Origin of the sequence: uncultured Sphingomonas sp., from assembly GCF_936927845.1 — a bacterium.
GTDB lineage: Bacteria > Pseudomonadota > Alphaproteobacteria > Sphingomonadales > Sphingomonadaceae > Sphingomonas.
Window position 1 is genome coordinate 1 of the sequence record NZ_CAKZHV010000002.1, and the last position, 56,559, is coordinate 56,559.

At 64.0% G+C, this 56,559-nt stretch carries 57 protein-coding genes (1 of these 57 only partly in view); 25 read left to right on the top strand and 32 right to left on the bottom strand.

The window, feature by feature from the left end; translation table 11 throughout:
• Positions 1-278, top strand: a 278-nt coding sequence (locus tag Q0579_RS00310; protein WP_298807977.1) for a hypothetical protein, incomplete at its 5' end; no start/stop codon positions are given.
• A gap of 76 nt (positions 279-354) precedes the next feature.
• Positions 355-942, top strand: coding sequence for a hypothetical protein (locus Q0579_RS00315; RefSeq protein WP_298807979.1), 588 nt, complete (start codon positions 355-357; stop codon positions 940-942).
• A gap of 200 nt (positions 943-1,142) precedes the next feature.
• On the opposite strand, the gene Q0579_RS00320 is transcribed toward Q0579_RS00315, so the two are convergent.
• A complete protein-coding gene (locus Q0579_RS00320) occupies positions 1,143-1,361 on the bottom strand; it encodes a hypothetical protein (RefSeq protein WP_298807983.1) in 219 nt (72 codons plus the stop codon).
• Positions 1,362-1,906: 545 nt separating this feature from the next.
• Here Q0579_RS00320 and Q0579_RS00325 point away from each other — a divergent pair.
• From Q0579_RS00325 to Q0579_RS00370, 10 genes are all read left to right on the top strand, one after another.
• Positions 1,907-2,197 (top strand): hypothetical protein, encoded by a 291-nt coding sequence (locus Q0579_RS00325; RefSeq protein ID WP_298807984.1) that lies wholly within the window; start codon positions 1,907-1,909, stop codon positions 2,195-2,197.
• Positions 2,190-4,673 carry a type IV secretion system DNA-binding domain-containing protein gene (locus tag Q0579_RS00330; protein ID WP_298807986.1) on the top strand — a complete coding sequence of 828 codons (2,484 nt, stop codon included), beginning with the start codon at positions 2,190-2,192 and terminating at the stop codon, positions 4,671-4,673. Before Q0579_RS00325 ends, Q0579_RS00330 begins: the two co-directional genes overlap by 8 nt.
• Before the next feature lie 3 nt (positions 4,674-4,676).
• Entirely contained in the window at positions 4,677-7,748 is a 3,072-nt protein-coding gene (gene mobF, locus Q0579_RS00335) for a MobF family relaxase (protein ID WP_298807987.1), read from the top strand.
• Positions 7,745-7,990 (top strand): hypothetical protein, encoded by a 246-nt coding sequence (locus Q0579_RS00340; protein WP_298807988.1) that lies wholly within the window; start codon positions 7,745-7,747, stop codon positions 7,988-7,990. The genes mobF and Q0579_RS00340 overlap by 4 nt, the downstream gene beginning before the upstream one ends.
• Before the next feature lie 309 nt (positions 7,991-8,299).
• Entirely contained in the window at positions 8,300-9,049 is a 750-nt protein-coding gene (locus Q0579_RS00345) for a type IV secretion system DNA-binding domain-containing protein (protein WP_298807990.1), read from the top strand.
• A gap of 981 nt (positions 9,050-10,030) precedes the next feature.
• Positions 10,031-10,282, top strand: a complete 252-nt coding sequence (locus tag Q0579_RS00350; protein WP_298807992.1) for a hypothetical protein — start codon at positions 10,031-10,033, stop codon at positions 10,280-10,282.
• An 83-nt stretch (positions 10,283-10,365) separates the two neighbouring features.
• On the top strand, positions 10,366-10,575 hold the full coding sequence (locus tag Q0579_RS00355) for a hypothetical protein (RefSeq protein WP_298807993.1): 210 nt from the start codon (positions 10,366-10,368) through the stop codon (positions 10,573-10,575).
• A 71-nt stretch (positions 10,576-10,646) separates the two neighbouring features.
• A complete protein-coding gene (locus tag Q0579_RS00360) occupies positions 10,647-10,940 on the top strand; it encodes a hypothetical protein (protein ID WP_298807994.1) in 294 nt (97 codons plus the stop codon).
• Entirely contained in the window at positions 10,933-11,766 is an 834-nt protein-coding gene (locus tag Q0579_RS00365; protein WP_298807996.1) for a CsgG/HfaB family protein, read from the top strand. The genes Q0579_RS00360 and Q0579_RS00365 overlap by 8 nt, the downstream gene beginning before the upstream one ends.
• Positions 11,767-11,779: 13 nt before the next feature.
• Complete coding sequence (locus Q0579_RS00370) at positions 11,780-12,235, top strand: hypothetical protein (RefSeq protein ID WP_298807998.1); 456 nt, start codon at positions 11,780-11,782, stop codon at positions 12,233-12,235.
• A 14-nt stretch (positions 12,236-12,249) separates the two neighbouring features.
• On the opposite strand, the gene ligD is transcribed toward Q0579_RS00370, so the two are convergent.
• The 4 genes from ligD to Q0579_RS00390 all read right to left on the bottom strand — a co-directional run bounded on the left by ligD (position 12,250) and on the right by Q0579_RS00390 (position 19,584).
• Positions 12,250-13,293, bottom strand: coding sequence for a non-homologous end-joining DNA ligase (gene ligD / locus Q0579_RS00375; protein WP_298808000.1), 1,044 nt, complete (start codon positions 13,291-13,293; stop codon positions 12,250-12,252).
• Between the two features lie 636 nt (positions 13,294-13,929).
• Positions 13,930-17,193: an error-prone DNA polymerase gene (locus Q0579_RS00380; protein ID WP_298808003.1), complete on the bottom strand. Its 3,264-nt coding sequence runs from the start codon at positions 17,191-17,193 to the stop codon at positions 13,930-13,932.
• Positions 17,190-18,974 (bottom strand): DNA polymerase Y family protein, encoded by a 1,785-nt coding sequence (locus Q0579_RS00385; RefSeq protein WP_298808005.1) that lies wholly within the window; start codon positions 18,972-18,974, stop codon positions 17,190-17,192. Before Q0579_RS00385 ends, Q0579_RS00380 begins: the two co-directional genes overlap by 4 nt.
• Complete coding sequence (locus Q0579_RS00390; RefSeq protein WP_298808008.1) at positions 18,889-19,584, bottom strand: protein ImuA; 696 nt, start codon at positions 19,582-19,584, stop codon at positions 18,889-18,891. Before Q0579_RS00390 ends, Q0579_RS00385 begins: the two co-directional genes overlap by 86 nt.
• A 234-nt stretch (positions 19,585-19,818) precedes the next feature.
• On the opposite strand from Q0579_RS00390, the gene Q0579_RS00395 reads away from it, so the two are divergent.
• The gene (locus Q0579_RS00395) at positions 19,819-20,265 is read left to right on the top strand and encodes a hypothetical protein (RefSeq protein ID WP_296222754.1); all 447 of its coding nucleotides are present in this window, start codon (positions 19,819-19,821) and stop codon (positions 20,263-20,265) included.
• Here the strand turns inward: Q0579_RS00395 and Q0579_RS00400 are convergent.
• Entirely contained in the window at positions 20,262-20,414 is a 153-nt protein-coding gene (locus tag Q0579_RS00400; RefSeq protein WP_298808010.1) for a hypothetical protein, read from the bottom strand. The two genes, Q0579_RS00395 and Q0579_RS00400, sit on opposite strands and share 4 nt — an antisense overlap.
• Positions 20,415-20,479: 65 nt before the next feature.
• Between Q0579_RS00400 and Q0579_RS00405 the strand changes: the two genes are divergently transcribed.
• From Q0579_RS00405 to Q0579_RS00415, 3 genes are read left to right on the top strand one after another with little or no spacing between them, the layout of a single operon-like run.
• Entirely contained in the window at positions 20,480-20,749 is a 270-nt protein-coding gene (locus Q0579_RS00405) for an HU family DNA-binding protein (protein ID WP_242121833.1), read from the top strand.
• A 48-nt stretch (positions 20,750-20,797) separates the two neighbouring features.
• On the top strand, positions 20,798-21,421 hold the full coding sequence (locus tag Q0579_RS00410) for an SOS response-associated peptidase family protein (protein ID WP_277926009.1): 624 nt from the start codon (positions 20,798-20,800) through the stop codon (positions 21,419-21,421).
• Positions 21,418-21,858 carry a hypothetical protein gene (locus Q0579_RS00415; protein ID WP_296222756.1) on the top strand — a complete coding sequence of 147 codons (441 nt, stop codon included), beginning with the start codon at positions 21,418-21,420 and terminating at the stop codon, positions 21,856-21,858. The genes Q0579_RS00410 and Q0579_RS00415 overlap by 4 nt, the downstream gene beginning before the upstream one ends.
• A 672-nt stretch (positions 21,859-22,530) precedes the next feature.
• Here the strand turns inward: Q0579_RS00415 and Q0579_RS00420 are convergent.
• Both Q0579_RS00420 and Q0579_RS00425 read right to left on the bottom strand, forming a co-directional pair.
• On the bottom strand, positions 22,531-22,689 hold the full coding sequence (locus tag Q0579_RS00420) for a hypothetical protein (protein ID WP_298808016.1): 159 nt from the start codon (positions 22,687-22,689) through the stop codon (positions 22,531-22,533).
• Complete coding sequence (locus Q0579_RS00425; protein ID WP_298808018.1) at positions 22,686-23,054, bottom strand: hypothetical protein; 369 nt, start codon at positions 23,052-23,054, stop codon at positions 22,686-22,688. The genes Q0579_RS00420 and Q0579_RS00425 overlap by 4 nt, the downstream gene beginning before the upstream one ends.
• 100 nt (positions 23,055-23,154) lie before the next feature.
• On the opposite strand from Q0579_RS00425, the gene Q0579_RS00430 reads away from it, so the two are divergent.
• Positions 23,155-23,346 (top strand): hypothetical protein, encoded by a 192-nt coding sequence (locus Q0579_RS00430; RefSeq protein WP_242121838.1) that lies wholly within the window; start codon positions 23,155-23,157, stop codon positions 23,344-23,346.
• A gap of 9 nt (positions 23,347-23,355) precedes the next feature.
• On the opposite strand, the gene Q0579_RS00435 is transcribed toward Q0579_RS00430, so the two are convergent.
• The 20 genes from Q0579_RS00435 to Q0579_RS00530 all read right to left on the bottom strand — a co-directional run bounded on the left by Q0579_RS00435 (position 23,356) and on the right by Q0579_RS00530 (position 42,895).
• Positions 23,356-26,241, bottom strand: a complete 2,886-nt coding sequence (locus tag Q0579_RS00435) for a conjugal transfer protein TraG N-terminal domain-containing protein (protein ID WP_298808021.1) — start codon at positions 26,239-26,241, stop codon at positions 23,356-23,358.
• Positions 26,242-26,258: 17 nt separating this feature from the next.
• A complete protein-coding gene (locus Q0579_RS00440; RefSeq protein ID WP_298808023.1) occupies positions 26,259-27,698 on the bottom strand; it encodes a conjugal transfer protein TraH in 1,440 nt (479 codons plus the stop codon).
• Positions 27,698-28,570, bottom strand: a complete 873-nt coding sequence (traF, locus tag Q0579_RS00445) for a conjugal transfer protein TraF (protein WP_298808024.1) — start codon at positions 28,568-28,570, stop codon at positions 27,698-27,700. Before traF ends, Q0579_RS00440 begins: the two co-directional genes overlap by 1 nt.
• 1 nt (position 28,571) lies before the next feature.
• Positions 28,572-28,934: a hypothetical protein gene (locus tag Q0579_RS00450; protein WP_242121842.1), complete on the bottom strand. Its 363-nt coding sequence runs from the start codon at positions 28,932-28,934 to the stop codon at positions 28,572-28,574.
• Complete coding sequence (gene traN, locus Q0579_RS00455; protein WP_298808026.1) at positions 28,934-30,925, bottom strand: conjugal transfer protein TraN; 1,992 nt, start codon at positions 30,923-30,925, stop codon at positions 28,934-28,936. Before traN ends, Q0579_RS00450 begins: the two co-directional genes overlap by 1 nt.
• A 61-nt stretch (positions 30,926-30,986) precedes the next feature.
• A complete protein-coding gene (trbC, locus tag Q0579_RS00460) occupies positions 30,987-31,730 on the bottom strand; it encodes a type-F conjugative transfer system pilin assembly protein TrbC (protein ID WP_298808029.1) in 744 nt (247 codons plus the stop codon).
• An 8-nt stretch (positions 31,731-31,738) separates the two neighbouring features.
• Positions 31,739-32,752, bottom strand: a complete 1,014-nt coding sequence (traU, locus tag Q0579_RS00465) for a conjugal transfer pilus assembly protein TraU (protein ID WP_298808031.1) — start codon at positions 32,750-32,752, stop codon at positions 31,739-31,741.
• Positions 32,749-33,069 (bottom strand): hypothetical protein, encoded by a 321-nt coding sequence (locus Q0579_RS00470; RefSeq protein WP_298274675.1) that lies wholly within the window; start codon positions 33,067-33,069, stop codon positions 32,749-32,751. Before Q0579_RS00470 ends, traU begins: the two co-directional genes overlap by 4 nt.
• Entirely contained in the window at positions 33,066-33,713 is a 648-nt protein-coding gene (gene traW / locus Q0579_RS00475; protein WP_298274673.1) for a type-F conjugative transfer system protein TraW, read from the bottom strand. The genes Q0579_RS00470 and traW overlap by 4 nt, the downstream gene beginning before the upstream one ends.
• Positions 33,710-34,303, bottom strand: a complete 594-nt coding sequence (locus Q0579_RS00480) for a S26 family signal peptidase (protein WP_298274671.1) — start codon at positions 34,301-34,303, stop codon at positions 33,710-33,712. The genes traW and Q0579_RS00480 overlap by 4 nt, the downstream gene beginning before the upstream one ends.
• Positions 34,287-34,955, bottom strand: coding sequence for a TrbI F-type domain-containing protein (locus Q0579_RS00485; protein WP_298274669.1), 669 nt, complete (start codon positions 34,953-34,955; stop codon positions 34,287-34,289). Before Q0579_RS00485 ends, Q0579_RS00480 begins: the two co-directional genes overlap by 17 nt.
• A complete protein-coding gene (locus tag Q0579_RS00490) occupies positions 34,948-35,340 on the bottom strand; it encodes a hypothetical protein (RefSeq protein WP_298274667.1) in 393 nt (130 codons plus the stop codon). The genes Q0579_RS00485 and Q0579_RS00490 overlap by 8 nt, the downstream gene beginning before the upstream one ends.
• Positions 35,337-37,877: a type IV secretion system protein TraC gene (gene traC, locus Q0579_RS00495; RefSeq protein ID WP_298274665.1), complete on the bottom strand. Its 2,541-nt coding sequence runs from the start codon at positions 37,875-37,877 to the stop codon at positions 35,337-35,339. The genes Q0579_RS00490 and traC overlap by 4 nt, the downstream gene beginning before the upstream one ends.
• A gap of 3 nt (positions 37,878-37,880) precedes the next feature.
• Positions 37,881-38,669, bottom strand: a complete 789-nt coding sequence (locus Q0579_RS00500) for a hypothetical protein (protein ID WP_298274663.1) — start codon at positions 38,667-38,669, stop codon at positions 37,881-37,883.
• A complete protein-coding gene (locus tag Q0579_RS00505) occupies positions 38,666-39,433 on the bottom strand; it encodes a DsbC family protein (RefSeq protein WP_298274661.1) in 768 nt (255 codons plus the stop codon). The genes Q0579_RS00500 and Q0579_RS00505 overlap by 4 nt, the downstream gene beginning before the upstream one ends.
• A gap of 91 nt (positions 39,434-39,524) precedes the next feature.
• Entirely contained in the window at positions 39,525-40,859 is a 1,335-nt protein-coding gene (locus Q0579_RS00510; protein WP_298274659.1) for a TrbI/VirB10 family protein, read from the bottom strand.
• Positions 40,856-41,671 (bottom strand): type-F conjugative transfer system secretin TraK, encoded by an 816-nt coding sequence (locus Q0579_RS00515; RefSeq protein WP_298274657.1) that lies wholly within the window; start codon positions 41,669-41,671, stop codon positions 40,856-40,858. The genes Q0579_RS00510 and Q0579_RS00515 overlap by 4 nt, the downstream gene beginning before the upstream one ends.
• On the bottom strand, positions 41,668-42,252 hold the full coding sequence (locus Q0579_RS00520; protein ID WP_298274655.1) for a type IV conjugative transfer system protein TraE: 585 nt from the start codon (positions 42,250-42,252) through the stop codon (positions 41,668-41,670). Before Q0579_RS00520 ends, Q0579_RS00515 begins: the two co-directional genes overlap by 4 nt.
• 1 nt (position 42,253) lies before the next feature.
• On the bottom strand, positions 42,254-42,538 hold the full coding sequence (gene traL / locus Q0579_RS00525) for a type IV conjugative transfer system protein TraL (RefSeq protein ID WP_298274653.1): 285 nt from the start codon (positions 42,536-42,538) through the stop codon (positions 42,254-42,256).
• Between the two features lie 36 nt (positions 42,539-42,574).
• Positions 42,575-42,895: a TrbC/VirB2 family protein gene (locus Q0579_RS00530; protein WP_298274651.1), complete on the bottom strand. Its 321-nt coding sequence runs from the start codon at positions 42,893-42,895 to the stop codon at positions 42,575-42,577.
• A 344-nt stretch (positions 42,896-43,239) separates the two neighbouring features.
• Here Q0579_RS00530 and Q0579_RS00535 point away from each other — a divergent pair, with 344 nt between their 5' ends.
• From Q0579_RS00535 to Q0579_RS00545, 3 genes are all read left to right on the top strand, one after another.
• Entirely contained in the window at positions 43,240-43,611 is a 372-nt protein-coding gene (locus Q0579_RS00535; RefSeq protein ID WP_298274649.1) for a hypothetical protein, read from the top strand.
• Positions 43,612-43,675: 64 nt separating this feature from the next.
• Positions 43,676-44,149, top strand: coding sequence for a hypothetical protein (locus Q0579_RS00540; protein ID WP_298274647.1), 474 nt, complete (start codon positions 43,676-43,678; stop codon positions 44,147-44,149).
• Positions 44,150-44,193: 44 nt separating this feature from the next.
• A complete protein-coding gene (locus Q0579_RS00545) occupies positions 44,194-44,493 on the top strand; it encodes a hypothetical protein (protein WP_298274645.1) in 300 nt (99 codons plus the stop codon).
• Between the two features lie 13 nt (positions 44,494-44,506).
• Here the strand turns inward: Q0579_RS00545 and Q0579_RS00550 are convergent, their stop codons facing one another.
• The 4 genes from Q0579_RS00550 to Q0579_RS00565 all read right to left on the bottom strand — a co-directional run bounded on the left by Q0579_RS00550 (position 44,507) and on the right by Q0579_RS00565 (position 47,927).
• On the bottom strand, positions 44,507-46,195 hold the full coding sequence (locus Q0579_RS00550; protein ID WP_298274643.1) for a RecQ family ATP-dependent DNA helicase: 1,689 nt from the start codon (positions 46,193-46,195) through the stop codon (positions 44,507-44,509).
• A gap of 34 nt (positions 46,196-46,229) precedes the next feature.
• Positions 46,230-47,168 carry a hypothetical protein gene (locus tag Q0579_RS00555; protein WP_298274641.1) on the bottom strand — a complete coding sequence of 313 codons (939 nt, stop codon included), beginning with the start codon at positions 47,166-47,168 and terminating at the stop codon, positions 46,230-46,232.
• A 157-nt stretch (positions 47,169-47,325) separates the two neighbouring features.
• Complete coding sequence (locus tag Q0579_RS00560; protein ID WP_298274639.1) at positions 47,326-47,571, bottom strand: hypothetical protein; 246 nt, start codon at positions 47,569-47,571, stop codon at positions 47,326-47,328.
• 113 nt (positions 47,572-47,684) lie between these two features.
• Entirely contained in the window at positions 47,685-47,927 is a 243-nt protein-coding gene (locus Q0579_RS00565; RefSeq protein ID WP_298808034.1) for a hypothetical protein, read from the bottom strand.
• A 79-nt stretch (positions 47,928-48,006) separates the two neighbouring features.
• Between Q0579_RS00565 and Q0579_RS00570 the strand changes: the two genes are divergently transcribed.
• The 5 genes in view from Q0579_RS00570 to Q0579_RS00590 are tightly spaced (at most 30 nt apart) and all read left to right on the top strand, a layout consistent with a single transcriptional unit that may run on beyond the window.
• A complete protein-coding gene (locus Q0579_RS00570) occupies positions 48,007-48,891 on the top strand; it encodes a WYL domain-containing protein (RefSeq protein ID WP_298274635.1) in 885 nt (294 codons plus the stop codon).
• 30 nt (positions 48,892-48,921) lie between these two features.
• Positions 48,922-52,440: a helicase-related protein gene (locus Q0579_RS00575; RefSeq protein WP_298274633.1), complete on the top strand. Its 3,519-nt coding sequence runs from the start codon at positions 48,922-48,924 to the stop codon at positions 52,438-52,440.
• Positions 52,437-53,408 carry a hypothetical protein gene (locus Q0579_RS00580; RefSeq protein WP_298274631.1) on the top strand — a complete coding sequence of 324 codons (972 nt, stop codon included), beginning with the start codon at positions 52,437-52,439 and terminating at the stop codon, positions 53,406-53,408. The genes Q0579_RS00575 and Q0579_RS00580 overlap by 4 nt, the downstream gene beginning before the upstream one ends.
• On the top strand, positions 53,405-53,893 hold the full coding sequence (locus Q0579_RS00585; protein ID WP_298274628.1) for a hypothetical protein: 489 nt from the start codon (positions 53,405-53,407) through the stop codon (positions 53,891-53,893). The genes Q0579_RS00580 and Q0579_RS00585 overlap by 4 nt, the downstream gene beginning before the upstream one ends.
• Positions 53,890-56,559, top strand: partial view of a DUF1156 domain-containing protein gene (locus tag Q0579_RS00590; protein ID WP_298274626.1) — the 5' portion only. The gene runs 132 nt beyond the window's last position; 2,670 of the gene's 2,802 nt are visible here — the first part of the coding sequence; it begins with the start codon at positions 53,890-53,892; its stop codon lies off the right edge, out of view. Before Q0579_RS00585 ends, Q0579_RS00590 begins: the two co-directional genes overlap by 4 nt.

Sequence of the window (56,559 nt, forward strand, 5' to 3'; positions counted from 1 at the left end):
GCAACGCCCATCCCGCTGCCGCCAGGCACGGCTCGCTCGCATCGTGGCGACCCCTGCGGGTCGCCCACTCGCTACGCCTCGCTCGTGCCGGCGAGGCGGTCGATAGCGGCCCGCATGGGCTCGCTCGCATCGCGGTCATCCCCTGCGGGATGACCGGCTTGCTACGCCTCGCCCATGCGGCCGGACTGCCGCGCATCGGCACGGCTCGCTCGCGTCGTGGCGACCCCTTCGGGTCCCCCACTCGCTACGCCTCGCACGCGCCGATCGACGCACTCTGACTTCAGGTCGACCCCGGCCCTGACGGGCCGGCCGGGACGACTACGCGCTGCGTACCACCGCGAGAGGACAGGAGGATTGAGCGAGCGTGTCAGACAGGGAGTGCCCAGCATCTCCATCAGCTTCACCGCCTCGGTTTCCGCCCCGGGATTGGCTCCAGCAGTCGCAGTCAGCGTGCGCCATCTCGCCGCCTTCCGGGCGTTCGCGCGCGAGCGCGGCGAACACTTCGCCGACGAGGGTGACGAGTTCCTCGCCTACAACTTCGAGGCCCGCGTCTGCCCTTGGTCCCTCGCCAGCATCTGCGCATTGTTCGACCACGATCCCGGCGTGATCGCGGTGATCGAAGAAGCTCAGTTTCGCGGGCTCAACATCCGATTCTGGCGCGTCGATGCCAAGGGCGACGTGATGATGGGCGTTGCCCGGTCCCTCGACGGGTCAACCTCGATGGACCTCTCCAACGCGAACGCTCACGCCCTGCTCGATGCGTTGGGCGTGGACCGCGACACGTGCGGCAAAATCCCGGTTACCGATCTCCGCTCAATGGTAGCTGATCCGACCGTCCGGGAGCGTATCACGAGGGGCGGGCTCGGCCACTACGCCGACCAGCTCGAAAGACTCGCAACCCTCGACCGCACCGAGGACGAGGTACACGTCATTTGGGGATAATGCCTCCACCCCAAGATGACGGGTCATGGGGAGCATCGGCTTACGCCGGTGCTCCCCTTTTCTCTGCTTGCTGGGTCACCAGTCGAGCAGCTCACCCGCACACTCTCGGATGCGAGAAGGGGAGGGCCTTTCGGGCCGCTCCCCTTTTTTTGCTGGAAGGCCTTCAGGCCCGCGTCGCGCACTCTGGATGATGGCTTCGATCAGGCCGTCAAGCGCTTCTCGGCCTCTTCAATCCCGAGTGTCTTGAGGGCCTTCATGACGGCCTCGAACCGGGCACCATCGGCCTTCAGCAAGCCCGACTGTTCGACCAGCTTGAGGCGCTCGGAGCGCTCCCGTTCGTTGAGCTTCTTTCGACGGTCGGCGAGCCTCTGTTCCTCGGCTTCCAACTGCTGGCGTTCCTGCTCGATACTCAGTGCCATGGCTCGATCGATCCTTGCGTTGATGACGCCTCCATCGACCACGATGCCAGCCCGGGGATGACCCGACAATAGGCTACAGCACGTGACCGGATCGACCGGTCAAGACTGGACCTGGTCCGAGCTTCGCCGGACCAGCGATGGGGGGACGGACCCGGGCTTGCAGCCGGGTCCGTTTGGGGCGGGATCGCTCCGCCATCCTCTCGCCGGAGGTTCTTTGACGGCCTGCGGCGCGGTGCTCTGCCGGTGACCCGACCTCGCTCAATGCTAACCCTACGAACAGGAGCCAGAACGACAGAGACAGTCCCTAGGATTTGCACACCGTATGCGGCGACCGCAGGTGTAAGTGCCTGAAATCGCACGGTGTATCCGGCCGAATACGTGTATCCGGGTGAATACGTGCGGCTTGGGGCGCCCTAAGCCACTGATTCGGCGACGTTTTCCATGTATCCGTCCGGATACCAGATTGCCCTTGCGTCCCACCTAGAAAACGCGGATTATGAGAGTGCGAAATCCCCACCAGCCCTCGCCATCGTCGAGGACTGGACATGATAGATCAGCAACGGATCCTCACCGTGCGCCTCAGCGGCGCCGATTGGGAACTGCTCGGGAAGCTCGCTGACCGACAAGGCTATACCCGGGCTCAGGCGGCACGCTCCGCAATAGCCATGGGCATCAGGTTTGCCGATGCCGGACACACCTTCAACGTGACCCGCGCGGTGCTCCTCCTGGAGTACATGCAGGCGGCCATCGACGTGATCATCACCCGCGATCACGGCGACGTCGTGGCCGAGCTCCTCGAGGCTGCGAAGCAGCGACTGGCGACCTATCATGCGTAAGGGCGACATCCGCTTCAGCGGCCAAGCCGCCACGATCCAGCATCACTCCGCGAGGGGCCGGATCACCCGCAACGCCGACAATTTCACACGCGGTTCGCAGCTCCTCTCACACCAGTATCAGATGACCTGGGCGGGGATCAAAATCCCTCTCTGGATCTGGGTCGGCGCGGCCGTCGTCATCTTCAACATCTTCATCTGGCTTGGCCTCGAAGAGCACGAGTTTCAGCTCGACCTCATGCGGGTCTACTCGACCCTTTGGACGTGGGTCGGAGCCGACAAGTACCACCTCATCAACCTCACTCTTCCGAGCGGGAGGATGGTCCATATCCCGATGGGCTACGTTCCCTATCACCCCGCCGTCGACGCTGCGTGGACGAAGACATGGCGCATCATCTGGGCGACGCTGGTGATCTCCACGATCGTCGCCGCCCCGATCATCATGTGGTTCATCACGTTCGCGAACAAGCGCGGTAGCGACATCCTCAAAGAGCGCCACGAGCGCGGGGCCATGCTGGTCGAACGGCCCATCCTGCTCCGCGAAATCAAGGCTCATAACCAGGACCAGTTCAGCCAGGAATGCCGTTCCGGCAACCCCCCGAGAAACGCGGCATCGGTATCCCAACTAAGCCTCCCGGACCGCGTCGAATTGGGGATCCATACGCCCTACTCGATCGCCGGCATCCCCTATCCGTGGCGGCTCGAGCAGAGCCACACCATGATGATCGGCACGACCGGTACGGGTAAGACAACCCAGCTGCGATCGCTCGTTACCCAGCTTCGCAGGCGGCGCCATCGGGCCGTTATCTTCGACCTCACGGGCGCCTTCATGGAGGCCTTCTACAACCCGGAGACGGATGTCGTCCTGAACCCGATGGACAAGCGCTGCGCCCCTTGGACGCTGTTCGATGAGTGCCGGAACTATGCCGACTTCGTGTCAGCCGCAGCCGCGCTGATCCCCTCCCACCCGGACGATAAGGAACCCTTCTGGCAGAACGCCGCGCGCATGCTCTTCATCGAAATGTGCATCAAGCTTCAGGAGATCGGCGAGACCAACAACGCGGCCATCGCTCACCACCTGATGCAGGCGGACTTGAAGTCGATCCATTCCAAGCTGGAGGACACCGTCGCTGGGCCGCTGACGACCGAGAAAGCGGCCCGAATGGCGGAGTCGATCCGGTCAGTTCTGAACGTCAACGGGCAGGCCCTGCGCTTCATGCCGGACCCGGTTCCGGGCGGTCCGCCCGCGTTCTCAATCCGCGACTGGATCTCGGCCAACCACCGTGATGGGTCGATCATGTTCATCACCGGCAGCTACAACGACCTGGAGCTGACGCGCGGCCTGTTCACGCTCTGGATGGACCTCGCCGTCAACAACCTCATGCGCCTGCCAAAGACCCGCGACCTGCGGACCTGGTATCTGTTCGACGAGGTTCATGCGCTGCATGCCCTGCCGGCGATCGAGCATGGCCTTCAGAGCGCACGGAATTACGGCGGTGCCTTCGTCCTCGGCATCCACTCGTTCGATAAGCTGGTGTCCACCTACGGGCTCCAGAACGCGACGGCGCTCACAGGCCTTGCCCGTACCAAGCTGATCCTCGCCACGGCCGACCGGACCACCGCCGAGAAGTGCTCCGAGTTCATCGGTAGCCGCGAAGTCCGGCAGATGGATGAAGCCTATAGCTACGGCTACAACAATACCCGAGACGCCTCCACGCTGACGCCTCGCAAGGCGATCGAACCGCTGGTCATCCCCGACGACATCAACAACCTCCCGTCGCTTCACGGCTTCGTGAAGTTCCCCGACGGCTTCCCGGCGACCCGGGTCGAGCTCAAGTGGAAGAGCTACCCGGAGGTGGCGGTCGGTTTCGAGCCTCGACCGGAGTTCAAGGCCACGGAATATGTTTCGCCGGAGGACCGGCGTCGCAGAGCCAAACGCGCGGAAGAGGGGGGCGAGGGAGGCACCGAGCATGTGCCCAACCGACCGGTTAATGGCGCGGAGCCGGTGCTTGAGAAGCCCGAGCCACAACGAGGGAAGAGCGAGGCGGAGCAGGCCGCTTCGGCTATCGAGATCAACCAGGGTCAGCCGGTAGTCCTCCAGACGTCGACCGCTCCCGGCGCGTCTGCCGATCAGCCTGTGGTCGCGGACGGAAAGCCCGGCGCGACGCCCTCACAATCGAACAATGCGGCGGCAACCTCACCTGTCGGAATGGGCAGAGTGGACGCGACTATGGGCGGCATGGGGACGTCGACGCTGGGCGCCCGCAGCGGCGCGGACATGGGCGACCAGTCCCGCTCTGAGAGCGCCAGCAAGAGCGTCGCCCGAGCGGGGGACAGCCACAGCCAGGATCGTCAGGAAGACCAGGTCATCCGCGAGCTGCGCGACGGTATCGCGGTGGATCCACGCGCTGAGCATCATCACGGCCATGGTCACGATCACGACCACGGCATCGATGATGGCTACGGCATGGGGGACTGATCCGTGCTGTCCGTCGCCTCGATCAAATCCGCGTCCGGCGCGGCGAATTACTTCGCCAAGGACGACTATTACACCGCCGAGCATTCGTCGGAGGCGACCGCCTGGGAAGGAGTCGGCGCCGCCGAGATCGGACTCAAAGGCGAGGTGACCAAGGAGGCTTTCGAGAAGATCCTCAACGGTGAGATGCCGAGCGGCGAGAAGGTCGGTCAGGTTCAGAACCGGCAGTCGGGTGTCGACCTGACCTTCTCCATGCCGAAGTCAGCCAGCATCCTCGCCTATGTCGCCGGGGACGAGCGAGTGCTCGCGGCGCACATGACCGCGGTCAAGAACACCATGGCCTGGGTCGAGCAGAAGTTCGCCGAAGGCCGCACCTACGAGCGGACCAAGTCCGGCGAGCCCGTGCGGACAGGCAACCTGGTCTACGCGATGTTCCAGCACGACACGAGCCGTGCGCTCGATCCCCAAGGGCACATCCACGTCCTCGTCGCCAACATGACCAAGATGGCGAACGGAGCATGGCAGGCGCTTCACAACGGTCAGCTCTGGAAGAACAACACCACGATCGGAGCCGCCTACCATGCCCAGTTCCGGGCAGAGCTGGCGAAGATCGGCTACGAGACATCCGTAACCGGCAAGCATGGTCAATTCGAGATCAATGGCGTGTCGCGGGAGGCGATCGACACCTTCAGTCAGCGCCGGCAAGAAATCCTCTCGCGTGCCGAGAAGCTGGAAATCACCTCTCCGGAGGGGCTTCGCTCCGTCACCAAGAACTCGCGCGACGCGAAACTGAATGTCGAGGATCGCGGCGCCCTCCGGGCGGAGTGGCGCGAGCGCGCAAGAGCGATCGGCTTCGACGGCAAGGCACTGGTCGCCGCTGCCGAGGCTCGCGCGGGCGGCGCAAGGGAGGAGACACGACCTCAAACGCTCGAGCGCGCACGCGAGACTATCGCCGGCATCGCGAGTGCGCTTGGTGACATGTTTGCCCCCAAGGATCCGCTTATAAGCAGCGGGCTCGAGCGGCTTCGGATTTCGGCCGTCGAGATGCGTGCCCAGCATGCCGTCGCGTCTGCCATCCGGATCCACGCGCAGCGCGAAGCCGCCTTCTCAATACCGGACGTGACCCAGACGGCGCTCAATCTCGGTCTTAAGGGTGTCACAGCCTCCCAAATCGACACACGCGTTTCCCAGCTCATCCGGGACGAGAAGCTGATCCCGGGCAAGAACGACCGGATTGACGGCGTCGTAACTCACGTCACCACGCCCCAGGCCCTCGCTACCGAGCGTGGAATCCTCGCCGACGTCGAGCGAGGCAAGAACACCCTTACGCCGATCGTCTCGGCCGACACGGTGCTCGACCGGATCAATTCGGCTTCGGGGGACATGAAGCTGAACGACGGTCAGATGGCCGCCGCCACGATGATCCTCACGACCAGCGATCGCATCGTCGCGGTTCAGGGTGTGTCCGGTGCCGGCAAGTCGACCATGCTGTCAGCAGTCGCCCGAATTGCCGAGCAGGAAGGTCGAAAGGTCATCGGCCTTGCGATCATGAAGGTGACGGCCGACCGGCTCGGGCAGGAGACCGGCATCGAAAGCCGGACCGTGTCGTCGTTCATCAACAGCTATTCCCGTCCGGCACTAGCAGGACAGGGAGCCGGGTACGAGGCTGCCCGGGCGCAGCTCGCCGGCACCGTGCTGTTCCTCGATGAGGCATCGATGATCGGCAACGATCAGATGAAGCATCTGACCGGCATCGTGAACAGCTTGGGCGGCCAACTGGCAGAGATCGGCGACCGCAAGCAGATTGCCGCAGTCGATGCCGGCAAGGCCTTCTCCGTCATGCAGGAAGGCGGGGTCACCATGGCCCGCATGGACGAGAACCTGCGTCAACGTACCGAGCAGCTGCGAACCGTCGCTGCGCTCTCCAACCGTGGCGCGGTTCGGGAAGCGATGGCGGTGCTCGGCGACAAGGTCATCGCGAACCCCGAGGTCGCGAAGGCAGCGTCCCAATACTGGCTCAAGCTCTCTCCCGAGCAGCGGGAAATCACGGCGATGTTCTCATCCGGCCGGGTCGCGCGCGCCGAAATCAACATCCGCATCCAGGAAGGCCTTGCGGCCGAGGGGACGATCAAGGGCGAGGGTGTCGCCGTCGGCGTCCTCGACAAGGTCAACATCGCACGCGAGCAGCTGCGCTACGCTCAGTTCTACGAGAAGGGCCAGGTTCTCGACCTGCACCGCGCCGTTCGCGAGCTCCGCCTTCCGGCCGGCACGTTCGACGTATTGGGCGTTGACGCCAAGGGCCGGGTCCAGGTCCAGATCGGCAGCAAGGTTCACACCTTCGACCCGCAGCGGCTTTCTCCACTCGACCAGACCGACCCGATCCAGCTCGCCAAGCGCGAGGAGATCAAGCTCCACGAGGGCGACAAGATCCGCTGGACCAAGAACGACAAAGAGCGGGGGCTCAACAACAACGAGATCGCCAAGGTTCTCTCGGCCGACAAGGACGGGATCAAGGTCGAAGGCCTCGACGGCAAAATCCACGAATTGAAGACGGGCGACCCGATGATGGAGCGGATCAGCCTCGCCTATGCGCTGAATGCTCACGCTGCACAGGGCATCTCGATCCCGAACGAAGTCGGCGTGATGAGCCACAAGGAGAGCAACCTCTCCAACCAGCGGCTTTTCAACGTGCTCGTTACCCGCGCGCGGGACGACATGATCCTGTTCACGGACAACAAGGAAAAGCTGACCGACGCCATCGAGCGGAACGAGGGCAACAAGACCTCCTCGCTGGAGACCACCGGCGAACTGCAGGTGGACCCGGGCCGCCATGGCACCAGCGGACCACCCCCGAAAGGCAGCACAGACGCGCCGTTCAACCCGGTGCTTCCGCCCGACCTCGATCGTGGACCCGAGAAGCTGGGCGGCACCGCCTTCGACAAAGCCGGCGAGAACGGCCCTGCAAAGCCGGACCTCCGCAACAACCCGTCGCTCGATCTCACCAGCATCCGCGTGAACGTCGAGCCCAAGGGCCCCGAACTTCCCTTCCCCGAAAAGGACATCGGACTGGAGCTATGACCATGCACGCCACGCCGACCTGGGAGCAGGTCATCACCGCCAAGCACTGGCATCCCTGCGACCTCGAGACGCACACGATCGCGCAATGCCGGACCGACATGCGCCACCAGCACGCGATGACGTGGGGCGCAGACGTGCTGTCGTTCTGCGCGGTGTACGCGGTCCTGTTCTCCATTGTCCGGCCGATCGAGCGGGCGCTCGCCCGTAAGCAGGCGACGCCGACACGGGCGATCCCAGCATGAGCCTCGCCGATCGCCGTTACATGCGAGCGACCGATGGCCGACAGCGCACCACGCGTCTCGACCGTCCTCCGACAGACGCAATCGAGATGGATACGGCGCCCCCGTGGCGGGCTGATAGCGGCCCGCTGAGGCGGCATCAGGGCCTCGCGAAGCGTCCTGTGCCGCGAAGGTCGCCCCGCCGTCTCCTGGCACTCCTGGCGGCTTCGACGGGCCTTCTCACGCTCGGGTGGGCAGTCGCCTGCGGCATCGTCGGCGCCAGTCTCCAGACCGAGGGTGGCACATTCGTCCCGTCAGCAGCGGAGCATTCACATGAGAATTGATTATCCTTTCCGGTTCCGGCGTGCGCCGGAGCCAGTGCGGCCGACCCTGACCATCGTCGGGGAGGAAGCCGACGTCGACAGCGCCCTTCTGGGTGACCTGATCGACGGTGTACGCCGAAGTGGTGGCAACCGCCTGGTCACCGTCGACACCGACAACGGACTGATCGCGGCTCACGCCGACCCTGACCGCGACCAGCTGATCGATCCTGCGCGTGGGAACTGGGACTTTTTCGCCGACCATCCGAGCGAGTATGCCCTCTCGAGCGCCGTCGAGAGTTTTGTGCCGACCACGGACCAGCGGCATGCCGCATGGTTCTATGCCGCCCGGTTCGTGCTTCTCTGGCAAATCCAGGCCCTGGCCGATCAGCCCGGCGCTTCGCTTGCTCAGCTCCGGGAAGCGGTAAGAGGTCTCACGGCCGAACAGATTGCCGTTCAGGCCGGCTACGATCCCAACGGGGAGCAAGCCCGACGTTGGGCAGAGACCGTGCGCGCGACGGTTCTCAACGGGATTGACCGCGTCCGCGCCCGCGATCCGCACATGCCACTCGTGTCGGTCGGCCGATGGTTCAGCGCGCCAGATTCAGCCATCCTGTTCATCCGGGCGGGCGAGCCACTTACGACGGCTCCACGCGAGGTACATGCCGCCCTTGCGTCAATCCGCGACCACGCCATGCTGGCAAGGATCGACGTTGCCGAGGTTACGAGCCGGTGCTCCGGCCGTCGTGTGAGCGTTGCATGAGCGGAAATCACGTCCTCCGCCACGCGGGCGATCTTGAGAGCGCGCGCTTGTCGCGCGACCACGCAGCACGGCTTCGCAGAACGGTTGCAGACCTTCGGCCTCTCGGTGCTGCCTTCCAAAGAGCGGAAGGAAAGGCATACGATCCTGCCGGCACGATTCCGGCTCTTCGTGACACACTTCAGCAGTGGATCGCCTGTCACGAGGAGACTGCCGAAGACTTGGACCGTGTCGCCAACGCTTATGAGGCTAATGCCTCAAGTTCGCCTGACAGGGCTCTCCACCGAAGGAGCCCGCTAGCGCTGGCGCTCGGAGAGACCGCGCACAATGTGATCCTCGCGCTAGGCATCTTCGCGCTCTGCCTGATTGGCTATCGCGCTCTGCAAGCAGGTTGGGCAGCGCTTCACCCTTCAGCTGCTGCAGTCGAACGGCCAGCGACTCCGGAGGTCTCCGATGAGCCTCGATGATCGTGACTACATGCGTGAACGATACCGCAAGCGGCAGGGTCTCGACCCTGGGCAAGTACAGTGGAATGATCAAAAGACGAGGCGTGAGTTCGCTCCCGCTGGATACGAGAAGGCGGTTCCAACCCGTGAGGTGCCCTTAGGGAGTGCCAGCTGGATCGGGAAGAATGCCGGCCTCGAAAACGGAGGAGCTTGGTTCGCCCGAAAGAATAGGGGCCACGATTACCAGCGCGGTCGATGGCGATCGCGTCGCAAGGGTCGTGACCCGATTTCACGCATACTTTTGAGCGTCTCGCTTACGGCCATCCTAGTCTGCGTCGGGATCGGCGGGCGACTTTGGCTTGCGAACCAGATGTCCGCCTTGCTTGTCGGCCGGTTCGGTAGAAGTTTTCCTGCCTCGGGATCAGTCGTTGTGCCCTCCAATCTCGACATGAAGAAGGTGCGGAGTCGCCTCACCTTGCAAGGCAGTCGCGAGAATAGTGTCGTCCAGCTGATCGATGCAGCGACAATGCGGCCTACAATGTCGGTCTATGTTCGCGCCTTCGAGCGCGTGAGCGTCGCTGCTCCAACTGGACAGTACCGCGTCCGCTTCATCCATGGAGCGGAGTGGAAGGATCCCGAAGCCTTCTTCGGAAGGAAAACCGTACAGGACGAGGTGCTGGGTATTTTGCCCTTCACGCCGTCCCTCGGGCACGTTCTCGACCTCGGGCTTGGCCCCGACAGCAATCTCGTCGTTCGCCGTCTGCCCGGTAAACCGGAGCCTCTCCAATGACGGCCCTTCATTCGCGCGGTCACGACCATCGTCACGCTCGATCCCGGGCCGCGCGCCGGGACGGCACAGCCACGGAGAAGTGCATGGGCCAATGGGAGTTCGAAGAAATGGGCGAGTTCGGCTCTGACGCCGACGCCGATCGCTGGGCGAGACGTAACAATCTCGCCCCACAAGACGTCCGTATCACCCGCAAGGGTGACGGCGTGGAGCTCGAGGTCCGGCGCTCGGCCCTCGGGGACAATGGCAGCCGCCACAATGACCGTCGCGACGGCCGTCGCACCGGTTTCTTCTAAGCAGGGAAGGATACACGACCATGATGCTACGACGTTTCGCTGCGCTGGGGGCTGTCGCCCTCGCAATCGGCATGCCCGCAGCGGCCAGCGCCGCTCCCGCCAGCCCCGTTCTTCTCGCCATGGCAAGCTTCGCCGGCGAGACGGGTGGCCCCGACGCTGCCAACCAAGCCAAGCTGAAGAAAGCGCATTACAAATCGCATGCGGCTACGCATGCAAAGGGCGATTGCAAGGATTGCCCCGACTGCGTCGATTGCGCCGACTGCGACGAGGCCAAGCCGGTAGTCACCGCGGCCGAGGAAGCGGCCGGAATCTGCGATCCGACAAAGCACGGCATCGCGAAGAAGGCGGGCAAGGCGGGTGCTTAATCGCGCCACCCTTCTCGCTGTGACGGCCGCGCTTGCGGCCGTCACCCCTTCCACTGTTGCAGCTCAGAAGCTCGGCCAGGGCGGCACCGGCGTCGATGAGGCAACCGACCTGCCGCACTGCAGCGCTCCCCTCGGCGTTGCCGCGCTAGTGGAGCAAAAAACGCCAAGCGCGACGGACAACCTCTCCCCGCAGCTGCAAGCGCTGATGCGCATGGCGGAGATGCAGAATGGTGGCAGCACTGCCAAGGTCGATCCGCTGCCGCTGGTCAAGTTGATGGCAGCACGGTCGGGCTGCTTTTCCGTCGCGGACAGGGGCGCGGCCTTTGACGCCTTGGAGCGCGAGCGCGCGCTCGCCGGCGGAACAGCGCGCCCGGTCACGAAGGCGGATTATCTCCTGCAAGTCCAGGTCGTATATTCCGATGCCAAGTCCCGCGAGTCAGGAGGTGGCGTAGGCGGCGTGTTCGGCGGTGCCGTCGGGCTCAAGTCAAAGACGCTTGAATCTCAGGTGCTGCTCACGCTGGTAAGCGTCGACACGGGCATCCAGGAGGCGGTCGCCAGCGGCTCGGCCCGGAAGAAGGACCTCGGCGTCGTCGGAAGCGGTCTCCTGCTGGGGCTCGGCGTTGGCGCGCTCGGGGGCACCTACGGATCCACGGACATCGGCAAGATCACCTCGCTTGCGATGCTTGATGCCTACCGCAAGCTGATCGCCGATGCGCAGCCGAGGCTACAGGCTCGATTGAAGACACCGCCGCAGGCGCCTCCTGTCGCCGGCGGTGTGGCGACGGCGCCAGCAGGGTCGATCGTCTCTGCAGCTCCCGGCAAATAGGAATGGCTCGGCCGTGAACATGATGGATCGCTTCGGGCTCACCCGGTGCCCATACTGCTCCAACGGCATGTTGCCCTGGACGCCCGGGAAGCGGGTGCATCACTGCGAGCGGTGCCAACGGCCGCTCGCGATCTACCGCAGCCTCTTACGCGGACGTCGGTTCCGCATCATTCCACTCTACGCCGCGGTCCACGCGACCGCGGCCATTCTTGCGCTCCTCGCGATGGCAGTCGTTCTCGCGGCCGGCGACAGTCCACGCCACATCATTGCCGCGATTGCTTTTCCTCTCGCCCTCTTCGGCGCGAGCGACGTCGCCGATGGGTATCTGTCGGTCCGGACGGGGGTGAACCGCACCCTGGGCCGGGTCCGCACTGGGCGAGGCGCGCGGGCGCTCGGGGTAGCGGCGATCCTCTTTGGCCTGGCAGGCTGCCTCGTCGCGGCGATCGGGATTATTGCGTACACCGCCTGACCTTACGCGATGGGTCAGCGCCGGACCCCGCAAAGCTCCGTCACGTCCACCAATGAGGCGTGGCGCACCTTGTCGCTGCCTTTTAGATGACGCACGCGAACCCGCATGAGCGGCTCGATCCAGCGCGCCTTCTTGGAACGCGGCATGCCGGCCAGCGGCCGATCGCGGGTGAGCTGCTCGGCCGCGGCATAGAACACCTCCCGCGTGTCGCTCGGAAGCGTCACAGCGGCCCCGCCAGCATATTCCAGCCCGTCGGCCGTGTCCCGGGCTAGGAGGGCGGAAACCGGCTCTCCAGGCGTTGCCTCGGTGCCAACCACGACGAACTCCTCCTCCGTCCACGCCTTGATCTTGAGCCAACTCTTGGTTCGGCCGCTCTGGTAGCGAGATCCGCGCTTCTTGGAGACGATCCCCTCCAATCCCATCCCGTCAACTGCGTCGAAGAATGCTCGACCTCCGCCGCGCACGTCGGCGCTGAAATGGATCAGGCTCGAGGGGTCGAAGCCTCCAATCAACTCCTCGAGGCGCTCACGCCGCTGCTCGACGGCCAGCGACCTTAGGTTAGTGCCGTCGAGGTGCAGAATGTCGAACGCCATGAAAATCAGACGCTCGGGGGTTCGGCCGATCGCAGACCGGAGAGCGTCAAAGTCACTACGGCCGGCCTCATCCTGGACAATCACCTCGCCATCGATGATCGCCCGTCGGCAGGAGAGAGCGCCGGCAGCGGCGACCAGGGGCGGGTAGCGCTCTGACCAATCATGGCCGTTACGCGTGAAGGCGCGGATCTCCGGCCCATCGATCACCAGTTGGGTCCGATAGCCGTCATACTTGATCTCATGGATCCAATCGTCGCCGTCCGGTGCGATCTCGACCAGCGTCGGAAGCATTGGCTCGACAAAACCAAGGGAAGGGCCGCTGCGAGCTTCCGGTGGCAACGGGTCATGGCCGGGCTCATCATGGTGGAGCACATCGCCAAGATTGTGGCAATCGATCGCCTGGCCGCACTCGGGGCAGGGGATAAAGTGCATCGCTTCCGGCACGTCCGGCGCGACGACGGGCAAGGCGTTCAGCTCTTCCCGGATAGAAGGCGCTCGACTTCGCTTCACCGGCAAGAATCGTTTGCTGCGCGGAGTCGTTCCGAACCTGGGAGCAGACGCTCAGCGCCTGATGATAGGAACCGGCGTAACGGTAGCATGGCCCCTGCGCCGACATGCCGTACAGCGTAGGCGCGTCACTGCACGAGTAAGGGTGTCATCTTCGCCGAAGCGGAGCAGGATCTTTTCTGCCGGCACGTTGATAGCGCGCCCGCAGGCACAGACGATCCGCATATCGGAGCGGTCGGCTGCCCATTCGCTGAGCGTATCATAGGCGAGAGGCTCCCTCGCAGTCACTAAGCCACCCCGCCACTCATCTTGGGGTCACCTCCTCGTACTTACCGGCTCGCCGAAGCTGACGAACGATGCCATTGAACGCTGCCGTAACGCCTTGAGCCCTACCGATTTCGTTCTCCTGGGCGGCAGCATCCCAAAACAGCTCAAGCGGCCATCGCTCGGGACAGTGGGGGAGCAGGCACCGCAGAGCTAGGCGTACCTCAACGCAGTCCAGCTTTGCCTCGGACGCCCGGGCGACGCCAGACCGAAGGATATGCACCGAGAGCGCGATCACGACGCGCTGATGCCGGGGCAGGGGGCTCATGGTCAGTGGAAGTCATGCGACTTGAACCGCACGACGTCCTCGGGGTCTCGACCCTCGGCATGGGGTGGCCAGTAGCAATTACGCGGCTCAGGACTCCATGCCTTGTCCCTCTGGTCGGGCGCACCCGGATGCTGCCCTGCGTCGCCCCGGCCTGTCCGATGCGGGAACGACATGTCACCGACGCGGTGCAGGAGGTCGCCATGGTCGACGATGCGGTCGCAGATGACGTGGATGACCTCGCCTTCCTTCTGCACCCGTCCCTTCAGACCGACCATAGACGCCGACATTACGGTGCGTCGCTGCGCCTCGAAGCGGTCGGGCCACAGGATTCCGTTAGCGATTCCCGTTTCGTCCTCGATAGTTATGAACAACACACCCTTGGCCGAGCCGGGCTTCTGGCGGACCAGAATGATGCCGGCGACCTCAACGTGGCGGCCGTCGCGGACGCTGGCGAGATCCGCGCAGCGCGTCACGCCGCGGCGGGTCAGCTCGTCGCGCACGAACGACAGTGGATGCGCGCGAAGCGACAGCTGCAGGTTGCGGTAATCCTCGATCACCTCGCGGCCGTCGGTAAGCGAGCGAAGCTGCACCTCGGGCTCGATTCCCTCCGCGCTCTGCGTCTCGCCTGCGCGATCGGCCGCGGCGAACAGCGGCAGTGGAGCCTCGCCGAGCCCCCTCACCTTCCAGAGCCCCTGCCGGCGATCGGCGCCGAAGCTGTGGAAGGCGTCGCCGTCCGCCAGCTTCTCGATCGCGGCGCGCTGCGCGCCGGAGCGGCGCCACACGTCCTCGACGCTCTCGTAGGCCGTCGTGCTGCGCGCGGAGACGATCTTTGCGCCGTCCGCGTTCGACAGCCCGCGGATCTGCCTGAGACCGAGCCGCACCGCCAGGTAGCGCCCGCGCGTCGGCTCGAGCGTGCAGTCCCAACGGCTGGCGTTAACGCAAGGAGGCCGCACCTCGACGCCATGCTCGCGCGCGTCGCGGACGATCTGCGCCGGAGCGTAGAAGCCCATCGGCTGCGCGTTCATCAGCGCGGCGCAGAACACGTCGGGATGGTGATGCTTCATCCAGCTGCTCGCGTAGGAGATCTTTGCGAAGCTGGCGGCGTGGCTCTCTGGGAAGCCGTAGGAGCCGAAGCCCTCGAGCTGGCGGAAGGTGCGCTCGGCGAACTCACGCGGGTAGCCGCGCGCAACCATGCCCTCGACCAGCTTCTCGCTGAAGTGGCTGACCCCTCCGGTGAATTTGAAGGTGGCCATGGCGCGGCGCAGCTGGTCCGCCTCGGCCGGCGTAAATCCGGCGCCGACGATCGCCACCTTCATGGCCTGCTCCTGAAACAGCGGCACGCCGAGCGTCTTCTCGAGCACGGCGCGCAGCTCCGGCCGCGGGTACTCCGGCCGCTCCAGCCCCTCACGCCGGCGCAGATACGGGTGGACCATGTCGCCCTGGATTGGGCCCGGGCGCACGATCGCGACCTGGATGACGAGGTCGTAGAAGCGCCGCGGCTTCATGCGCGGCAGCATGCTCATCTGCGCGCGGCTCTCGATCTGGAAGGTGCCGAGCGTGTCCGCCTTCTGGATCATGGCATAGACGTCGGGATCGTCGTCCTGCAGGTCGGCCAGCCCGACGCGGATGCCCTTGTCCTGCTCGAGCAGGTTGAAGGCGCGGTTCATGCAGCCAAGCATCCCCAAGCCGAGGACGTCGACCTTCATGAATTTGAGCGAGTCGATGTCGTCCTTGTCCCACTCGATGATCTGGCGATCTTCCATCGCCGCGGGCTCGATCGGCACCAGGTCGTCGAGGCGGTCGTGCGTCAGCACGAAGCCGCCCGGATGCTGCGACATGTGGCGCGGCACGCCGATCAGTTTGCGCGCGAGGTCGAGCGTCAACCGCAGCCGGCGATCGGCGATGTCGAGGTTCAGCTCTTCAACTTGCTTCTCGCCAACACCCTCGGCCGACCAGCCCCACACAAGGCCGGCGAGCGAGGAGGTCAGATCCTCAGGAAGCCCGAGCGCCTTGCCAACGTCGCGCACCGCGCCCCGCGCGCGGTATCGCGTCACGACCGCAGTCAGCGCGGCGCGGTCACGCCCGTAGGTCTCGTAGATCCACTGGATGATCTCCTCGCGGCGCTCATGCTCGAAGTCGACGTCGATATCGGGCGGCTCGCGCCGTTCGCCCGACACGAAGCGCTCGAAGAGCAGCTCGTGCTTGATCGGGTCGATCGACGTGACGCCGAGGACGAAGCACACGCAGCTGTTGGCGGCCGAGCCGCGTCCCTGGCAGAGGATCCCGCGCCGGCGTGCCTCGCGCACGATCGCGTAGACGGTGAGGAAGTAGGGAGCATAGCCGAGCTCGCCGATCAGCCGCATCTCGTGCGCGATCTGGGTGGTGTAGGCTTCGGGCACGTTGCCGCCGAACATGCGCTCGACCGCCTCGGTCGCCAGCTTCTGCAAGGCCTCCTGCGCGGTCAGCCCCTCGATCAGACGCTCATGCGGGTATTGGTACGCCAGCTCGCCCAGGTCGAAGGTGCAGAGCTTGGCGATGTCGACGCTCGCCTGCAGCGCGTCGGGATAGGCGCGGAAGCGCCGGACCATCTCGTCCGGCGATTTCAGCGCGCGGTCGGCGTTCACCTCGCGGCGGTAGCCGAGCTCGTCGACGGTGCATTTCTCGCGCACCGCGGTCACCACGTCCTGCAGCAGCCGCGCCTCGGGCGCATGGTAGAGCACATCGCCGGTGACGACCGCGCGCACGCCGGCGCCGCCTGCTTGCCGTGCCAGCGCGTCGATGCGGACCGCGTCGCCAGGCCGACGTCGCTGGTAGAGCGCCATGTAGCCGCGGCGTCCGTAGACCGCCTTCAGGTCCTTCAGCGCCGCCAGGTTCTCCTCGTCCGCCTCATGAGGCAGCAGGATGGCGATGACGCCCTCGGACCATGGCTCGAGGTCGTGCCAGTGGAGCAGGCACGCACCCTTCCCTGCGCGCTTCTTGCCGACGGTGAGCAGCCGCGTGATGCGCGACCAGGCGGGACGGTCGGTCGGGTAGAGCAGCAGGCGACGGCCGCAGGACAGATCCACGCGCGTGCCCGCAATCGAGCGTACGCCGGTCGCCTTCTGCGCCTCCCACGCGCGCACGACGCCCCCGACTGTGCCGATGTCGCTGACGCCGATCGCGGGGTAGCCGAGCAGCGCCGCGGCCGCGAACAGCTCCTCAGGGCTGGACGCGCCGCGCAGCAGCGAGAAGTGGGTGAGCACCTGCAGCTCGACATAGTGGGTCATCCGAAGACCCCATGCATCCACCAGCTGAGGTCGCCGGTGTCCTCCTCAAAGCCGTCACCGCGGCGGAATACCCAGTAGCGGCCGCCCGCATCGTCCTCGACGCGGTAATAGTCGCGCACCGCCCACACCTCGGCGTCGCGGCGCCACCACTCGCCATGGACACGCTCGGGACCATCGCCGGCGACGATCTTGTAGGTCTTGCCGCGCCACTCGAAGCGGCGAGGCGGCTGGTCGGGCATCAGCGCGATCACGCGGGCGAGCGGCTCGGGTCGCACGAAAAGGCGGATCGGCCGCGGCCACTGTGGCCAGGGTCCCGGCGTTTCGTTCGGGTCGGAGCGGGCGACGGCTCGCTCCGGCACATGGCTCTCGACTGGCGCCACGCGGAAGACGGCGCGTGGGCCGATCCTACCGGCGATCACGTCGACGAGGCGCCCCGGATCGCGCACCAGCGTCTCGCCGGCGAGCACCGCGCCGAGGTCGACCGCGTCAAGCGGCTCGGTGTGCGGGGCAACGAGCCAGAACTGCTCAAGCCCCATGCCGGGGTCGATCCGCTCGATCTTGAGCTTCAGCAGCCGTAGCAGGTGCGGCACCTCGCGCGTTGGCTGCGACGTGCCGACGGCGATGACCTGCTCGGTGCCGTCGACGCGAAGGCCGGTGAGCCGCAGCGCGCGCGCGCCAAGCCCGCGCTCCTGCAGAACGCCGGCGAGATCGCGCAGGAGGTCACCCATGACCTGCTCGATCGCCTCGGCCGTGCCGATCGGATCGAGCAGCCGGCGCTCTACCAACGGCACCTCGGCGTCCTCGCGCGGGGTGATCGGCTCTGCGACGGCCCCCAGCGCCTGGTCGAGCCGCGTGATCGCCGGCAGGCCAAGCCGGCGCGCGAGCGGCCCGCGCGCGACCGGCAGAAGATCCGCGACCGTCTCGAAGCCGAAGCGCCGCGCGGCGCTGAGCGCGCTCGGAGCGAGGCGCAGCGCCACGATCGGCAGCGGCGCGAGCGCGCTGGCGGTTCCACCCGGCTCGGCGCGGATAAGGTCACCGCGGCCGTACCGTGCGAGCGCGTGCGCGGCGCCCGGCGTGTCCGCGACCGCCACCCGCGCCGTAAAGCCCGCGCGGCGGCAGAAGGCCACCAGACGCCGGCAGAAGCGCTCTTCGCCGCCATGGAGGTGCTCGCAGCCTGCGAGATCGATCCAGAGACCATCGCTTGGGCTGACCGCGGCGATCGGCGACCAGCGGCGTACCGCCAGCAATGCCAGCTTGTCGAGCAGCGCGGCATCGGCCTCCGGCTCGGCCGGGCGAAAGTCGAGATCGGAGACGAGCGCGCGTGCGTGGGTCGCGGCCATCCCGGGATGCACACCGAGCGCGCGCGCACCGTCACACGCGGCAACCACCTCCTCGCGCCGACCGACCTTGCCGATCAGCGCAAGCGGCGCGTGCTCGACAGGCTTGGCAGCAGGTATGCTGACGCGGGGTGTCGGCGTCGTCGCCTTGTAGGGGTGGCTGGCAGCTTCCGAGCGTCGGCCGAGCTCGCGCATGGGCGGCTGCGCGTGCGTCGGCAGCGTCGCAATCTGCGCCTCGACGTCTGCGCGGGTCTGCATCCCCTCACGCGCCCATCGCGCGCCCGGACGCCAGCCGCCGCCACGTGGGACAGAACAGGCACCTGGATCGTCGTCGACGGGTAGCTGGAGCGTCGGCCGATCAGGCAGCCGCGTGGCGAACCGTTCCAGCCGTCTCAGCCGCTCCACGGCCAAGCTCGGCAGGAACAGCGAGACGACCCGTCTCATCGCTGCCCTCCACTATCAAGGAGAATGTTTCGCCGCCTCGCTGGCGAGCAAGCTCCACCGTCCAACGCGACCGCCCTACGCCGGCAACGCTAAGCTGCTCCGAGGGAGCGGCACCTATCCGCCAACGCGTCCAAGCGGCCGACGGATCGCTAAGGGGATCCTGGTCCCGCGACTTGCGGCGCCGGAGCAAAAGAATCGGCATGTCCGCTTCAGCCGCGACCAGCTGCAAACGCCGGGTCGCCACCATCGACACTTTGCTTGCCTCCGCAACGATGGCGGACGGCGTGCCGTCGCGTGCGGCATCCTCGACCACGGCGAGCAGCGCGGCATCATCCTGCGGCTGAGCATAGATGACATTGTCGGCCGAGAGCCCCGCTTGGGCCAGCCCAGGGGCGTACAGATCGGTTCGACAGCTGGCCCAAAGAACAGGCCCGGCAGTCGCCTTGGCCTCCCGTGCTGCTATTCCGGCGAGGAAAAGGGTTGCGGCCGCATCGTCGACCAGCGATGGCGTCAGCCCAGCGGCCTCATGCAGCGCTCCCGCGCGCAGGCCTCCGGCTCCGAGGCGGCTGTCGATGCCGCTGACCCCAAACGGCAGGACACGGAAGTCCATTGCCGGAGTCGCCACTGCGCGGAGTTGGGCCAAGGTATGCGGCAGAGAATCAGCGGCGGGGAACATGGGACTCTAGACTCGACTCGTTCCCTTTATGTTCCGCAAAAGGATGCGGGCGGTCAAGCTCGATCCCGGCCCGTTCGTCGCTTCTGCGCGGAACGGGGGTGCAACAAAGCGCGGACAAAGCCGGAAAAGGTGCTTCCGTTCTTCGCTTCGCTGACTCATAGAATCAGGATGCCGATCCGACCCGAAAACCGCTGGCTTTACCCGATCGATTGGCCGCAGATCTCGGTAGCCGTGCGCTTCCAGAGGGCAGGGGGCAAGTGCGAGCAGTGCGGGCGACCGCATCTCACCCGCGTCGCCCATCTCGGGGATGGTCGCTGGTGGGATGCAGATGCAAAGTGCTGGCGATCCGACCGTGGCAGACGCATTGCTGTCAAGGAGAGCTTCGTCCTGGCGGCTGTCCAGATCACCTATGTCGTGCTCGCGTGTGCCCACCTCGACCATGACCCGGGCAACAGCCATCCCGCCAACCTCAAGGCGCTCTGCCAACGCTGCCACCTGATCCACGACGCCGAGGAACATCGCTGGCAGCGTTGGTGGAACCTGTACCGACTGCGCGCCATCCGCGACCTGTTCGAGGACCCGCGGGTCACGCGTGAGCGGATTAGCCGGCGTTAGAAGTCGACGTTCCGATCGCGCATCTGGTCGGCCGCGAGATCAGCGATCGGCCCCCGCCCGCCAAGCGTCTCAAAGACGTCGACCAGGTCGTGATCGCTCAGCTTTGTGAGCATCATGCGAACGGCGCCGGCGTTCGCCTCGTCCAGCACGGTCATTGTATCGTCGTCCACCATGGCTAAGGTCTCGCCGCCTTTATCAACGGAGTAGACCTAGCATGAACATTGGTGAGCTGGCCAAGGGTGTCGCGGGAGCGACCGGCTCGAGCGAGGCGGACGCAAAGAAGACGATCACGGCAGTGTTCGACCAGATCGCCAACGCGGCCGCGAAGGGTGAAGAAATCTCGATCCCGGGCTTCGGCAAGTTCGCCGTGAAGGATCGTCCGGAGCGTCAGGGGCGCAACCCGGCCACAGGCGCGGCAATGACGATCGCGGCCTCCAAGAAGGTTGCCTTCACGCCGGCAAAAGGCCTGAAGGACAAGCTCTGAGTTTAGGCGCCGGCGATCACCTCGCCGGCGCTCTAAAGGGAGGCGCGGATGTGCAATCGGTACAGGTTGACGGCGAAGCAGGCCGAGGTGGCTGCGACGTTCGGGATCCGCCCGCCCTACGAGCCTGATGAAACCTTCCCGGTCGGCGACATCTTCCCAACCGGGAAGAAGACCCCCTTCTACGGCTCGGTTGTCGTGCAGGACGGCCCCGACCGGCGCTTCGAACGCATGGAGTGGGGTGTGCCGACCCAGGTGCCCAGCAAGCGCGACCCCTCCGTCAAGCTGACCAAGTACGTGACAAACGTGAGGAATTTGCGCTCGCCCTTCTGGGCATCAATGCTGACCACGCCGGCCCGCCGCTGCCTGGTCCCGGTCACCGCCTTCTCCGAATACGGCCTCGCGCCCGGCGAGGACGGCAAAAAGCCGCTGCATTGGTTCGACGTGCCAAGCCGGCCGATTTTCGCGTTCGCGGGCATCTGGCGGCCGACGGAGCGGGGGAACGCCTATGGCTTCCTCACGACCGAGCCGAATGCGATCGTTGCGCCCATCCACCCAAAGGCAATGCCAGTGGTTCTCCACGATGAGGACTACGATCGCTGGCTTTCGGCTCCCTGGGACGACCTCAAGGACCTCGTAGCGCCATATCCTTCGCAGCTGATGCGCGTCGAATGACGGGGCTGAGCAGCGACGCGATCGAGGTCGTCAATCGCAACGCGCTCGTCACCGTTGCGCTGAACCAGGGCTACAACGCCTACCTTCCGGTCTATGACAACGGCATCGACCTGATCCTCCACAACGAAGCGACTGGCGACACCAAGCTGGTCCAGCTGAAAGGACGCTGGACCATCGACAAAAAATACATCGGGCGAGGCATCTGGATCGCTTTTCCGGATGCCGGCGATTGGTATGTCGCTCCCCACGACCTCATGGTCGAATACGGCGCCAAGCACACCGCGACCAAGAGCTGGGCCAAGGGCACCTACAGCAAGGCCCCCCTCAGCAAGGCTGACCGGGCGATCCTAGCGTGCTATCGTTTCGGGAACCCGCAGGCGGTCAACGACGACGCGGCGTCGCTTCATCCCTCGGTCCAGGGTGGTGCTTCAGAGTGATCCCGGCCTGCCTCATTGTCGGCGATAGCATCGGCGTTGGAATGGCGGGTGCGCTTGCGATGCAGGGCATTCACTGCGAGGTACGAGCTCAGGTTGGCGCGACGTCCAAGCGAGTGCTCGACCTTCAGCCAGTGATCGCAGCTACCGGCCACGCGGTCATCGCAGCAGGGTCGAACGACCCTGCCAATCCGGGCTTGGAGCAGAATCTGCGCCGCCTCCGCACAAGGCTTGCAGCCCAACGCGTAACCTGGATCGCCCCATATGATGCACGCGCATCCAGAATCGTCGTGTCGCTCGCGCTCACCTTCGGCGACACAGTCGTACCGCTTTCACTGTATGCGACGCGCGACCGCGTTCACCCCGCCAGCTATGGCCCACTTTCGCGGAGCCTCGCAGGGCCATCTCCGGTGCCGTCAGCGCACGTCGCCCCGTTCAACCCAGCGCTACCCAAACCGGTCCGGCGAGCGGTCGTCATGGCGTTCTAATCCGCCGGGCTTTGCAAAGCTTAAGTGCCGTTTTGCAGAGCTTAGATGTCTATTCGTCGTGTCACCGACGGACTGCATCGCGAATGAACCTTTTCCCGATTGATCGGGAGCGCGGATCGTGCCCACTCAGAATGTGGCCCAGGATCCTCGATCAATCGACACGGCGGTCTCGTTGATGCGAATGGCTTTAGCCCTGCTGGACCGCGCCGACGAGGGTATGGCTGCGCTTCACCTCCAGCACGCCATCGACGTGGCAACAGGCCAGCAGCCGGTCCAGGAAGGCGATGAGATCGACGAGGAACTCATCGAACGTCTGCTCGGCCGAGCCCCAAGCGTTCACGATCAATAGAACTCTCGGCCCCCACGTCTCTCGCGATAGGCCATATCCCATTTCAAGCCGACTTCCGCGCTTACCGGCCGGGCACCCGGAGCAAACTGATCATGGCTATGGTCGACGGCCGGAGCCGATGGCGGCAGGCCGAATGGAGAGATCCTCAGCCGAGTTAAATGCCAAACATAGGCTTTCTCGTGCTCGGTTACCGGCTCAGCCTTGCCCCACGCGACATCCTGAAACTGACGCTGGGCTGCGGACTTCGGCCGGCGCTCACGACGCCGCAGGGCGTCGTAAAATGCTAGGTAGCGGCCGATCAACTCCGCGTATCGCGCATCGACCTCGCCCTGAGCATCGCTGACGCCTGCTGGCCTCATCATCGAGCCCTCACCCCGGAACGGCGAACGATCGCCGCGAGTTCTTCGTTTGCCGACGGTGCCAAAAATCTGCTATCGTAGGAAGCGGAAAGGCAGGTGCGTCGTGGACGAGAGCTTTGGCAGTTACGATTACCTGACCACGGGGATGTACCGTCCTGCAGTGATCGAGGCGCAGAACCCGATTTCCGAGGAGACGGTCTACCCAGCAGTTGGTGGCGCGCCGTCAACGGTGGTCGGCTGGGTTACCAGCATCGGCTTCATCGGCTTCGCTCTCTTCATGATTTTCGGTCACTGAGGGAGTTCATCACTCCCTCGGACCGCGATGCTCTGCGTGCCAGTTCGTATTCGTTCTAGTCCGCTGATCGTCATGTAGCTGCTGGGCGCCAAGAACCGCGCCTTGATAATTTGCATCTTGGCTGGCAGCTTCATCCCTGACTACTCCCGCGCCCTCCGCAATCTCGGCGCGACGGGCGGCGCGGGCGGGTTGCTCACCAGCACGTCCGCCATGCCCGGATACATGCCGGCCGACCCCACCGCTGAGATCCCCCACTGTTACCGGCTTCGGAGCGGTGACGCTGACGATGTCCGGCTCTACCAGCCGCGGAGCAGCGAGCTCACGTGGCTGATCGATGAAGTCGCGCATGGCCGACCGCACGATGGTGTCACGTGCCTCGCGCTGATCGGAGGTCAGATTGGTTCGGTAGATGTCCGGGGCATTCAAGGCAGACATTGAGCCATGCTGCAGCTCGAAATAGCGCGATGCGACGTACTGGCTCATGTCTTCGTTAAGCGTGTAACCGTGCGTCTCTGCATAGTTGGCGGCCTCCTCGAGACGCCGACCACGCTCATCCAGCTTCGCCGCCTCACGGTTGATCCGCTCTGAGTATTCTTTGAAGCTCTCAGAGGTGGTGGTGTCACCCGAGAAGGTTTCGTTGCGGTAGAAGCTCCCGTCACGACGATAGGTTTCATCGGTCACTTGGACGTCACGCCCATTACCGTGCGCGCCATGCACACCGGCCGTGCGTGTCACATCATCCTGGTCGGAACGGGTGTTGGACGTATCGTTCGTGTACTGCGTGCCGTCTGTCATGCTGTAGCCGTAGCCACCCTTGATCCCGGCCTGTGCCGGTGACGACGAGCCACGCCCTTCTGGCTGCTGGCCGCCCTGACCTGGCTGCTGGTTCGCTCCCTGCTGTTGGTTCGGGCCGCCTCGCGAGGCACCCCTCCGGCCACCCCCCAAAGCGGGAAGGGACAAGCCGCCCTCCAAGTTCCAACGGCTCGACTCAACAGCCGCGTAGTTGTCGGCTTGTCCCTCGGACGATCGGACACCTTGACCGATGCGGCGACTTTGGTCGGTGCCATTGTTCACGACCGTGCCATTACGATCATATTGCATGACGGCTGAGCCCGCACCGGTGCCCGAGGAGCCTTCGCCACCGAAAGCCGCTCGAGTTCCCGATGAATGGGAATGCGAGTTACGGTGCCCGGCGCCCCAGGTCTCGCCAACCGAATTGCGCAGCTGGTCGGCCTGGTTGTGATAGGCCGCGGCCGACTGGCGCATCTCCGAAACGGCACCCTCGGTCACTGAGAACTTCTGCGGCAAATTACTGATCGAGCCGGTAGTGTTGTAGACCATCGCGCCGTTCGCCATGAACCCGGTGCTCGAGCCGTCGTCGTTGATGAAGGACTGGCGGGCGAAGCCGCCCGTAATCTGCGGCGCGGTGTCCCATTTGTTCGCCTGAACCATCCCGGAGGTGAGGTTCTGGAACGACGTGTTACCGTAGGAATAGTTGCCCGTTGTGCGCTCGGTCGCCGCCTGCTCCGCCGCGTTCTGCGCCGGCATCAGCATCGATGTGGCCTGGCCCGCGATGGCCATAGCGCCCTTTGCCATTCCAGCCGCGAGGAAGGGCACACTCATCATGAGGAACCCAGCGAGCGTCGAGATATCGACGTTCACACTGTCGATACCGTCACTGACCAGCAGGGTTGGGCCGTTGGGCGCGATTGCATGGTAGGCGCTCGCCGCACGGCTCATGACAAACATGTGCAGGATAACGTACAGCGGTCCCCAGGACGCGAGATAGAAGAACCCGACTGCGTAACCCTTCAGCGTCGAAACCCCAGTTCGCGGAAAGAGGAAGAGCGGGAAGAGGACCGGGAACATTGCATAGAAAACAACGGTGAGGACGATGCCGAGCAAGGGAACCCAGGTCATCGCCTGCTGAGCGATCGAGGTGTAGGTGTTCTTGGCCTGCGCGTCCGCCCGCTGCGAGGCGTAAGCGTCCCATCCCGCGTCGGAGAAGCTCTCGCGGGCCGCTAGGAAGGCGTCGATCGTCGAGACCTGCTTGAGATAGGTGTAGGGATCCGTCGCCGAGCCGTGCATGTGGCCCGCCACGATCGGGAGGTCATCCTTCAGCTTTTGCGCCGCGACAGTGTCGATCAGCTTGGGGTAGGTGCTCTTCGAGAAGGGCAGAATGTCCTTCTCAATCTGAGCGTTGAATTGGGAGTCGAGACGGCTGTACGCCTCGTTGCACGGGATAATCGATGCTTCGGTCGTACCTGGACCGGTCGAGGTGATCCAACGCTGGCTGCGCGCCGGACTCCCCGGCCCGATTGCCGCCCAAACGTTGGTCGACCGGGTCAGGTCGTCCATCGACTTGAAACCGAGCAGCACGTCGTAAAAGGTGCATTGCTTCAGCTGCTCGTCGAGATTGGCGCGGAACACGGCGTCTGTGATCTGGAAGGTTCGAGCCTTCTCAAGCAGACGTGCGCCGTAGATCATGCCGTTGTTCGACAGAGACACTGCGTTCGGCATGACGAACACAGTTTCTGCCGTGCGGGTCATCCAGTCGCCAATCTGGCTGGTGAACGACGCCATCACGCCGAGCCCCAGTGGGACATTGTCGACGGCCGCTGGCGCCAGACCCGGATCGATCCGGTCGGTGACCTTCACCGTCACGGTAGGAACCATCAGCATCATGTAGATGAGCGTCGACTGGATGAACCAGTTCATCCACGCCCGCCAATCGAGGTTGAACGCGACCACGCATAGCGAATAGGCCAAGCCCATCACCATCACGACCTGCAGGAGCGAGCGGTAACCACCGCCCCCGCACCACGCCGCAACCGCGTTGAAGACGTTGACGAGGTACTCGCCTCCGCCAATCGTGAAGACCTCGAGCGTGGGCATCGTACCCGTCCTCTCTTTTACCGGAGGCCCTGAGCCGACAGGCCACGGCCGAACCGGAGCGAGGCGGTCATCTGGGGGCTCATGTTGTTCTTGAGCGTGGCCTCGAGCATCTGCGTGCGCTCGATCACACGATAGGTGTCGTTCAGGTTGGCGCTCATCTGTTGGCTCTTGCGAGCCAGCTCCGTTTTCACGCTGTCGACCTGGGACCGCCAAGTCTTGAACTCGTCCATGTTGACGAACACGGCTCCACTCTGCGCACGCGAGATGACGTCAAGCATGCGGTCGATCTGGGCCATCAGCATGTCGATAGCGACGATCTCGGACAGGCTCGCCCGGTCGGCCGGCGACATGCCGAAATGGGCTGCCTCATCGACCACCAAGATCTTATAAAGCGGAATGCTGGTCATCCCGAGGAGGCTGATCTCCTCGCCCGACAGAGCGGTGTTCGTCCGGATCTTGCCGCTCATGCTGTCGAGCATCTTCACCACGCGCGTGCGGAAGGCCTGGTCGGCCGTTACGCTCAGATCCTTGGTGGTTGGATTGAGACATCCCTTCTCATCCGAAGTGTCACACTGAAGGACTTTGGTGGGCGCGGTCGAGGAGCCATCGAGCAGCGTCTGGTACATGTCCCAGCTGGCGGGCGCTATGAAGTGGAAACCACCCATGCTGTCCGCCTTCTTCGTCGAATCGTAGATGATGGTGCCGACCATCGTCATGAGAAACTCGGCGTATTCCGTTGAGGGCTTGGTCGCGCTTTTCGACATGAGCGCATACCAAGTGTAGTTCTTGCTTTGGACGAGCTCGGCCGCGTCGCCGGCTTTCGCAATCGTGTCCTCACGCTCGCCCTTGTTGGTGCAGCCATGCCGCGCCGCAGCCGCGTCCGAGAAGAACCCCTTGGCACCGCCGACCTGCTGACAGATGGTCGAGCTTGCACCGTCCATCGCCGGCCAAATCGAGCCGATCGCCTGCTGCGCGGCTTCGCAGCTCGACATGTTGAAGGCGTTGAGCTGCTGAACCCGCTGGCTCATGTCCTTCATCACCCCGCCGATCTGCGCGGAGATGCTGTCGATCGCGAGCTGGAAGGCGAAGCCGATCGCGTTGTTGGCGGTCGTCTTCAGCATGGCCACCATCTCATCGGCATTGATAAAGCTGAAGCTGCCGGCGAACAGATCGATGCCGCCGCACCCAGCGCGCGCGCTTGGCAATGCTAGGTTGACCGGGTTGACCGTCTTGGACGGGAACCGGCTCCACAGGCTTCCGCCGGAGTAGTAGCCCGCAGCCTGACCGTTGAAAGCGGTGGGCCCGGTGACATTCGCCGAAGCACCTGCCGAATTGAAGTAGCTGTTCATCTCGGAGCCGACGTCCGCCATCGCTGGCGTGACGACCAGGCCACCAAGCGCCAAGATCATCGTGAGCTGCGCGAAGACGGCCGCGCAAAACCGAAGCAGCGGGCGCATCAGAAGTCACTCCCGGGTTCGACGCTGGTCAGGGTGAAAATACGGTCCATGACTTCGTCCGCGGCCATGACGCCGTAGCCGATCGGCATTGGCCGCTTGGTCTGCGTGTCGAACAGCACCAGCGCGGGCACCTGCTGGCCTTGCATCCCCATCGCACGGTACTGGCCCGTATCGACGGTGAAGTTCGGGAACGCCTTGCTGGGGCCGCCATCGAGCGACACCGCCATGACAGTCAGGCCGAAGCGATCCGACACGCTGCGCATGATCGGCCCGAACACCTCGCAGGCGGCGCAGGCGGACGAGTAGAAGTAGAAGACGCCGTAGCGTTTCGAGATCGACGAGAGGACCCGGTTCTTGTCGGCCGTGCGGCTATCCAGCCAGGTCCGCTTTCCAAGCTGGTTGACGGGGCGCTGCAGCGTGTAGTCGAGTTCGGGATTTTGCCAGATGGTCCGGCGCCACATGTCGGCGAACGACGATGCGCGGTTCAACTGCTCGCGCTGGTACGAGATGTAGGCCGAGATGTTCTCGGTGGTCGGCTCGAGGATCGCGCGGGCCTTCATTTCCTCGAGCTGCTTAGAGATCGCCGCCAAGCGTTCGGAGGAGGACTGCGCCGGCTGCTCGGCCCTCTGCTGAGACGGCTTCGCCTTCGGCTTCTCGCAATAGAACCACTCCCCGAGCCGGCGCTCGCGGCAGTAAAAGTCATCGCCCGCCTGTTCAGCCAACTGCGACGGTTCGGCTTCAGGCGCCGCCTGGTCGCTCTCCGGCGCGTCCGCGCGCGAGACAGAGTCGACGAGTTGAGCATTGGCGGCTGTCGACGGCATGCCAGACGCCGCGAGCGACAGGATCAAGGCGAGGGTCAGCGGCGCGCGCATGTCAGGAGCCTTTCGGTTTCAGGAGGTCGAGGAGGGAGGGATCCTTGAGCGAGATGAGCCGGATCAGGTCGTACCCGAGGATCCGGTAGAGCATCGCGTAGAGGGTAGTGACCGCGTCCTTGGCGCTCACATCCGGCACCAGCAGGTCGCCGGTATGCGCGAGATAGCCGACCCGGCCTAGCCTGCGGATCGCCGGCTCGATGTCGGTCAGCCCCAGGGTCTCACCGAACCACTCTCCCAGCGTCGGCAGGAGAAACGGGGCGGGATGCGGGCCGACCCGGCACAATGCCGTCAGGATCGCAAACTCGACAACCGAGAGGTCGGTCAGCTTGCGTCGCTGGTCGTATCGGACCACGTCAGCCATTACGGCTTCGCCGGCTTGTGCGTGTCATAATAGGCTTTGATCCGCTCCTGGATCTGCTTGGACGTCTCGATCTCGTCGGGGAGCTTCGCCGCGTCCGTGAACTCGGCGTACACCTCCGAGAAATCCATCACGGACAGGTCGAGGTGCGAGAACTCGTCCAGCGTGAAGCCCTTGCAGGTTTCGCTCTTCGGCTTGCCCCACGGCTTGCCGATCTGAGGGCGGCCCTGCTCCTGCAGGATCCGCGACAGCTTGCTTTCGAAGCAGCAATAGGCATCCTTCGACGTCACGCAGATGCCGAGTACCTTGTCGGAACAGTAGGACCCGAGCTTATGGCAAAGGCCCTTGTCGTCCTTTTCATCGAGTTGCTTCTCGGCCGAGCTGCAGAGCCACGGCGTTAGCAGCGGCACGCCCTTGCCCGAGCAGCAGTTCGATGCGCCGAAGATCTTCTTGTTGCAGGTCTCGCGGGTGCCCGAGAACAGCGTCAGCGTGTCTGGGTTGAACTCCGCGTTGGCCTGACCGAGGACGTGCAGCCCAACCACGGCATCCTTGAACTCCGTCGACGCCTCCCGCTCGATTGGCTCGCAATCGCCATTGATGCAGTAGACGTCATCGCCGCAGATGTACTTCTCGGTTCCGTCGCTCGGCTTAGCCGGCAGCGGGCACTTGTAGACCTTGGTCGACACCTTGCAGGGGCCGTCCTGCGGATCGTCCAGGCACTCGTCGCGGACGTAAGTGCATTTGCCGTTGTTCTCGAGGTCCGAGCAGTCCGAGGCCTGGGTGATCCGCTGGCAGATGAACGGACGCGACCACGCCCAGCAGCTCTGGGTGACGGCCACGCCGTCGATGATCCGGGTTTCCGGCCCTTCGGTGCAGACCTCGGGACCTTGCGCCGTGCAGGTCGTGTCAGCGGCCATCGCAGGGCAGGTGCCCTCGTTACGAGTCACGGTGACGCTGTTGGATCCCTCGGTCTTCAACCAGGAGGTGCCGGTCTTGTAATTCACATGTGCCGGTATCTCACCGGCCGGGATCGCGGCCGAGCAGGAGTAAAGCTGGGCGTTGCCGCGCATGCTGCTCAGCCCCTTGCACCACTTGCGGTAGTCTTCGACATTTCCGCCGCCAGCGCCCATTTCGATCTGTGCGTCGCATAGCTGGGTTGCGACCGGTTCTGCACGGCAGAGGCCCGCGCTGACCTTGGCCTGCATCAACGAGTTCTTGGCAAAGCCATTGCCCTCGTTCTTGTCTGGGGCGCCGTAGTAGAAGTAGCGCAGCGTGTTGACGACCACCGGGTCCATGTGCCCGGTGCAGCTCGCCGCCGTCTCGACCACCTGCGCGCCCTTGTTGCAGGTTGCCTCATAGTAGTCGGTCGCGCCCGGGTTCGGCAGCGGCTTGCAGGTTCCGTCCGCCGCTCCGAGGGCCTGACCGGACAGGAAGCTGTTCGGATCCTTTTCGACTTCCTGCGCCCCGGCGATCTCGCCGGGGGCGAGGGTCACCACCTTGCGCGAGGGGTCCGTGACGGTCCGCCATGCTTCGTTTCCGCCGGCAGCCGACGCGCCAGCGGCACTCAGCCCGTCCGGATCGTCCGCATAAACGGTCCCGGGCTGGGTCGCTGCGGTGTATCCGGGAATAGTGCTTCCGAGATCGGTGCCCGTCGGGAGCCCCGCGGCGCTCTGCCGCGCGGGGGTTGCCAGCGCCTTCGCGTCCGCCTTCGCCTTGGCCAGGTCGCCCTTGGGATAGACGAATGGGGTACCCGGGGCCGCCGCGGCCGCGGCCGAGGGCAACCCGGTGCTTGCCGCCTTGGCACTCGGGATCGCGGAAGGGGAGGCGGTTGTGGTGGTAGCGCTCCGTGCTTGAGGGACGGCGGGCGCTTGGGGGGCAGAGGTTGGCGTGGGGCTGGGTGCGGCCTGCGGCTCGCTGAAGTAGTTGTAGTCCTTCAGGTCGTAGTAGCCGCCCTGTGATTGTGCCTGCGATGGTGCTTGCTGTTGCGCATGCAATGCGCCTTGCACTGCGAAGGCGCAGGACAGTACGGCAACAAGGGCGGACCCCCCGCGCATATCAGGGCGCCCGACCCAGATTGGCGAGCGCGGTCTTTGCCATCAGCGCTCCAGGCCCGTTGTCCTGCGCGAACGTCTCCAGCGCGTACCGGACTGTGACGTTGCCGACCATGCGATCAAACGGAGGTGGCTCCGAAACGCAGGTCAGGCCATCGCATGGCGTGAAATCGGTCGACGACACGACGTAGGTCGGCACCGCGGTGACGTTGAAGGCGCGAAAGAGCCGCGGGTCGATCCCGATCGACGCGAACTGCTGCTGCTTGTCGACCACCTTGGAGATCGCGGCGATAAACGCTTTGCCGGAGTTGCCCGGAAATCCGCGGAACACAACCACGCCGCCAGCGGCTGACGTCTCCGCGATGATCTGCTTCAGAGCCTGCTCGGGCATGGAGGTCGAGACGAACACCATGAATTGCGGCGCCGTGCCGCGGTTGTCGCGCATGTTCGACGACGCTGCCTGGATCATCTCGTCGAAGTTGACGGCGCCATCCGGTCCCTTTGGCAGGCTTGCCTTGTCGATCGTGCGGACCTTCTCCAGCGCGACCGACCGAACCGTCTCGGCGTCCTGCCTGAAGGCGTCACCGCGCCGCTGGACTTCGGCCGACAACGCCCGGGCGTCGCCCTCGATGGCGGCCGAGCGCGCGCGGATCGCGTCGAGGTTCAGGCCGTCCACAGTCTGCGCCAGCACGGCGCACCCGGTGCCGAGGGTGGCAAGAGCGGCTGCGGAAAGGAGGAGCTTGCGCATGGTCGACCTCACAGCATGCAGCAGTTGCGCTTGCGCCAGAGCAGGTAGCCGAAGTCCTCGCCCCCGACCGGGTAGGCGCGGCCGGCGTCGGGCGGCAGCGTGGAGGCACCGATCGGGGAACAGGCATATTTGCCGTTCACCGTCGGTGTCGGGTTGGTCATCTGGATGCGATACTGAGACTTCCTCAGGATCGGCATGATGTACTTGTTGCAGAGCGCCTTGGATCCAGCGGTGCCCCAGGCGAGGCCCTGACGGTGCATCTTGAACAGGAGGCGTTCGGCCGCGAGGCGGGACGACTGCACCGGAGAGTTATGGGCCGCGACGTTGCCGTTCATCGGGAACATCGAACCGTTGCACCCGTCGCACCAGAACATTTCGTCGATCGGCAGCTTCGCGGTCGCCGCGGCGCAGTCGCCCGCGCACGCGGCGACGGCGATCGGATTGTTGAAGAGGGCAACCTCCGGGTTGATCACCGTGGTCAAGACGTCGTCGTTCCAGAGCGGATCGATCTCGGTCATGTAGGCGATGTCGAACGAGGTCTGTTCGAAGCAGGCGAAGTCCGTCAGGATCTCCATCCAGTAGAGCAGCGGATAGACGTAATAGTGGGCCTGCCAATTGGCGCTTGCCTGGGTTGCACCGCCCCTGATGAGCGGTCCCGTGTATTGGCCCTGCCCGATGTCGAGCCCCGGGTTGAGACGGAGGCCTCCGAGGTTCGGGAAGCACCAGGGCTTGGTCGTGACGTCCACCATGCGGGCCGGCTCCCAAAAGCCGATCGCGATCCCGATGCGCGGCACCGGCGAACCGCAGGCGCAGACGGGCAGGGCGGGGTTCTTGGTATCGGGGCGGCTCCCCGGCCAAATCGGAAGCCCGCCCACCGACAGTGGAAACAGGCATGACCAGCAGATGTCCGTGATGGGATTCACGAACTTGCCGGTGCAATTCGATGGGACCGCAGCGGCGGGTGACGGGAGCGCCGCCAGCGCGATCACGAAGCCGATCAGGGCGAGGAGCCGGCGGATCATAGCGCGGCTTCCGGAGCGTCGGCGTCACCGCCTGCGTCGAGCTCGCCGCGCTCCCGCACAAGGTGGTCGAGATAGGCGCCGTCCGCCCGGTTTTTGCGGAACACATAGACAGGGATCAGCACGGCCAGCGCAAGGAGAAGCCCGGCGATAGCACCTCCCGCACCCGCGCCGATCTGCGCCCGCATCGGCTTCAGGAGGAGGATCGACAGCGCCAGCGCGACCGCGATCGACAGCACCGCCATGCGGAGCGTGCGCAACCCTGCCGTCTCGGGGGCTGCCATCGGCGTCTTCAGGAAGTCGAGCCAGAACGTGTTCACGAGGCGCCTCCCGGCAGCTCAATCTCACTGACCTTGAGCGCCTCGCCCGCGGGCGTGACGATCGCCGGCACGTGCGCGATGCCGAAGTGCCCGGTCAGCTTGCCTTGCTGGTCGAAGAAGAACCGGCGCTTCTTCTCGCCCATGCGGTCGAAGGGCGAACCGGCTACGAAGATGATCTTGGCGGTTGTCGCGCTCCACCGCTTGGTAGCCCATTCCACTTGGGCGTCGTCGCGACCGTCGATGAAGACCAGATCCGTCTTCATGCTCACGAAGGAAAGTGGGTTCACCTTCTGGCCTGCCTGCGCGATCAGCCGTCCCTTCCGATCGCGGATGTCGCGCTCGAGGACGATGGACGGATCGAAGGTCCAGCTGCGCGCTTCGCGAACGGCACCGATGCCGGCGACGGGAAGCGGGTTGCGGACGCGATCCTCAGCTTTGGCGGCAAGCGCTGCCTGCATCCGGTCTACGCTCCCGTTCGCCTGCATCGCCTTCAGCTTGGCATCGATGGTGGTCAGCAGATCGGGCTCAGCGATCCCCCAGGTCTGACCCATGACGCCATGGTCACGCGCGAGGGCTTCCCGCGCGAAAGGATAGACGGAGGTCGCGGCGAGAAGACCGCCGAGGAGGAGCGCGCGCCGGATCACAGGATGGGTGTCCCGGTGCCGATCAGCTGCTTGCGGCAGGCAAAGCCGATCTCCGCATAGCGGCTGTCGAACCCGTCCGGATGCGGCGACCCTACATAGTAGCAGCCTTCCGGCACCCGGCCGACCGGTCCCGGTGTCAGCGTCTCACCAAAGCGCGACCGCGGCTTCATGTGTGCGACGCGCACCCCGTTCACCAGCACCCACGGTCCGTCATGCCTGACCAGGTCACCCGGCATCCCGATCACGCGCTTTCCGAACGGCCCCGAGTCCGGCCCAAAATGGCGACGGACGAGCGCATTGCTCGGCGGGACGAAAAAGACGTACTTGCCCTTCGCGACCTCTCCGCCCTTCTCGACGAAGAACGCCCAGTTGGGCAGGCTCTCGCTGGCGTTGATCATGAAGGCGTGGGTGTCACGCCAACTCGTGATGCCGTTGTAGCTCGCCATAATGAAGGCCAGCAGCGCGACCGAGCTCCACTGCCGCACGCGCTGCCGGCGCAGCGCGCCTTTCAGCTTAGACGGCGTCGGCGCGCTGTTCGGAGCAACCGAGAAGAGATCGCCCTGCAGGCGGGCATCAATTCGCGACGCCATTGGTGCCTCCGGAGGCCGGGCCCGCGCTGGCGAAGGGAGATGCTGCGGGGGCAGCGGCGAAGGGCGAGGGAGCCGCGCTGGCGAGAGCGCTCGGGTCTGCGGCCGGCGCTGGCGGCAGCGGAGCGGCCGCGCCGACCTGCGGGGCCGCGGCAGGCGCGGGCGCCGCTGCCGGCAGCGGCACCTTGGCGTAGACCGCCTTGCGGACCTGGTCGGTGATGTCCGGAACGTTCTTCGAGAGGACGGCCTCGCCCACCAGCACGGTCGTGCCGTTGGCACCGATCCGTTTCAGTTCTTCCTCGATCGCGGCCATGAAGCGCCCGGTCTGCTGGGTCACCGCTTCAGGCGTTCCGTTGCTGTGGCTCTGCGCTTGAACGTACTCAGTTACGAGCGCCTCGAGGCGGACGCTTGCCATCGGGATCTGCGGGGGCGCTGCGGCAATGTGCTTGGTCACCCAGGCCGCCCAAAGCAGCATCACCACCGCGATCGCGGCGAACGCCCAGGTGATCGGCGGAAGTCCCTCTTTCCGGGCAGGCGCCGGCCGGCTGGCGGCGACGCGCGGCGCACGCGGTGCCGGGGCTGGTGCGGGCGCCTCCGCGATGGGGGCAACGGTCGGAGCGGCGACCGGCGGGGCCTGTTCGAGAACATCAGCCATGGGAAGCGCCTTTCGCGGGAACGAGGATGGTGAGGAGAAGCCGTCCACGGGCGATCGCCACCAGCGCGAAGATGAGCGCTTCGACGACGTGGACCTGGCCCATGAAAGTCGCCCGGCGCAGCCCGTCGGCCGCGACGAAGCGGGTGCCGAGATTGCCGAGATGCGAGAAGAATCCGAGCGACGTGAAGTTGCCGAGCATCAGGAAGAAGAGGACCAGAACGCCCATGCTCGCGAGCGTGGTCATGATGAGCCAGCCGGACAGCCGAAGAGCAACATAGCTGGTGTCGGCAACGGCACGGCCGAGGTCCTGACGCCATTCATATCGCGGGGCTGCGCGCCGGACGGTCCATTTCTCACCGTTAGCGAGGGGCTGGATCACGCTCATTCCGCGGCCTCCGCATACTGCTCTGGGAAGGCGACCCGCTCGATTGCCTCGTCCATCGAGAAGCCCTGCTCGATCAGGTGCTCGATCGAGGCGAAGGTTTGCGGGCTGGACGAGTAGAGGGTTGCCGAATAGCGATCGAGAACAAGCCGGCCGACCGCCTGGCTGTCCGGTCCCTTGATCATGATGTCCGAATACTCGGCGCCGTTTCGCTTCAGGGAGCGCAGCAGGCTCTCGGTATAGGGGTCCATGTCGAACCGCCCGTGCTTCTGGAAATCCGAGATCGTGTCGGGCTTCTGCATCAGGATGACGGACCAGTCGCTGTTCTCCAGCGCGGCGAGGCTGCCCTCCGACTTGTAATAGTCGTTGAGGCTCTGGGTCGCCGTGATGAGCGAGGCGCCGTACTTGCGGCACGTGCGGCTGTAGGTCTCGACGAAGTCAGCCATCGAACCGCCGCGCAGCATCTGCCACGCCTCGTCGATCAGGAGCGCCTTGGGGATCTGGCGATCCATCCGGCGCATGGTCTGCGACGAAAGGAACATGATCGCCGTCAGAACCACGCTCCGCAGCTCCTCGCGGCTCGACAGGTCCGAGAGTTCGAACACTGTCAGCGCATTCGACATGTCCACCGAAGCTTCGCCGAGGAAGAAGCGGCCATAGGTGCCGCCTGCCGAGAACGGGAACATCGCGATCGCGAGGTCGGCGCCTTGCGGCGTACCATCCGCTTTCAGAGCGGCGACGACGTCATCGACGGACCCATTCCTGCCTTTGGCCTCCCAGACGCGATTGACGGCGCTGTCGATCAGTCCCCGTTCGGTGTCGGTCAGCTTGTCGACGTGGCGGCCCATCTGGCCGATGATCGACTTCAGCATGGCCAGAGCGTCGACGAGGTAGTCCTCGTCCTGCGCAACCAACGACTCATCGATCATCGAGAACGGATTGAGCGAGAACCCGTCGCGGAGCCGGAACTCGACGAAATTGCCGCCGAGGCTCTTGGCCATGTGCTCGAACGACCGGCCGTCGTCGATCACGATGATTTTGGCGCCGACGCCGGCGAACGCTGCGCACAGCTCCTGCAGCGCGACCGACTTGCCGCTGCCCGATTTACCGAACACGGCCACGTTGTGGTTGCCGGCCTTGTTCTCGAAGGGCGACCAGAAGAAGGGTTGGCCGCGCCGGCCGACGAACATCAGGTGGGGTAGCGGCCCGCCCAGATACTCGCCTTGGATAGGGAGCATGTTTGCGGCGGTGCTGGTCAGCATCGTCCGCATCCGCTTCATGCGCTTCAGGTCGGCATCAAGCCCGTTGGCCAGCGTCATCGGCAGGCACGACATGAAAGCCATAATCTGCAGGAAGCGCTCATCCAGCAGGTCCCAGCCCGCCGCCTTGTACATCGATTTCAGGGTTCGCTCGTTGGCGTCCCCGGATCCCTTCGGGCTGATGATGCCGACTGCGTAATAGGCCTGCACCAGCTTCTTACCGAGGCGGATCTCCTGGCTCACATGCTCCCACTCGCGGCTCTGACCCTTGAGCTGGGGCAGCAGCCGGGCGGACTTGCTGTCGGCGAGGCTCGAGGTCCGCATGAACTTATAGTTCGCCTTCGACGACGCCGCCTGCTCGTCCTGGTAGCAGAGGCACAGTGAGGTGAGGGTGGGGCACCCCGGCCGCAGCTTGTCGGAGAACATGTCGCCGATCACCTTCTGGACGTCCCATGGCGCCCAGCGGTTCGGGAAATTGCGAACGGAGAAGAAGCGGTAGTCGAACGTGTCGGGTCGGATCTCCTCGTAGCGGGTCTCGCCCGAGAGGTTCGTCACGGCACGCAGCGGTTCGACAGACACCAGCAGCCGATCCGCCTGCACGACGGTCTGGACGTCGCGCCGGACGCACTGGTCGGCGATCGGGTCGTATTCCGAATACTCGGTCGCGTGATCGGTGACGTCGAACGCGGGTGCCGTGATGTCATCGATGAGGCTGATGAGGTCGACGGGACCGAGCCGGCTTGAGGCCATGTTGATCGACTGGAGCGTCGAGACGATGCTGTCGCGGACCGCAGAGAGCTCGGCCGGCGTCGCCTTGCTGTTCGCGATCGAGACAGAGAGGAAAATCCGGTGATTGCGGACGTGGAAGGGCCCGTCCTTCGACATCGTGAACCACGCGCCGGATCGAAGAAACGCCGAGCGATGCTCCGCGATCTTGCGATGCACGCCACCTGCCGCGAAGCGAGGTAGGGCGTAGCGGGCGATGAGACTTCCAACGCGCGGGCTCTGAAACGCCAGTACCTGGACACAGGAACCCGGCGCGATGTTCTCGGACAGCAGCTGCGCGATGATCTCGCCGGTGCGCTCGTCCGCGCCCATCAACGGGGCCACCTCCAGAGCGAACGCAATCGAGTTCGTCTGGAAGAAGATGTCCGTCTTGCGGTCGAAGCTGCGGTACGGCAGCCATTGCGAGAGCATCGGCGCGCCGTGCGAGGGCGTACCCTCGTCCATCCCGCGCTTGTCGCCAAGGAGACGGGCGATGAAGCCGGTTTTGGCGGCCATGGCTTACTTCTCCACGGAGGGGTCGAAGGACGCCGGCCGGTTCGCCGGCACGTTCGACGCGTACCGCTTGCCGGCGTCGTCCTGACGCGAACCGACCTGAGCGGGGGCGAGCGTCGACGTCGGCGTGGGCCGGGAAGCCGCGCCGCTCGCGACCGGTTTGGGCGCGCGCGCCTTCGCGCGAGCGGCCGCAACCGCGGCGATCGTGGGCGTCGAAGCGCTCGTCGCGGGCTGAGCGTCGGGCTCCGCAGCCGAGACTTCCGGTGCGTCGCTCGGGATGGGTGCGCCGAGCTGCGAAAGGATTTCGGGGCTCACATTGAGCGTGCTGGAAGCGGTCAGGCCCGGTCCATGCCCGTTGGTGGCTGCCAGCCACTGCCCATTGTCGACGACCGCTTGGACGACGCTGGTCTCGTGGTAACGACCGGCACCATCGGTATGCGCCGGAAAGACGATGCGGAGCACCTTCTGCGGCGAAATGCCAGCCGGCGCGCCCGTCGTATAGGCGACGCGCTGCGGCACGGCCTGCTGCGCGGGGGCGGTGTAGGGGCCGGCGGGGTGGAAGCTGGTGTCCTGGGTGATTTCCGCCAGTGCTTTGTCATCGATCACCGTCGCAGGGGCGCAGCTGCCACCCTCGGCCGCGCCGCACGAGAAGCTGCCCTTGATGTTGGTCCCGAAGGTCGTGCAGCTGGCCAACATGCCGAGGCTCGCCACCAGGCCGACCGCCGCGAGGCGCCTGCCACGAGGGCGATACTGGGGCACCGGGCACGCCGGCAGGTGGATGACACCTTTCCTCATGACTTGGCTCCCTTCAGCCATTGCGCAAGCAGGGGTTTGGGTTTGAAGCCTTCGAGCACAGCGCCGTCGGAGCGAACGATGACGGGGGTGCCGTTCAGGCCGTGCGCGCGGGCGAATGCTTCGTTCTCATCCAGCCCGCTGGTGTCGCACTTCGGCCCGGGCCTGATCGGGTCCTGCGCATAGGCGGCTCGCACCGCCGCGTGACGGTCCCGCGCGCAGAGCACCTGGTCGGCGATCTCGCGGCTGCCGAGGACCGAAATTGGGCGCTCGACGACGGTAACGTTCATCGTCTCAAGCGTCTGGCTGAGAGCCCGACAATAGCCGCAGTGGAAGTCGGAGAAGACGGTCACCTTCTCCGGCCCGCTGCCCCATACGATCGCGCCCTTGTTCGAAAGGCGAGACAGGTCGAGGCGCTGCGCGACCGCCGGCTGCGTGACCCGCGTGCCCGTCCCTGCAGTGGTCGCCTCGGGCGCGTCGGCCGCGGCGTTCGCCTTCGCGGCACTGCCGACCAGCATGTCGGGGTTGAGCGCGAGGAGACGCGCGGCCGTCAGGTCCTGGCGGGTCTGCATGTCGTACACGCGGCCGATCACCAGATATCGGGCGCTCCGGTCGACGTAGAAGAGGTTCTGCCCTGCAACGACCTCGCAGAGCCCATCGACCTTGGAGCAGTCCACCGACGTCACCTTGGTTTTGGGCAATCTCTCCTTCAGCGCTGCCTCGACCTGGGTAGCGGTCGGCGCGGTCGCGCTGCCCGTCAGCATCATCGCGGCACTCGCGAGGACTGCGAGAAGTGTTCCTTGTGCCATGCCCATTACGCCCTTTGCTCCCGACCCGGTTTCGCCCGATCTGGCCGGCTCAGTTCTGGATGAAGACGCCCTCGAGGAAGACGATCTCGACGTTGATCCCGGTCGGCATCTCGATGACCGGCTGGTATTGCTCGGCTCTCTCGATCAGATATTTGCTGACCATGTCCGCCGACTGGGCGACGCCATTGCCGAAGCCACCCTGCGCCAGCTCGCCCACGTCGAGCTGGCGGCGCTTGCCGTTCACGGTGACGTTGGTGCCGTTTAGGATGGCGTCGGTATTTGCGGAGAAGCCGCGCCCGAACCCGCCCGCGACACCGGCAAGGAAGGCCTGGCCGACAAGACCACCCTCGCGGCTCACGACACGGCCGCGGACACCCGTCTTGCCGGCGAAGGAGATGAAGCCCTTCACGTCGGACACCGCGTAGCGGCCGTTGGCCTGGGGGCAGGTCATCCGCTGCAGCTTCACGTAGACCTTCTCGCTGCTCAGATCGCCGCGAGCGGCGCCGTTGACGAGGCAACCCTGGATGCGCGTCGTGAGGAGCTTGCCGTCACGGTACACCGACCGTGCCGGGCCGGTGATGCGCAGCACGACCGGCAGCGGATCGGTCTGGGACTGGACACCCGCGGACGCGTCGACGCCGACGATGACCTTGGCCTGCGCGATCGAGTTCGGGGGCAGGTAGTTCGGGCTGTCGGTGTAGCTTGTGGTGCCGCCCGAGATCCGGGTCGCCGTACCCGAGGGTCCACCCTCGAAGGACACCAGCTTGATCTGGCGCGACGAGCCGCCCGCGGCCGCAGCTGCGGCTTCGGCGGGTGTCATCGGTGCCGCTCCCGGGGCTCGATAGTTCGCTGCCCCCATCGGCCCATACATCGGCGCGGGGAGAGGCGCGGGGGCCGGTGTCGGGGCGCTGCGCGCCTGCGCCAGCTGCTGGCGGAGTTGGTCGTTCTCCTGCTGATAGGCGCCCATGACACGCTGACCATCGGTCGCCATCGAAGTATTCTGACCCTGCAGCGCGGCGACCTGCTCCTGAAGCTGGCGCATCTGCTGCGCCTGACCGTCGACCGACTTCAGCTGGTTGTTCATCGACTGCATCTGCGCTTCGGAAGCGGCCTGCCACTCCTTCTGCGACATGTTCCGGTTGACGATGTCGTCGGTTGCGATCTTCGTCTCTTTGCCGCCCGCCTCGGTGACCGTGGCAGACTTGCCGTCGTCCATGATGTACCAGGAGCCCAGTACCAGCGCGATCGCTGCGCCGCCCGACATGTAGAGGATCTGCTTCTTCCGAACGGCCTCGTTGCCGTCCATCATGTCGGTGCTTTCGCCGTCCTCGGGCTCCGCATCGAGCTGCTTGGGTTTGCGCTTGAAGATGTCCGCGAGGCTCATGGCCGGACTCCGTTGGCGAGACCGGCGGGCGTGACGATATAGGCGGTGGTCGCCTCGCCGGGCTTGAGTTGAGGGTTGGCGACGCTGACCGCGATCGCGTTCGACGGGGCAATCGTGCCCTCACCAAGGGACACCGGCTGGCGACCCTTATTCTCGATCTTGAGCACCCGGCCGGCGAGAGCAGCGCCGCGATACTCGGTGACCATCTGCACCTTGAGCGTGCCCACCATCACCGGGTCCGTGCCGGCTGGGATGACGTCGAAGCCATCGAGCGAGGACGATTGGTACATGGCTTGGACGAGGGTCGCCGACGCCTCCTGCGGAGACACCGATGCCTTGGCGATCTCCGGGGCGTTCTCGCCGGCGACAATGTCCTTGTTCTCGACGAACACCTGCTGGGCGTCGTCAGCGCCGAGGCGGCAGGCGAACTTGTAGACGTAGCCCTTGGCGGTCGTGCCGAAGAAGGAGACCTTGGACCGCGAGAACCCCTCGGGCACCGAGAGGTAGATGTCGCCACGCGTCGGTTCATTCACGACGGTGAAGTCATCGGCCTCGACGCCAGTGGTCAGCTTCGACACGCTGGCGAAGCGATCGTCCTTGAGGCTGACACGGGTGAGGCCCGTCTTGGAGACCGTGCAGCTGACCTCGCTGTTGTCGCGCGCCAGCACGTGCTCGTCGGCCCACGCCGGAGTCGCGAGCACGATTGCCCCTGCGACAATCATGCCGGCACCGATCCCGCGTGAGAGGTGGCACCAGCGGGACGCGACAGCCGCGCCGCTGGCCATCAATCCATAGGCAAAGAAGGGCGTCATGCGTCGCCTCCGATCGAGGCGCCGCTCGCATCGGCCTTGGTCACCATCCCAAAGCCCTTGAGCTGCAGGGAGAGGCCACGATACGCCCAATAAAAGCGGAAGGTCTTCGGCTCGGCGGTGACCGACTTCGAACCGACGACGGTGTGCAGCGTGCCGGAGACCTCAGACGTGAGCGCCTTAGGATCAACCTTCAGGCTGGCGATCGTAAAATACTGGCTGATGCTCGAGCCGTTCTGCTCGGTCACGATCTTCATCAGGTCGCGCTTGAGCGCGCCGTGCGACTCCGGGGTCGCGATCGCGAGGATCGACTTCATCCAGTAATCGAGATTTTCGGGACTGCGGTTGAGGGTCATCAGCGCGGTGTCGCGCGTGACCATCTCCAGATAGTCCTCCGAGACGCCGCTCGACGAGAGGGTCAGAGGCGTCCGGGCGATAGGCTGGAGAACGATCTCCCGATCGCGCGTGGCGCCGACCAGGAACAGGATCACGACCAGCGCGGCGAGGATCAGCGCGGCCAGCCCGAGGGCATTGCGCTGCTTGATGACCCGCTGCGATTGCGCGAGCCCGACACTATAATCCATCTCAGCCCACCATCACGCGAAGGTGGGAGGGCGGCGTCGCCTTTAGACCTGTGAAACTAGCGGGCAGGTGCCAGTAGGCCATGTGGAGAACCCACGAGGAGGCCTTACCAGCTTTTAATTTGCGAAATCCCCACCAGCCGAATCCTGCAACCAACAACCCGATCACGATGTGCTGTGACAGGATCCCCCAGACGAACGGGATCGTCATCGCGAGGAACTCATCCAGCGTCCAGAAGCCAATCAGCTCCGGGTCATCGAGATGCGAGGGAATGGTATACCGGTCCATAAGCGCGCACCGCCCTCCCAGCGGTTAGTCCAGGCCTCAGATCGTCGCGGTGACGGTCGAGGTGACGATCGGAACGCCGGTGCCGGCGCCGACACCGACCGCGACGGGAACCGCGACCTGGCCGAGGCTGAAGCGACCCGAAGCGAGCGCCACGATGCCGCCTGCGAGGCTCATCACGGTGATGACCTTGCCGCCCGAGCCCTCGAGGAAGTCCGTGAACTTCGTGAGAGCGGTATTGAAGGTTGCGTCGGCGCCGGCGAAGGCGGCCGAGGCGCCCAGCATCATCACGACCGCGATGATCGCCAGGCCCAGAAGGATGCCGTTGGTACGGTCCTTCTGCATCGAAAGTGCCGTCATGCTCTTTCCCCTAACAAGACGAAGCAAAGTGCATCGCCGTCATTAGGGAAATCGAAACCTATCCGCGCCGCAAGTGTTATCTCTACTTGCTCAAATTATTGCACTGTTTCGTGTAACTGGCTTACACTTGTGTGTAGCGTGGTTACACTAAAGTGTAAGTGCCTTACACAACTGTGTAAGCCGATTACACCGTGTGTAATCTGGTTACACCGTCCGGGCCGGCGCGGACCTACTTCGATTCAGATCCAAGGCCCGGCACGAAAATGCACCCCTGGGTCATTTTTTCGTGGCTGACTTTCGGGTCGCTGGAATGGGCGCGGAATGAGGCATAGGATGCCTCTCAGATGTCACAGGTGATCTACACGTTCCGCGTCGGAAAGCGGCTCTTCAAACTGGCCGCGGACGCGATGCGTGCGCATTCGATCGCCGTCGAGCGCTTTGAGCCTATCTCGGCTACGGCCATGAAAGGGCTGGAGCTTTTCCTCGAGGCCTCCAACGCTGACGAGATCGTCGCGAAAGCCAAGGAGTTTGACGAGCCCGGTGACATCCGCATGACACTTCGCGTTCAGCAGTCACAAAAGGAGCTGTTCCAGGCCGCTCGAGTCCGCGCAGGGGCGAGCGAGGGCGAGCCAGCTCCGACGCGATTGACCCTAACCGTGGGACTGCTCAGCGTCTTCCCGAGCGTTACATTCAGATCGGATGTTCATTGTCGTTAATCGGCTCTTGACAGCCTAGGGCTATACCGCCGTATAGTCTTGGCAACACCGGGGGGTTGCTGCGATGCGAGACCTGGAACTGACAGCGGCGCAAGGTCATAGTCGGCTCGACTGCTACCGTCTCCTCATTGTCGAGGCATGGCGGAGGCAGAGGATCACCAACAAGGATATGGCGGCGCGACTCGGTCGCAGCCTGAGCCTGACGAACAAGCTTAAAGCGGGTGCGACCCCGCTGACCGGCCCCCTCATCGATCAGTTTGTGTTGGTCCTCGGGATCGATTCCGTTCGCGCGTTCTTCGCGGTCAATCTCGCTCACAACCACATGAGCTACTTCGACCCCAAGTTCCAATCCGCTTGCTCCACCACGATCTCGTTCTTCGAAAACGTGCTGCACGAGTGCGGGTACAGCGGCTTCGAGGATCTGGCGGTCAGTGGCTCGCTTTCGACCGCTAAGGTCGATCTTGCCGCGCAAGCCGCTGCCGCCAGCCTCGCTGGCTCCTTCCTCCGCACCGGACCAACCGGTCAGGGCGTGTCCTAGCGGTCTAGCTTCCGGTATCGCTGGTCCTGTGGTTACAGCGAGCCATGACACAGGACTCCGAGCAGCCCCCGGCGCTCAAATACAGCACAGCCTCCATGCGTCGCCGAAAGCAGCGGGAGCACGCTGCCGGCTATCGTCGCTCGACCGTGGCACTCTCCCCTGTCTCCCTTGACGTGATCGAGCGCATCCAGGCCAATTTCGGGCTTCCCTCCCGGGAAGCAGCCATCAATGCGGTTCTGGAGATGATCAACAGCGACATGTTTCTTTGGCACGAGTTCATGTCACCTCGCCCCGCTGCAACGCCGGCCATCGACGAAACGGAGCAGGACAACCGAAAGTGCTGATTGGGCCTTACAGCTAGACGCGGGTTTCGACCTGCAGAACCATGCGGATGTACGGAATCACCGAGCCCATCGTCTCCTGCTCGCAGAAGTCGCAGCAATGCGCGCTGCGCTTTGACCGCGACCGCGTTGAGAACAGCCATTCCAGGACCCTCACCGCGAGCGACCGGCGACGCCGGACCTTGCTCCCGAAATAATCGACTAACTGCCGCCGGTAGCAGCTCTCCTCGCGCATCATCGCCGCGACCTGGTCGATCTTGCGCATCCGGTTCTCACGGGCAGCCGGGTCGGGCGCCTCCTGATCCTTCCCCGACAGGTCAGCCATAAATCGCAGACGCTTTACGTCGCGGCCGTCCGGAGCATTGTCGTGCATCACGATCGACACCGACTGGCGGCCGTCACGTCCGGCCCGGCCGAGCTCCTGCATCAAGTCCTCCACCGACGCCGGTGCCTGCCAGTGAATGACAAGGCGCAGGCTGGGAACGTCGATCCCCATACCGAATGCGGACGTCGAGATGATGCGGTCGATGACCGGCTCGCTCTGATTGGTGAAGCGCTTTACCAGCTGCTCGCGCTCAAACGGGCGGCCGAGCCTGGAATGGTAGAGGGGCACGTCCTGACCGAACCCCCGAAGCGCGACCTGCAGATCCTCCCCGACACGAGCCGACGGTACGAACACCATTGCCTTGCCGCCGCTCGGCAGCGGCGTCCTGAGTAGCTCCGCGATTGTGGCTGTGCGGCTGTCCTCCGGCACGACCCAGCGAAGGAGCGTGATGTTCGGCCGGTCGACGCCACTAACGAACACTTCGGCGTCTTCTGCGCCGAGAGAGGCGAGGATCCGCGCTTGCATATCCTGTCCGGCCGTAGCGGTGAATGCCAGCACCGGCGGGTTGCCCAACTGACGCCGGATCTCGCCCAGCCTGCCGTATTCGGGCCGGAAGTCCGCACCCCATTGGTCAACGCAATGAGCCTCGTCCACGACGAGAAAGGCAGGACGTAAAGCCGCGAGCCGCGCCTTCTCGGCCTCGCTCCGAACGAAGAACCTTTCCGGAGCGAGGTGCAGCAGCTTGATGGCGCCCCGGCGCAGCAGAGCATAGCGAAGTCGCTTTTCCTCAGTAGACAGGTCGCTGTTCACGAAGCTGGCGGGCACCTTCTTTCGTAAGAGGGTCGAGACCTGCTCGGACATCAGTGCCTTCAGGGGAGAAACGACGATTGTAGGCCCAGGTTTCAGGATCGCCGGCAGTTGAAAGCACAGCGTCTTGCCCGATCCGGTCGGCCGAACCACGAGGAGCGATTTGCCCTGCAGGGCGGCTTGGACGATCGCGAGCTGCCCTTCGCGGAACCGCTCGACGCCGAACAGACGGAGCGCCGGCCCGAGGTGCTCCATTGCGTCGATATCGTCTCGGCCTCCGAAGAGCCGCGCGATACGAAACGCCCATCGCTCGAATACACGGCGCGCGAGACCGCCGGCGAGCATCGGGTGATGAGCAGCGTGGCAGCCGTCGCAGAGCGTCACCAGGTTGGCGATCTCGTCCGTGCCGCCCATCGACCGTGGCAACAGATGGTGGATGTCCGCGTCTCGGCTCAGGACCTCGATCCCGCAGCTGGTGCAGCGGTAACCGTCCCGCGCGAGTACGATCCTGCGCGTCTCCGCCCAGTCGGGGGCGTCGACGGGCGCTTCAGGTGCGGGCGCGATCGCGGTCACGATGTGCGCGGGCGCCGGACGGCGTGTTCGGACCTCACGCGCGGGTGCAGAAGGCTGCGGGTGGTACGGGCTGACCGGTCTGTTTCTTCACCAGTCGCTTGATCTCCGCGATCGGCGTGGCGATCGGCTTGAGACTCCGGTTGAGAAGCTGGAAGATCGCGACATGAGGGAGGATCAGGACCCTCGCCCTCCCGGCGCTGGTTTCGACACCCCATTCCCCGCCAACATATCCCTCGATCTCAACCTGGCTTCCTCCGATCCAGTGCCTGAACTCCACGCCGGACCCCGGGCGCTCCACCGCGAACCTCAGCGTCTGGAACAGGGGATCGCGCATCTGCGCCTCAGCCGCGAGCCGCTTCCGCTCGGCATTTCGCAGCTGCGCATTCGGATTGCTGGCAACCAGCGTCCGCAGGGCCTGATTGTAGCTCGAGTCCGGCCAGATATCCTCCAGAACCTCGAAGACTGGCCGGCTCTTCAACCATGCTGCGTTGGTCCCCGTGAGCCTCTCCGAAGGACCTGCGTAGAAGCTCTCGTCGAGCGCCTTCATCACTGGGTTCTTCCACCCATCGGACAGGCCTTGCGTGAAGCCTGCCGGATCGTCGCGGCTATATGCCTCGAAGTCTGCGAAGATACCCGCAGCTTCGGAATCGCCCATCGCGACCAAGCCTTGCCTGATGTCGCTCAGGGTGCCTTCGATCAGCCTGCTGTTGTGCCCAAATTGCGCATGGCCACCATTTCTCACCTGGGCGAGGTAGTAGTCGACGCTGTAGCCCATGAGCAGCTCGGGAGGCAGCTCGGCTCGCGTGAATCCGCCGTCGAACAGAAGCTGATTGACGATGTCGACGACCGTCTCCGTCATGTAGGACGGATTGTCGCTCTCCATGATTGACTGTGGCATCGGAACACGTGCCGCGTGGAACGGCTGCTCAGGAACTGCGCGCGTAGAGCGTTTGCCCCATCCGAAGAGCGCCATGGCTCCCCCCTGTGGCTCCGGTGATAGCCGGCGAGCAACATCGACGCCGGTTTACGCCCGCTGATGGTGACAGCGGCGCCGGTTCGCACAAGGGGGAACTTGGAATGGGTACGCGAAAGTCGGCGCCAAGGCTCGCCCTTCGCGCTACCGGCTAAAACTAAGCGGCCTCGGCTTCGCCAATCTTCCGTTCAAGGTGGCCATGCTCATGGTCATGTATCAACTTGGTCAGCGATGGCTCGTCCATCTCGGTCAGCAAGTCGGACAGCTTCTCACTCGGCTCCGCGCCCTGGGCGAATGATGGCCCGTAGATCGTCCGTAATGTCCTTACGAGGGTGTTGCCATGCTTGCGGCTGATCTCACCGTTCTTGTCACGGTGACGTCCATGCAGACCTGGTTGCTCCATCGTGATCTCCCGTCAAAGCGTCTTGGTGGTAAGGTAACGCGGGGAGAAAGGCTCCGGTCCAAGGCAGGCGGCTGCTTCTTCTACGCCGGTCGTGCTAATCGCCAGCCGCCTCTTCAATCGCCGAATGTGTCGGCAATCTCCGGTTTGCGATCGAGTCTCGCTCCGACCAATGGCTTGCGGACGCGGTCTGCGCAGAGATTGGCAGCATAGAACGGGGTGCCCGGCTGCTGACGCCAGGATCCGTCGAGCGGGCTGGCGTTGACGCCGTCGCATCCCGGCTCGTCGGACAGCCGAATGACCCGCACCTTGTGGGTCGCATCGTCGCTAGATACGGTCGCCTGCTCGGGCTTGACCATCTCCTGCAATGCGAATAGAAAGTAGTTGCATCGCTTTTCTCGCCTCATGTAGGTGCGCGGCGGATCGAAGGGGGCGGATGTGTCGGAGGGCGCAACAGGACTGAAGTGGGGCGTTGAGCGACGCCTCGAATTCATCGAATTTCGCCTGTTCTGGGAAGGCGGGGTCAATCGATCCGACATCATCAAGATGTTCGACGTGTCGGTGCCGCAGGCCTCCAAGGATCTGACTCTCTATCAGGAACACGCACCCCAGAACGCGGTCTATGACAAGAGCGCGAAGCGGTACGTCGCAAGCGAGAAGTTCGAGCCCCGCTTCCTAAAACCTGATCCAAGCGGCTACCTTTCCCGGCTCCGTTCCGTGGCAGAAGGGCTGGTTGAGCTGTCGGAATCGTGGATCACGCAGGTTCCCGATACCGACATTGCGCTTACGCCGCGAAGGGACATCGACCCGGACGTACTCAGAGCCGTGTTGAGCTCGGTACGCGATCACAGATCACTGGACGTCCTGTATCAGTCGATGAGCAAAGAACGGCCCGAGCCCGCATGGCGGCGGATCACCCCCCATGCTTTCGGCTATGACGGCTTCCGTTGGCATGTCCGCGCCTATTGTCATGTGACCGACAAGTTCAAAGACTTCTTGCTGCCCCGCATTCTTCACGTCGGAGAGGCGGGAGACGGAGGCGCGGACCCGGCGGCTGATACCTTGTGGCGGGAGCGGTTCGATGTGGTGGTCGGGCCTCACCCGGAGCTGACGGCGAGTCAGAAGGCCGTCGTGGCCAAGGATTTCAGCATGGAGAGCGGATCAGCCGTCCTCACCGTGCGATACGCTATGCTGTTCTACGTCCTGAAGCGATTGGGGCTGCTTGGCGATGCAACAAAGCTGCCCGCGCGCAGCCAGCACATCGTGGTCCTGAATCGGGATGATACCGCGGCTGCGTTGGAGAGGGCGGAGTACGCGGCGTGACGATGCTCATTAAGCCAGCGGGGGGTTGGCATGGCCAAGCTTGAAGAAATCCGGAACGGCGCGTCGGTGCGCGGCATCGCCTCCTCGCAAGCGACCCAGATCCTGTCGGTCGATTGGATTGGCGATCAGGCAATCAACGTCGTCTATCGCGACCTGAACGGTGCTGTCGCGGAGTCCGTGTTGTACCGGGATGACGAGCATCGTCTCCACGTCGAAGTGAACGGCCGGCCCTGGTCGTTCGATGGCGATGGCGCCCTGCTCCGCCTCGTAACCGAGGCAAACCGGATTAAGCTTGCCCACTATTTCGATCCCTATCTCGCGATCCACACGAGCCTGGTTGATCCGCTGCCGCACCAGATTTCGGCCGTTTATGGCGAAATGCTGCCGCGCCAGCCCCTGCGTTTTCTGCTGGCGGACGACCCGGGCGCAGGCAAGACGATCATGTCGGGGTTGCTCATCAAGGAGCTGATCGCTCGCGGAGACCTGGAGCGCTGCCTTGTGGTCGCGCCAGGCAGTCTGGTGGAGCAATGGCAGGACGAGCTTGGCCAGAAGTTCAATCTGGAGTTCGACATCCTGACCCGCGACATGATCGAGACGTCTCGATCCGGCAATCCTTTTGAGGATCGCCATAGGCTGATCGTCCGCCTGGACGTGCTGGCGCGCAATGAAGAGCTGCAAAACAAGCTGGCCAGTGCGCGGGAATGGGATTTGATCATCTGCGATGAAGCCCATCGCATGTCGGCAACCTACTTCGGCGGCGACGTCAAATATACCAAACGCTACCAAGTCGGGCAGAAGCTTGGCGAGGTTTGCCGTCACCTGCTGCTGATGTCGGCAACGCCGCACAACGGCAAGGAAGAGGATTTTCAGCTCTTTATGGCGCTCCTCGATGGGGATCGCTTCGAGGGCCGGTTCCGCGATGGCGTACATTACGCTGACACGGCGGACATGATGCGCCGTCTGACCAAGGAAGAGCTGCTGCGCTTCGATGGTCGCCCGCTCTTTCCGGAACGTCGCGCCTACACCGTCAAATACCAGCTCTCCGAGCAGGAAGCGGCCCTCTACACCGCGGTGACGGAATATGTGCGGACCGAGATGAATCGCGTGCAGCGGTTCGCAGAGACGGATGGCAAAAAGCGGAACAACGTCGGCTTCGCTCTACAAATCCTCCAACGGCGTCTCGCCTCGTCACCAGCGGCGATTTACCAATCGCTGAGGCGGCGCCGCGAACGTCTGGAAAGCGAGCTGGGCGAAGCACGTCTGGCCTCCAAGGGTCGCGGCGCCGGCATTCCGGCTCCCGACGTCAATGCGGATATCCTCAGGAACCTTGAGGAATATGGCCAGGACGAGATCGACGATTTCGAGGATCTGATTGCAACCGGGGCGACGACCGCGGAGACGGTCGAGCAGCTTGCCCTAGAAGTGGAGACACTCAAGGGCCTGGAAACGATGGCGCTGGGCGTCCTGCGCTCGGGTCTGGATGCCAAGTGGTCGCAGCTCAACCGCATCCTCGACGACGATCTGATGGTCGACGCCGATGGCAATCGGCGGAAGCTGATCATCTTCACCGAGCCTAAGGACACACTGCACTACCTTCTGGACAAGGTTTGCGCACGGCTCGGCAACCCCGAAGCTGTTGACGTGATCCACGGGGGTGTCTCGCGGGAGGAGCGGCGCAAAGTCATCGAGCGCTTCATGCAGGACCGCGACATGCTGGTGCTGATCGCCAACGATGCGGCCGGCGAGGGCGTGAACCTCCAGCGTGGCCACCTCATGGTGAATTACGATCTGCCGTGGAATCCGAACAAGATCGAGCAACGGTTCGGGCGTATCCACCGGATCGGCCAGACGGAAGTCTGCCACCTCTGGAACCTCGTTGCGGCCGACACGCGGGAGGGCGAGGTCTACGCCCGCCTTCTGGAAAAGCTCGAAGCTGCGCGCGAAGCGCTCGGTGGCCGCGTCTATGATGTGCTCGGCGAGCTGTTTGAGGGCACAGCGCTGAAGGACCTCCTGTTTCAAGCCATCCAGTACGGCGAGCAAGAGGACGTGAAAGCGCGGCTGTTCCGCCAGGTCGATGGTGCTGTCGATCAGGAACACCTCTTGGAGCTGCTGCAACGTCGCGCCCTTACCAACGACACGATGCCCGAAGCCAAGGTGGAGGAGCTGCGTCTCGAGATGGAGCGCGCTGAGGCGCAGCGCCTCCAGCCACATCATGTTCAAAGCTTTTTCGTGGAGGCCTTCCAGCACCTTGGCGGACAACTGAAGCGCCGCGAAGAAGGTCGTTGGGAAATTACCCACGTGCCTGTTCGCATCCGCGAGCGCGATCGTCAGATCGGGACCGGCGCGCCGATCCAGAAGAAGTACGAGCGCATCTGTTTCGAGAAGAGGCGCATCAACCAACAGCCGGTCGCGACCTTCGTCTGTCCCGGCCATCCCCTGCTTGAGGCTGTGATCAGCGTCATCCGCGAGCAGTACGAGCAGATCATGCGGCAAGGGGCGATCCTGGTCGACGATCTGGATACCGGCACCGCGGTGTCGGCGGTGTTCCTTCTCGAACACAGCATCCAGGATGGTAGGACTACCAGTGCCGGCAAGCCGCACATCGTATCCGAGAAGCTTCAGTTCGCCTCGGTCGATAAGACCGGCCGCACGGTAAACGCGGGCATCGCGCCGCACTTGAACCTTCGGCCGGCAACGCCCGACGAGATTGCCACCGTCCGCCCGTTCCTGGAGGAAGACTGGCTGACGACCGACCTTGAGAAGACGGCCGTTCGGTTCGCTACCGTAGAGCTGGCACAGGCGCACATCGCCGAGGTTCGGGCTCGCCGGCTCCCTGAGATCGAGAAGGTCGAGCGGGAGGTGCGGGCGCGCCTCAAGAAGGAGATCAATTATTGGGACTCCCGAGCCTTCGAACTGAAAGAGGAGGAGAAGGCCGGCAAAAAGACGCGGCTTAGCTGGCAGAATGCACAGCGCCGCGCCGAGGATCTTGCCGAACGCCAGAAGCGTCGCATGGGGCAGTTGGAGCAGGAGCGCTTCATCTCCTCACAACCGCCCCGGGTCCGTGGAGGCATGGTTGTGGTGCCCCGCGGCCTGCTGGATGCACAAGCACGGACGCAGGCCGATCCTCCGAATGGCGCCGTTCAGGGCTTCTCGGCCGATGCCCAAGCACGGCGAGCGATCGAAATCGCGGCAATGGACGCCGTGATCGCTGCCGAGCGCGCGCTAGGAAACGTACCTAGCGATGTATCAGCACAGAAGGTCGGATACGACATCGCGTCCTATGACCCAAGCACCAAGCACCTTCGCTTCATCGAGGTGAAAGGTCGCATTCACGGTGCCGACACCGTGATGATCACGCGCCAGGAGGTGATCACCTCGCTGCACGAGCCCGACAAATACATTCTTGCTGTGGTTCACGTGGAGAACGGCCAGGCAGGTGCGCCTCGCTATGTGCATGGCCCCTTGTCCGACCATGAGCCCGCATTCGAGCATACGGCGATTCAGTTTAACCTGGCCCGGCTTCTGGAACGGGCAGAGGCACCGCGATGATCACCAAGGCTCTCATCATCGCCGACCCGTGGATCGGCTATCTCCTGGACGGGACCAAGACCTGGGAGATGCGCTCCTCAGGTGCCGCGCATCGTGGCTGGTTCGGTTTGATCCGCAAGGGAACGGGCGCAATCTACGGCATCGCGCGTCTGGTCGATGTTGGTCCCCAGCTATCGCCCGAAGAGATGATCGCCACCTACGATCGCCATCGCATCCCTGAGGCGATGATCCGATCTGGCGAGGTCGCGAAGTGGAACATACCTTGGAAGTTGGCGGACGTTCGCCGACTGCCGCGACCTGTCCCCTACACGCACAAGAGCGGGGCCGTGACTTGGGTAGAGCTGGACGGCGTTGCCATCAACGGGATCGCTGCGCAGGTCGGTCACACCACCTCAGCGCCGGCCGCAGTCGCAAAGCCAACGACGATCGGCCGTGCAGCGCCGCTCCCGGGTCGCTCCAGCCGCAGCGATGAGGTCCGCGTGGATGTTGTTCAACGCGGGTCCAAACTGCACATCGATATCGAGTGGGATGACGGTGAGCCGCAGCAGACGGTTTCGCGACCTCCAGCGACGGTGCCTGCCTCGTTGGCTTTGCGCGCTCCCGAATCATCCTCAAGCAAGCCCGCGGATGCGCGCGCGATCGGCGAGGTCGTCATCTCCGAAGGCAACATCGCCAACAACCATATCTACCTGCGAAGCTTCTTCGATCGGTTTCCGGCCGACGTGGTAGGCGGATCAAACAAGGCGAGCATCGCCCGGCGAACGGTGACGATCGAGTGGGGCGGGCCGGAGCCCGTTGTCACCGACCTCGATGGTACGAAAAAACTCTTTCGGGCTCGCTCCTGGATCGGCGCATTCTTTCAGCGCAACCGAGCCGCGCCAGGGGATACTGTGATCGTCGAACAGATCGCTCCCTATCGCTACCGAGTAGCATTGCGGAAGGCCCAGCCTCACGGGAGAGCGGCATGACCCTACAGGATTTCGCCATCCTTGCTCCCGTCCCCCTGGAACACCTTCAGTCGGGCGCTCAGATCGCAGTCGACACCGGCTTTGTGGCTTTCGGCTCCCGCAAGTGGGAACTGTTCCGGAAGATCGATGAGATGCGCGACGGTAAGCCGGTCCCGGTGCTGTTGTACCCTTCCCATGAGGATGTGCCGGCGAAGCTCAGCTTCGTCGTTACCTGGTCCGGATGGTACGTCGGATCAGAGGAAGCCCCGAAGGGCCGGCACTCTGCCGGCATGGCGCACCGTCCACCGACTACCGGGCAATACGAAGGCGACAACCAAGGGCATTGGGCGGTCTTCTGGCATGTTCAACGTCTGCTCGAGCTGCCGCCTGTACACCGTCTTCCGATCTCGTCGATACAAACCATCAAGGGTGGCTGGCGCAAGGATGCGCCGCCACGGGGGCCTGAGTTGGTCGCCACGCCCTCAACCATAGAGTTCGCACAATGAGCACACACCCGTACAAGAAGAAGCTGATTGAAGTCGCGATCCCGCTTGAAGCGATCAATGCGGCATCCGCCCGTGAGAAGTCGATCCGACATGGGCATCCTTCCACACTTCATCTGTGGTGGGCGAGACGGCCTTTAGCTGCCGCCCGCGCTGTCTTGTTTGCGCAGCTCGTCGACGACCCGAGCAGCGACCCTGACCGGTTTCCAACTGAAGATGCGGTAGAGACAGAACGTCAACGGCTCTTCCGCATCATGGAAGACCTTGTCATTTGGGAAAACTCTAACAATCCGGAAGTCCTCGAACGGGCTTGTGCCGAGATCCGTAGATCGTGTGGCGATACGCTCCCGCCAGTTTATGATCCATTCTCAGGTGGGGGAACGATTCCTCTCGAAGCTCAACGACTAGGAATGCCCGCCTATGGGAGTGATCTGAATCCTGTTGCGGTCATCATTGGGAAGGCCATGATCGAGCTGCCCTCCCGCTTCAAGGACCGGCCTCCCGTTCACCCTGGTGCGAAAGAACGCAACCATTACCGCTCAGTCGAGGGCATGGCAGAGGATGTAAGGTTTTATGGGGAATGGATAAGGGAAAGGGCTCTTGAAAGGATTGGAGCGCACTACCCCACTGTCAAGCTGCCGCCGGAACTCGGCGGAGGCGATGCAAACGTCATTGCGTGGATCTGGTCTCGAACTGTACCAAGCCCCGATCCCGCCTTCTCAGACGTGCAGGTCCCGATTGCCTCTAGTTTCCTACTAAGCGCAAAGAAGGGCAAGGAAGCCTGGATTGAGCCCCAGGTCGACAAAATGTCGAAGACTATCTCGTTTAAGGTCAGGCAAGGCGGGTCGAAGGAGGAAATTAGTCGGGCAAAGAGTGGGGTCAAAGTAGGCCGCGGCAATTTCGCCTGCCTGCTCTCTGGAGCAGCTATTGATACCTCATATGTCCGGAAGCAGGCGAAGGCTGGCAAGCTTGGTTCTCAACTTATGGCTATCGTAGCCGAGGGTAAGAGAGGTCGTGTCTTCGTCGCGCCCCAGCCGTCGCATGAAGCCGCGGCACGCGGCGTTGTTCCTGGCTGGCGACCTACGTCTGAGGTTCCAACGCCGTCGCACGACGTAGATCGTCTTCCGATGTACGGAATGCCGCGGTGGGGAGACGCCTATACAGACCGGCAGTTGCTCGCTCTTACTACGCTCTCGGACTTGGTTCAGGAGGCGCGCGCGCTTGTTCTAGAGGACGCCCAGACCGCCGGCTTTCCTAGTGATGATCGCGGCATTGAAGAGGGAGGAAGTGGCTTCCGCGCATATGCTGAGGCTTTGAGCGTTTACTTAGCTTTTGCTGTAGACCGCTCGGCTAATACATTGACAACACTAGCGCGTTGGACTCCCGATCGCGAGCAGACCGTCACGGCGTTTGCGCGGCAGGCTTTGCCGATGACTTGGGACTATCCTGAGGTGAACCCCTTCGGCGGTGGCGCGGGAGACTATCAGGTTTCAATTGCAGGCGTCATTTCAGGAATGACGGGATTGGGATTTGGAAGTCTCGGCAGCTTGATCCAGATGGATGCGCAATCCGTCGACTATCCGACCGGAGCGGTGATTTCTACCGACCCCCCTTATTATGACAATATTTCTTACTCGGATGTATCTGATTATTTTTATGCTTGGCTAAGGCCCACCTTGAAGAGTGTCTTTCCTTCGATGCTCTCCTTGATTGCCACACCGAAGTCAGAGGAGCTTATTGCTGCGCCGCATCGGCATCCCAATAAGGAAAGTGCAGAAGCCTTTTTCCTGAAGGGAATGAGGGCAGCCATTTCGAGGATGGCGGCTGGTACGGACTCGCTATATCCCGCGACTATCTACTACGCGTTTAAGCAAAGCGAAGTTGCCCAGGAGGGGGTGAGCTCGACTGGATGGGCCACCTTCCTTCAGGCGATCATCGAAGCTGGCTACTCTGTAGTTGGGACATGGCCCCTTAGAACGGAAATGTCGAACAGGATGATTGCGTCCGGCACCAACGCTCTTGCCAACTCTGTGGTTTTGGTATGTCGCAAACGCAATGCGGACGCAGGTATTATCAGCCGGGCGGAGTTCATCCGCGCACTAAAGCGCGAGCTACCACCGGCCATTGCCGAACTTCAGGTCGCTAATATCGCTCCCGCCGACATGCCTCAGTCGGCAATTGGTCCTGGAATGGGCGTGTTCTCACGACACAAGGCCGTACTCGAGTCCGACGATAGCCCTATGAGCGTCAAGTCAGCTCTGCAGCTCATCAATCGTGAACTCGACGAGTACCTAGGCGGCATTCAAGGGGAGTTTGATGCCGACACCCGGTTCGCGATCACGTGGTTCGAGCAACATGGTATGGCGAAGAGCGACTACGGCGTTGCAGATAGTTTGGCACGCGCCCGCGGTATTTCGGTCGATAGTGTTAGACATGCAGGCATTGTAGAAAGTGCAGGCGGAAAGGTACGCATCTTAGGCCGCGAGGAACTCGATGACGAATGGGATCCCACCGTCGATGGCCATCTGACGATCTGGGAGTGCCTTCAGCATCTCGTCCGTCGGCATGAGGAGCATGGTATATCTGAGGGCACCGCCACGCTTTTGAAGATGATCGATGAACAGGCAGACGCCGTTAAGGACCTTGCCTACTGCCTTTACGACATCAGC

What these genes read in the sequence shown, in the direction of transcription:
- Q0579_RS00440 (WP_298808023.1), bottom strand. Translation starts at nt 27,698, where the DNA reads ATGCGCCCGCTGCTTCGGTTTTGCGCGGCCGTCTTCGCGCAGCTCACG.
- Q0579_RS00480 (WP_298274671.1), bottom strand. Translation starts at nt 34,303, where the DNA reads ATGGCGTCGCGAATTGATGCCCGCCTGCAGGGCGATCTCTTCTCGGTT.
- Q0579_RS00490 (WP_298274667.1), bottom strand. Translation starts at nt 35,340, where the DNA reads ATGAGCGTGATCCAGCCCCTCGCTAACGGTGAGAAATGGACCGTCCGG.
- Q0579_RS00360 (WP_298807994.1), top strand. Translation starts at nt 10,647, where the DNA reads ATGCCCGCAGCGGCCAGCGCCGCTCCCGCCAGCCCCGTTCTTCTCGCC.
- Q0579_RS00405 (WP_242121833.1), top strand. Translation starts at nt 20,480, where the DNA reads ATGAACATTGGTGAGCTGGCCAAGGGTGTCGCGGGAGCGACCGGCTCG.
- Q0579_RS00540 (WP_298274647.1), top strand. Translation starts at nt 43,676, where the DNA reads ATGCGAGACCTGGAACTGACAGCGGCGCAAGGTCATAGTCGGCTCGAC.
- Q0579_RS00345 (WP_298807990.1), top strand. Translation starts at nt 8,300, where the DNA reads ATGAGAATTGATTATCCTTTCCGGTTCCGGCGTGCGCCGGAGCCAGTG.
- traC (WP_298274665.1), bottom strand. Translation starts at nt 37,877, where the DNA reads ATGGCCGCCAAAACCGGCTTCATCGCCCGTCTCCTTGGCGACAAGCGC.
- traL (WP_298274653.1), bottom strand. Translation starts at nt 42,538, where the DNA reads ATGGACCGGTATACCATTCCCTCGCATCTCGATGACCCGGAGCTGATT.
- Q0579_RS00510 (WP_298274659.1), bottom strand. Translation starts at nt 40,859, where the DNA reads ATGAGCCTCGCGGACATCTTCAAGCGCAAACCCAAGCAGCTCGATGCG.
- Q0579_RS00325 (WP_298807984.1), top strand. Translation starts at nt 1,907, where the DNA reads ATGATAGATCAGCAACGGATCCTCACCGTGCGCCTCAGCGGCGCCGAT.
- Q0579_RS00395 (WP_296222754.1), top strand. Translation starts at nt 19,819, where the DNA reads ATGCCGATCCGACCCGAAAACCGCTGGCTTTACCCGATCGATTGGCCG.
- Q0579_RS00415 (WP_296222756.1), top strand. Translation starts at nt 21,418, where the DNA reads ATGACGGGGCTGAGCAGCGACGCGATCGAGGTCGTCAATCGCAACGCG.
- Q0579_RS00410 (WP_277926009.1), top strand. Translation starts at nt 20,798, where the DNA reads ATGTGCAATCGGTACAGGTTGACGGCGAAGCAGGCCGAGGTGGCTGCG.
- Q0579_RS00565 (WP_298808034.1), bottom strand. Translation starts at nt 47,927, where the DNA reads ATGGTCAAGCCCGAGCAGGCGACCGTATCTAGCGACGATGCGACCCAC.
- Q0579_RS00520 (WP_298274655.1), bottom strand. Translation starts at nt 42,252, where the DNA reads ATGGATTATAGTGTCGGGCTCGCGCAATCGCAGCGGGTCATCAAGCAG.
- Q0579_RS00355 (WP_298807993.1), top strand. Translation starts at nt 10,366, where the DNA reads ATGGGCCAATGGGAGTTCGAAGAAATGGGCGAGTTCGGCTCTGACGCC.
- Q0579_RS00530 (WP_298274651.1), bottom strand. Translation starts at nt 42,895, where the DNA reads ATGACGGCACTTTCGATGCAGAAGGACCGTACCAACGGCATCCTTCTG.
- Q0579_RS00485 (WP_298274669.1), bottom strand. Translation starts at nt 34,955, where the DNA reads ATGGCTGATGTTCTCGAACAGGCCCCGCCGGTCGCCGCTCCGACCGTT.
- trbC (WP_298808029.1), bottom strand. Translation starts at nt 31,730, where the DNA reads ATGCGCAAGCTCCTCCTTTCCGCAGCCGCTCTTGCCACCCTCGGCACC.
- Q0579_RS00560 (WP_298274639.1), bottom strand. Translation starts at nt 47,571, where the DNA reads ATGGAGCAACCAGGTCTGCATGGACGTCACCGTGACAAGAACGGTGAG.
- Q0579_RS00350 (WP_298807992.1), top strand. Translation starts at nt 10,031, where the DNA reads ATGTCGGTCTATGTTCGCGCCTTCGAGCGCGTGAGCGTCGCTGCTCCA.
- Q0579_RS00435 (WP_298808021.1), bottom strand. Translation starts at nt 26,241, where the DNA reads ATGCCCACGCTCGAGGTCTTCACGATTGGCGGAGGCGAGTACCTCGTC.
- Q0579_RS00505 (WP_298274661.1), bottom strand. Translation starts at nt 39,433, where the DNA reads ATGATGCTGACGGGCAGCGCGACCGCGCCGACCGCTACCCAGGTCGAG.
- Q0579_RS00580 (WP_298274631.1), top strand. Translation starts at nt 52,437, where the DNA reads ATGATCACCAAGGCTCTCATCATCGCCGACCCGTGGATCGGCTATCTC.
- Q0579_RS00585 (WP_298274628.1), top strand. Translation starts at nt 53,405, where the DNA reads ATGACCCTACAGGATTTCGCCATCCTTGCTCCCGTCCCCCTGGAACAC.
- Q0579_RS00385 (WP_298808005.1), bottom strand. Translation starts at nt 18,974, where the DNA reads ATGAGACGGGTCGTCTCGCTGTTCCTGCCGAGCTTGGCCGTGGAGCGG.
- traF (WP_298808024.1), bottom strand. Translation starts at nt 28,570, where the DNA reads ATGCGCGCGCCGCTGACCCTCGCCTTGATCCTGTCGCTCGCGGCGTCT.
- traU (WP_298808031.1), bottom strand. Translation starts at nt 32,752, where the DNA reads ATGATCCGCCGGCTCCTCGCCCTGATCGGCTTCGTGATCGCGCTGGCG.
- Q0579_RS00390 (WP_298808008.1), bottom strand. Translation starts at nt 19,584, where the DNA reads ATGGACTTCCGTGTCCTGCCGTTTGGGGTCAGCGGCATCGACAGCCGC.
- Q0579_RS00320 (WP_298807983.1), bottom strand. Translation starts at nt 1,361, where the DNA reads ATGGCACTGAGTATCGAGCAGGAACGCCAGCAGTTGGAAGCCGAGGAA.
- Q0579_RS00425 (WP_298808018.1), bottom strand. Translation starts at nt 23,054, where the DNA reads ATGATGAGGCCAGCAGGCGTCAGCGATGCTCAGGGCGAGGTCGATGCG.
- Q0579_RS00535 (WP_298274649.1), top strand. Translation starts at nt 43,240, where the DNA reads ATGTCACAGGTGATCTACACGTTCCGCGTCGGAAAGCGGCTCTTCAAA.
- Q0579_RS00575 (WP_298274633.1), top strand. Translation starts at nt 48,922, where the DNA reads ATGGCCAAGCTTGAAGAAATCCGGAACGGCGCGTCGGTGCGCGGCATC.
- Q0579_RS00515 (WP_298274657.1), bottom strand. Translation starts at nt 41,671, where the DNA reads ATGACGCCCTTCTTTGCCTATGGATTGATGGCCAGCGGCGCGGCTGTC.
- Q0579_RS00340 (WP_298807988.1), top strand. Translation starts at nt 7,745, where the DNA reads ATGACCATGCACGCCACGCCGACCTGGGAGCAGGTCATCACCGCCAAG.
- Q0579_RS00500 (WP_298274663.1), bottom strand. Translation starts at nt 38,669, where the DNA reads ATGAGGAAAGGTGTCATCCACCTGCCGGCGTGCCCGGTGCCCCAGTAT.
- Q0579_RS00380 (WP_298808003.1), bottom strand. Translation starts at nt 17,193, where the DNA reads ATGACCCACTATGTCGAGCTGCAGGTGCTCACCCACTTCTCGCTGCTG.
- Q0579_RS00555 (WP_298274641.1), bottom strand. Translation starts at nt 47,168, where the DNA reads ATGGCGCTCTTCGGATGGGGCAAACGCTCTACGCGCGCAGTTCCTGAG.
- Q0579_RS00545 (WP_298274645.1), top strand. Translation starts at nt 44,194, where the DNA reads ATGACACAGGACTCCGAGCAGCCCCCGGCGCTCAAATACAGCACAGCC.
- Q0579_RS00330 (WP_298807986.1), top strand. Translation starts at nt 2,190, where the DNA reads ATGCGTAAGGGCGACATCCGCTTCAGCGGCCAAGCCGCCACGATCCAG.
- Q0579_RS00450 (WP_242121842.1), bottom strand. Translation starts at nt 28,934, where the DNA reads ATGGCTGACGTGGTCCGATACGACCAGCGACGCAAGCTGACCGACCTC.